At 41.5% G+C, this 57,409-nt stretch carries 65 protein-coding genes, 5 pseudogenes and 1 riboswitch (1 of these 71 cut by a window edge); of the genes and pseudogenes, 59 read left to right on the top strand and 11 right to left on the bottom strand.

Translation table 11 applies throughout. The features are described from left to right. The 4 genes from BM213_RS02795 to BM213_RS02780 all read left to right on the top strand — a co-directional run. A protein-coding gene (locus tag BM213_RS02795) for a 5-formyltetrahydrofolate cyclo-ligase (protein WP_091700650.1) crosses the window boundary here: on the top strand, window positions 1-498 show its 3' portion. 72 nt of this gene lie to the left of the window's left edge; only the last 498 of its 570 coding nucleotides appear in the window; its start codon lies off the left edge, out of view; it ends in the stop codon at window positions 496-498. Between the two features lie 160 nt (window positions 499-658). After that, the gene (locus tag BM213_RS02790; RefSeq protein WP_091700648.1) at window positions 659-1,609 is read left to right on the top strand and encodes an L-lactate dehydrogenase; all 951 of its coding nucleotides are present in this window, start codon (window positions 659-661) and stop codon (window positions 1,607-1,609) included. 77 nt (window positions 1,610-1,686) lie between these two features. Continuing rightward, window positions 1,687-1,872 (top strand): hypothetical protein, encoded by a 186-nt coding sequence (locus BM213_RS02785; protein ID WP_091700646.1) that lies wholly within the window; start codon window positions 1,687-1,689, stop codon window positions 1,870-1,872. A 59-nt stretch (window positions 1,873-1,931) separates the two neighbouring features. Further along, window positions 1,932-3,461, top strand: coding sequence for a rhomboid family intramembrane serine protease (locus BM213_RS02780; RefSeq protein WP_244149164.1), 1,530 nt, complete (start codon window positions 1,932-1,934; stop codon window positions 3,459-3,461). On the opposite strand, the gene BM213_RS02775 is transcribed toward BM213_RS02780, so the two are convergent. Continuing rightward, a complete protein-coding gene (locus BM213_RS02775; protein ID WP_091700642.1) occupies window positions 3,432-4,292 on the bottom strand; it encodes a hypothetical protein in 861 nt (286 codons plus the stop codon). The two genes, BM213_RS02780 and BM213_RS02775, sit on opposite strands and share 30 nt — an antisense overlap. Window positions 4,293-4,412: 120 nt before the next feature. On the opposite strand from BM213_RS02775, the gene BM213_RS02770 reads away from it, so the two are divergent. The 5 genes and pseudogenes from BM213_RS02770 (at window position 4,413) to BM213_RS02750 (ending at window position 10,237) form a co-directional block, all read left to right on the top strand. Continuing rightward, entirely contained in the window at window positions 4,413-5,858 is a 1,446-nt protein-coding gene (locus BM213_RS02770) for a spore germination protein (protein ID WP_167357358.1), read from the top strand. Between the two features lie 107 nt (window positions 5,859-5,965). Beyond that, entirely contained in the window at window positions 5,966-6,199 is a 234-nt protein-coding gene (locus BM213_RS02765) for a YqgQ family protein (RefSeq protein WP_003394015.1), read from the top strand. Continuing rightward, window positions 6,184-7,149, top strand: coding sequence for an ROK family glucokinase (locus tag BM213_RS02760; RefSeq protein ID WP_091700638.1), 966 nt, complete (start codon window positions 6,184-6,186; stop codon window positions 7,147-7,149). Before BM213_RS02765 ends, BM213_RS02760 begins: the two co-directional genes overlap by 16 nt. A gap of 269 nt (window positions 7,150-7,418) precedes the next feature. Further along, a complete protein-coding gene (locus BM213_RS02755; protein WP_091700636.1) occupies window positions 7,419-9,281 on the top strand; it encodes an LTA synthase family protein in 1,863 nt (620 codons plus the stop codon). Window positions 9,282-9,320: 39 nt separating this feature from the next. Next, window positions 9,321-10,237, top strand: a pseudogene (locus BM213_RS02750) (M14 family metallopeptidase). Between the two features lie 29 nt (window positions 10,238-10,266). Here the strand turns inward: BM213_RS02750 and BM213_RS02745 are convergent. Continuing rightward, entirely contained in the window at window positions 10,267-10,452 is a 186-nt protein-coding gene (locus BM213_RS02745; RefSeq protein WP_091700632.1) for a DUF2759 domain-containing protein, read from the bottom strand. A 132-nt stretch (window positions 10,453-10,584) separates the two neighbouring features. On the opposite strand from BM213_RS02745, the gene BM213_RS02740 reads away from it, so the two are divergent. Together BM213_RS02740 and BM213_RS02735 are read left to right on the top strand one after the other, a co-directional pair. Next, window positions 10,585-11,217 (top strand): MBL fold metallo-hydrolase, encoded by a 633-nt coding sequence (locus BM213_RS02740; protein WP_091700630.1) that lies wholly within the window; start codon window positions 10,585-10,587, stop codon window positions 11,215-11,217. Window positions 11,218-11,358: 141 nt separating this feature from the next. Then, window positions 11,359-12,429: a class I SAM-dependent methyltransferase gene (locus BM213_RS02735; RefSeq protein WP_091700628.1), complete on the top strand. Its 1,071-nt coding sequence runs from the start codon at window positions 11,359-11,361 to the stop codon at window positions 12,427-12,429. 29 nt (window positions 12,430-12,458) lie between these two features. On the opposite strand, the gene BM213_RS02730 is transcribed toward BM213_RS02735, so the two are convergent. Further along, entirely contained in the window at window positions 12,459-12,701 is a 243-nt protein-coding gene (locus BM213_RS02730; RefSeq protein WP_091700626.1) for a DUF2626 domain-containing protein, read from the bottom strand. 71 nt (window positions 12,702-12,772) lie between these two features. Further along, on the bottom strand, window positions 12,773-13,471 hold the full coding sequence (locus tag BM213_RS02725) for a helix-turn-helix transcriptional regulator (protein ID WP_091700624.1): 699 nt from the start codon (window positions 13,469-13,471) through the stop codon (window positions 12,773-12,775). Window positions 13,472-13,657: 186 nt separating this feature from the next. On the opposite strand from BM213_RS02725, the pseudogene BM213_RS02720 reads away from it, so the two are divergent. The 10 genes and pseudogenes from BM213_RS02720 to BM213_RS02675 all read left to right on the top strand — a co-directional run bounded on the left by BM213_RS02720 (window position 13,658) and on the right by BM213_RS02675 (window position 18,797). Continuing rightward, window positions 13,658-14,028 (top strand): annotated as a pseudogene (locus BM213_RS02720) (Spx/MgsR family RNA polymerase-binding regulatory protein). Between the two features lie 110 nt (window positions 14,029-14,138). Further along, the gene (gene comGA / locus BM213_RS02715; RefSeq protein ID WP_091700704.1) at window positions 14,139-15,209 is read left to right on the top strand and encodes a competence type IV pilus ATPase ComGA; all 1,071 of its coding nucleotides are present in this window, start codon (window positions 14,139-14,141) and stop codon (window positions 15,207-15,209) included. After that, window positions 15,193-16,224: a competence type IV pilus assembly protein ComGB gene (gene comGB, locus BM213_RS02710; protein ID WP_091700622.1), complete on the top strand. Its 1,032-nt coding sequence runs from the start codon at window positions 15,193-15,195 to the stop codon at window positions 16,222-16,224. The genes comGA and comGB overlap by 17 nt, the downstream gene beginning before the upstream one ends. Window positions 16,225-16,236: 12 nt before the next feature. Continuing rightward, on the top strand, window positions 16,237-16,533 hold the full coding sequence (gene comGC / locus BM213_RS02705) for a competence type IV pilus major pilin ComGC (RefSeq protein WP_091700621.1): 297 nt from the start codon (window positions 16,237-16,239) through the stop codon (window positions 16,531-16,533). Continuing rightward, on the top strand, window positions 16,526-16,963 hold the full coding sequence (gene comGD / locus BM213_RS02700) for a competence type IV pilus minor pilin ComGD (RefSeq protein ID WP_091700619.1): 438 nt from the start codon (window positions 16,526-16,528) through the stop codon (window positions 16,961-16,963). The genes comGC and comGD overlap by 8 nt, the downstream gene beginning before the upstream one ends. Next, window positions 16,947-17,255 carry a competence type IV pilus minor pilin ComGE gene (gene comGE, locus BM213_RS02695; protein ID WP_091700617.1) on the top strand — a complete coding sequence of 103 codons (309 nt, stop codon included), beginning with the start codon at window positions 16,947-16,949 and terminating at the stop codon, window positions 17,253-17,255. The genes comGD and comGE overlap by 17 nt, the downstream gene beginning before the upstream one ends. Continuing rightward, window positions 17,252-17,674, top strand: coding sequence for a competence type IV pilus minor pilin ComGF (comGF, locus tag BM213_RS02690; protein WP_091700615.1), 423 nt, complete (start codon window positions 17,252-17,254; stop codon window positions 17,672-17,674). The genes comGE and comGF overlap by 4 nt, the downstream gene beginning before the upstream one ends. Beyond that, window positions 17,646-18,062 carry a competence type IV pilus minor pilin ComGG gene (gene comGG / locus BM213_RS02685; RefSeq protein ID WP_091700613.1) on the top strand — a complete coding sequence of 139 codons (417 nt, stop codon included), beginning with the start codon at window positions 17,646-17,648 and terminating at the stop codon, window positions 18,060-18,062. Before comGF ends, comGG begins: the two co-directional genes overlap by 29 nt. A 13-nt stretch (window positions 18,063-18,075) precedes the next feature. Next, entirely contained in the window at window positions 18,076-18,582 is a 507-nt protein-coding gene (locus BM213_RS02680; RefSeq protein ID WP_091700611.1) for a shikimate kinase, read from the top strand. A gap of 26 nt (window positions 18,583-18,608) precedes the next feature. Further along, window positions 18,609-18,797, top strand: a complete 189-nt coding sequence (locus BM213_RS02675) for a YqzE family protein (RefSeq protein ID WP_003394067.1) — start codon at window positions 18,609-18,611, stop codon at window positions 18,795-18,797. 14 nt (window positions 18,798-18,811) lie between these two features. Here the strand turns inward: BM213_RS02675 and BM213_RS02670 are convergent, their stop codons facing one another. Further along, complete coding sequence (locus tag BM213_RS02670) at window positions 18,812-19,582, bottom strand: YqhG family protein (protein WP_091700609.1); 771 nt, start codon at window positions 19,580-19,582, stop codon at window positions 18,812-18,814. Further along, window positions 19,569-21,221, bottom strand: a complete 1,653-nt coding sequence (locus tag BM213_RS02665) for a DEAD/DEAH box helicase (protein WP_091700607.1) — start codon at window positions 21,219-21,221, stop codon at window positions 19,569-19,571. The genes BM213_RS02670 and BM213_RS02665 overlap by 14 nt, the downstream gene beginning before the upstream one ends. A gap of 187 nt (window positions 21,222-21,408) precedes the next feature. Further along, window positions 21,409-21,497, top strand: a riboswitch (glycine riboswitch). 141 nt (window positions 21,498-21,638) lie between these two features. Here BM213_RS02665 and gcvT point away from each other — a divergent pair. From gcvT to gcvPB, 3 genes are read left to right on the top strand one after another with little or no spacing between them, the layout of a single operon-like run. Further along, on the top strand, window positions 21,639-22,733 hold the full coding sequence (gene gcvT, locus BM213_RS02660; RefSeq protein ID WP_091700605.1) for a glycine cleavage system aminomethyltransferase GcvT: 1,095 nt from the start codon (window positions 21,639-21,641) through the stop codon (window positions 22,731-22,733). Between the two features lie 17 nt (window positions 22,734-22,750). Further along, window positions 22,751-24,097: an aminomethyl-transferring glycine dehydrogenase subunit GcvPA gene (gene gcvPA, locus BM213_RS02655; RefSeq protein WP_091700603.1), complete on the top strand. Its 1,347-nt coding sequence runs from the start codon at window positions 22,751-22,753 to the stop codon at window positions 24,095-24,097. Continuing rightward, a complete protein-coding gene (gene gcvPB, locus BM213_RS02650; protein WP_091700601.1) occupies window positions 24,090-25,544 on the top strand; it encodes an aminomethyl-transferring glycine dehydrogenase subunit GcvPB in 1,455 nt (484 codons plus the stop codon). Before gcvPA ends, gcvPB begins: the two co-directional genes overlap by 8 nt. Before the next feature lie 26 nt (window positions 25,545-25,570). Here the strand turns inward: gcvPB and BM213_RS02645 are convergent, their stop codons facing one another. Next, window positions 25,571-25,942: a rhodanese-like domain-containing protein gene (locus tag BM213_RS02645; protein ID WP_091700599.1), complete on the bottom strand. Its 372-nt coding sequence runs from the start codon at window positions 25,940-25,942 to the stop codon at window positions 25,571-25,573. A gap of 127 nt (window positions 25,943-26,069) precedes the next feature. On the opposite strand from BM213_RS02645, the gene BM213_RS02640 reads away from it, so the two are divergent. The 7 genes and pseudogenes from BM213_RS02640 to BM213_RS02610 all read left to right on the top strand — a co-directional run bounded on the left by BM213_RS02640 (window position 26,070) and on the right by BM213_RS02610 (window position 32,539). After that, window positions 26,070-26,906 (top strand): lipoate--protein ligase family protein, encoded by an 837-nt coding sequence (locus BM213_RS02640; protein WP_091700597.1) that lies wholly within the window; start codon window positions 26,070-26,072, stop codon window positions 26,904-26,906. 160 nt (window positions 26,907-27,066) lie between these two features. Further along, window positions 27,067-28,506: pseudogene (locus tag BM213_RS02635) on the top strand (vitamin B12-dependent ribonucleotide reductase); the annotation flags it as partial. A 201-nt stretch (window positions 28,507-28,707) separates the two neighbouring features. After that, complete coding sequence (locus BM213_RS02630; RefSeq protein WP_004889570.1) at window positions 28,708-29,643, top strand: PDDEXK family nuclease; 936 nt, start codon at window positions 28,708-28,710, stop codon at window positions 29,641-29,643. 60 nt (window positions 29,644-29,703) lie between these two features. Beyond that, window positions 29,704-30,828: pseudogene (locus BM213_RS02625) on the top strand (vitamin B12-dependent ribonucleotide reductase); the annotation flags it as partial. Window positions 30,829-30,987: 159 nt separating this feature from the next. Beyond that, window positions 30,988-31,083 (top strand): annotated as a pseudogene (locus BM213_RS02620) (spore photoproduct lyase family protein); the annotation flags it as partial. A 71-nt stretch (window positions 31,084-31,154) separates the two neighbouring features. Beyond that, window positions 31,155-31,583, top strand: a complete 429-nt coding sequence (mntR, locus tag BM213_RS02615) for a transcriptional regulator MntR (protein ID WP_003394093.1) — start codon at window positions 31,155-31,157, stop codon at window positions 31,581-31,583. A gap of 77 nt (window positions 31,584-31,660) precedes the next feature. Continuing rightward, window positions 31,661-32,539 (top strand): patatin-like phospholipase family protein, encoded by an 879-nt coding sequence (locus BM213_RS02610; protein WP_091700591.1) that lies wholly within the window; start codon window positions 31,661-31,663, stop codon window positions 32,537-32,539. Between the two features lie 23 nt (window positions 32,540-32,562). On the opposite strand, the gene BM213_RS02605 is transcribed toward BM213_RS02610, so the two are convergent. Together BM213_RS02605 and BM213_RS02600 are read right to left on the bottom strand one after the other, a co-directional pair. Then, the gene (locus BM213_RS02605; protein WP_091700589.1) at window positions 32,563-32,904 is read right to left on the bottom strand and encodes an SA1362 family protein; all 342 of its coding nucleotides are present in this window, start codon (window positions 32,902-32,904) and stop codon (window positions 32,563-32,565) included. A 20-nt stretch (window positions 32,905-32,924) separates the two neighbouring features. Beyond that, window positions 32,925-33,854, bottom strand: a complete 930-nt coding sequence (locus BM213_RS02600) for a DUF1385 domain-containing protein (protein WP_091700587.1) — start codon at window positions 33,852-33,854, stop codon at window positions 32,925-32,927. A 115-nt stretch (window positions 33,855-33,969) separates the two neighbouring features. On the opposite strand from BM213_RS02600, the gene BM213_RS02595 reads away from it, so the two are divergent. From BM213_RS02595 to spo0A, 27 genes are all read left to right on the top strand, one after another. Next, window positions 33,970-34,533, top strand: a complete 564-nt coding sequence (locus tag BM213_RS02595; protein WP_091700585.1) for a YqhR family membrane protein — start codon at window positions 33,970-33,972, stop codon at window positions 34,531-34,533. 38 nt (window positions 34,534-34,571) lie between these two features. Then, window positions 34,572-35,018: a type II 3-dehydroquinate dehydratase gene (aroQ, locus tag BM213_RS02590; protein ID WP_091700583.1), complete on the top strand. Its 447-nt coding sequence runs from the start codon at window positions 34,572-34,574 to the stop codon at window positions 35,016-35,018. Window positions 35,019-35,020: 2 nt separating this feature from the next. Beyond that, window positions 35,021-36,082 (top strand): M24 family metallopeptidase, encoded by a 1,062-nt coding sequence (locus BM213_RS02585; protein WP_091700581.1) that lies wholly within the window; start codon window positions 35,021-35,023, stop codon window positions 36,080-36,082. Window positions 36,083-36,101: 19 nt separating this feature from the next. Next, the gene (efp, locus tag BM213_RS02580) at window positions 36,102-36,659 is read left to right on the top strand and encodes an elongation factor P (protein WP_091700579.1); all 558 of its coding nucleotides are present in this window, start codon (window positions 36,102-36,104) and stop codon (window positions 36,657-36,659) included. A 134-nt stretch (window positions 36,660-36,793) separates the two neighbouring features. Further along, the gene (locus tag BM213_RS02575; protein WP_091700577.1) at window positions 36,794-37,066 is read left to right on the top strand and encodes a YqhV family protein; all 273 of its coding nucleotides are present in this window, start codon (window positions 36,794-36,796) and stop codon (window positions 37,064-37,066) included. Window positions 37,067-37,077: 11 nt separating this feature from the next. Then, on the top strand, window positions 37,078-38,004 hold the full coding sequence (spoIIIAA, locus tag BM213_RS02570; RefSeq protein WP_091700575.1) for a stage III sporulation protein AA: 927 nt from the start codon (window positions 37,078-37,080) through the stop codon (window positions 38,002-38,004). Next, on the top strand, window positions 38,005-38,517 hold the full coding sequence (gene spoIIIAB / locus BM213_RS02565) for a stage III sporulation protein SpoIIIAB (protein ID WP_091700573.1): 513 nt from the start codon (window positions 38,005-38,007) through the stop codon (window positions 38,515-38,517). A 15-nt stretch (window positions 38,518-38,532) separates the two neighbouring features. After that, entirely contained in the window at window positions 38,533-38,739 is a 207-nt protein-coding gene (gene spoIIIAC, locus BM213_RS02560) for a stage III sporulation protein AC (RefSeq protein WP_003394116.1), read from the top strand. A 6-nt stretch (window positions 38,740-38,745) separates the two neighbouring features. Further along, entirely contained in the window at window positions 38,746-39,147 is a 402-nt protein-coding gene (spoIIIAD, locus tag BM213_RS02555; RefSeq protein ID WP_171335196.1) for a stage III sporulation protein AD, read from the top strand. Between the two features lie 4 nt (window positions 39,148-39,151). Then, a complete protein-coding gene (gene spoIIIAE, locus BM213_RS02550; protein WP_091700571.1) occupies window positions 39,152-40,312 on the top strand; it encodes a stage III sporulation protein AE in 1,161 nt (386 codons plus the stop codon). 15 nt (window positions 40,313-40,327) lie between these two features. Next, window positions 40,328-40,897, top strand: a complete 570-nt coding sequence (spoIIIAF, locus tag BM213_RS02545) for a stage III sporulation protein AF (RefSeq protein ID WP_003394123.1) — start codon at window positions 40,328-40,330, stop codon at window positions 40,895-40,897. A 6-nt stretch (window positions 40,898-40,903) separates the two neighbouring features. Beyond that, window positions 40,904-41,470, top strand: a complete 567-nt coding sequence (gene spoIIIAG / locus BM213_RS02540; protein ID WP_091700569.1) for a stage III sporulation protein AG — start codon at window positions 40,904-40,906, stop codon at window positions 41,468-41,470. 12 nt (window positions 41,471-41,482) lie between these two features. After that, entirely contained in the window at window positions 41,483-42,076 is a 594-nt protein-coding gene (locus BM213_RS02535; protein WP_091700567.1) for a SpoIIIAH-like family protein, read from the top strand. Window positions 42,077-42,266: 190 nt separating this feature from the next. Continuing rightward, the gene (gene accB, locus BM213_RS02530) at window positions 42,267-42,758 is read left to right on the top strand and encodes an acetyl-CoA carboxylase biotin carboxyl carrier protein (protein ID WP_091700565.1); all 492 of its coding nucleotides are present in this window, start codon (window positions 42,267-42,269) and stop codon (window positions 42,756-42,758) included. A 13-nt stretch (window positions 42,759-42,771) separates the two neighbouring features. Then, window positions 42,772-44,124, top strand: a complete 1,353-nt coding sequence (gene accC, locus BM213_RS02525; protein ID WP_091700563.1) for an acetyl-CoA carboxylase biotin carboxylase subunit — start codon at window positions 42,772-42,774, stop codon at window positions 44,122-44,124. Window positions 44,125-44,146: 22 nt separating this feature from the next. Next, window positions 44,147-44,542, top strand: coding sequence for an Asp23/Gls24 family envelope stress response protein (locus BM213_RS02520; protein ID WP_003394137.1), 396 nt, complete (start codon window positions 44,147-44,149; stop codon window positions 44,540-44,542). Between the two features lie 121 nt (window positions 44,543-44,663). Continuing rightward, entirely contained in the window at window positions 44,664-45,050 is a 387-nt protein-coding gene (gene nusB / locus BM213_RS02515; protein WP_091700561.1) for a transcription antitermination factor NusB, read from the top strand. Between the two features lie 23 nt (window positions 45,051-45,073). Next, window positions 45,074-45,925 carry a bifunctional methylenetetrahydrofolate dehydrogenase/methenyltetrahydrofolate cyclohydrolase FolD gene (folD, locus tag BM213_RS02510; RefSeq protein WP_091700559.1) on the top strand — a complete coding sequence of 284 codons (852 nt, stop codon included), beginning with the start codon at window positions 45,074-45,076 and terminating at the stop codon, window positions 45,923-45,925. Window positions 45,926-45,948: 23 nt separating this feature from the next. Further along, window positions 45,949-47,289, top strand: coding sequence for an exodeoxyribonuclease VII large subunit (gene xseA / locus BM213_RS02505; protein WP_208601854.1), 1,341 nt, complete (start codon window positions 45,949-45,951; stop codon window positions 47,287-47,289). Continuing rightward, complete coding sequence (locus tag BM213_RS02500; protein ID WP_003394142.1) at window positions 47,286-47,498, top strand: exodeoxyribonuclease VII small subunit; 213 nt, start codon at window positions 47,286-47,288, stop codon at window positions 47,496-47,498. Before xseA ends, BM213_RS02500 begins: the two co-directional genes overlap by 4 nt. Window positions 47,499-47,507: 9 nt before the next feature. Then, window positions 47,508-48,380, top strand: coding sequence for a polyprenyl synthetase family protein (locus BM213_RS02495; protein WP_091700702.1), 873 nt, complete (start codon window positions 47,508-47,510; stop codon window positions 48,378-48,380). Window positions 48,381-48,552: 172 nt separating this feature from the next. Next, entirely contained in the window at window positions 48,553-50,445 is a 1,893-nt protein-coding gene (dxs, locus tag BM213_RS02490) for a 1-deoxy-D-xylulose-5-phosphate synthase (RefSeq protein WP_091700555.1), read from the top strand. A 3-nt stretch (window positions 50,446-50,448) separates the two neighbouring features. Then, window positions 50,449-51,291 carry a TlyA family RNA methyltransferase gene (locus BM213_RS02485; RefSeq protein WP_091700553.1) on the top strand — a complete coding sequence of 281 codons (843 nt, stop codon included), beginning with the start codon at window positions 50,449-50,451 and terminating at the stop codon, window positions 51,289-51,291. 93 nt (window positions 51,292-51,384) lie between these two features. Continuing rightward, complete coding sequence (gene ahrC / locus BM213_RS02480; RefSeq protein WP_003394146.1) at window positions 51,385-51,834, top strand: transcriptional regulator AhrC/ArgR; 450 nt, start codon at window positions 51,385-51,387, stop codon at window positions 51,832-51,834. Window positions 51,835-51,852: 18 nt separating this feature from the next. Next, window positions 51,853-53,583: a DNA repair protein RecN gene (gene recN / locus BM213_RS02475; protein ID WP_091700551.1), complete on the top strand. Its 1,731-nt coding sequence runs from the start codon at window positions 51,853-51,855 to the stop codon at window positions 53,581-53,583. A gap of 114 nt (window positions 53,584-53,697) precedes the next feature. Beyond that, window positions 53,698-54,975, top strand: a complete 1,278-nt coding sequence (gene spoIVB / locus BM213_RS02470) for a SpoIVB peptidase (RefSeq protein WP_091700549.1) — start codon at window positions 53,698-53,700, stop codon at window positions 54,973-54,975. Between the two features lie 218 nt (window positions 54,976-55,193). Next, complete coding sequence (gene spo0A / locus BM213_RS02465; RefSeq protein WP_091700547.1) at window positions 55,194-55,976, top strand: sporulation transcription factor Spo0A; 783 nt, start codon at window positions 55,194-55,196, stop codon at window positions 55,974-55,976. Between the two features lie 18 nt (window positions 55,977-55,994). Here spo0A and BM213_RS02460 read toward each other — a convergent pair whose 3' ends face one another. Further along, window positions 55,995-56,141 carry a YycC family protein gene (locus BM213_RS02460; protein WP_003394152.1) on the bottom strand — a complete coding sequence of 49 codons (147 nt, stop codon included), beginning with the start codon at window positions 56,139-56,141 and terminating at the stop codon, window positions 55,995-55,997. A 55-nt stretch (window positions 56,142-56,196) separates the two neighbouring features. Here BM213_RS02460 and BM213_RS02455 point away from each other — a divergent pair, with 55 nt between their 5' ends. Further along, window positions 56,197-56,931 (top strand): glycerophosphodiester phosphodiesterase, encoded by a 735-nt coding sequence (locus BM213_RS02455; protein WP_091700546.1) that lies wholly within the window; start codon window positions 56,197-56,199, stop codon window positions 56,929-56,931. Here BM213_RS02455 and BM213_RS02450 read toward each other — a convergent pair. Further along, window positions 56,923-57,177 carry a DUF2627 domain-containing protein gene (locus BM213_RS02450; protein ID WP_091700544.1) on the bottom strand — a complete coding sequence of 85 codons (255 nt, stop codon included), beginning with the start codon at window positions 57,175-57,177 and terminating at the stop codon, window positions 56,923-56,925. The genes BM213_RS02455 and BM213_RS02450 overlap by 9 nt on opposite strands. Window positions 57,178-57,409: the final 232 nt, after the last annotated feature.

Here is a 57,409-nt window from a genome sequence, read left to right as displayed (position 1 = left end):
AAAGAAACAATCATTCACGACATATTATTTCAGCAACATAGTTGGAAAAAAGCACATGTAATTGGCATAACGATATCGCGGCAAACCGAAGTGGATACAATGGCCATTATTGAACGGGCATGGCAAGAGGGAAAAAGAGTTGCGATCCCAAAATGTGATGTACAGACGAAACAAATGGTATTTCGAGAAATTCATTCGTTTCAACAAACCGAACGCTCTTTTTTTGATTTATATGAACCGATTGTGGAAAAAACGAAAGAAGTACAAAAGCACGATATACAATTGTTATTCGTGCCGGGGCTCGCTTTCGTTCGCCGAGGGTATCGGCTTGGCTACGGGGGAGGATATTACGACCGATATTTAGTAGACTTTCCTAATGACACTTTTTCTCTTGCGTACGACTGCCAAATTGTTTCTACCCTACCGATCGAAACACATGACATTCCTGTTCAAATTGTCATTACGAATGAAGGAATTATCGTTTGTGAAAACGAATAACAAAACAGAGTGATTGTATTTATATCATACAGGTGAAAAAATTAACAAAATGTTAATAATTTATGACCCATAAACTTTGTGAAACAGTGTACAATGTAAGTGTAGGACAGGTAAACAACGCACATATTGTAAAATCACATATATGAAGGGTGGAAGAACAATGTTCAATAAAGTAAATCGTGTTGTTTTAGTTGGGACAGGTTTTGTCGGTTCAAGTTATGCGTTTGCGCTGTTAAACCAAGGGGTAACAGAAGAACTAGTACTTATCGATATTAATAAGGAAAAATCAGAAGGAGACGCGATGGATTTGAACCACGGCATGCCGTTTGCTCCGTCGCCAACGAAAATTTGGTTTGGGAATTATGAAGACTGCAAAGATGCAGATCTCGTTGTGTTAACAGCTGGAGCAAATCAAAAACCAGGGGAAACACGACTAGATCTGGTGGAGAAAAATACGAAAATTTTCAAAAATATTATTGATCAAGTAATGGCGAGTGGATTTAATGGCATTTTTCTCGTTGCGACAAACCCTGTTGATATTTTAACATACGCTACATGGAAATTTTCAGGTTTACCAAAAGAGCGCGTTATCGGTTCAGGTACAATTTTAGATACAGCTCGCTTCCGTTATTTATTAGGTGAATATTTTCATGTCGATACACGCAATGTGCATGCTTATATTATTGGTGAGCATGGAGATACAGAGTTGCCGGTTTGGAGCCATGCGTTTATCGGATGTCGTCCAATCGCTGATATGATGAAGGAGAAATCTGAATATAAACAAGAAGATTTGGATCAAATTTTTGTGAATGTACGTGATGCAGCATATCAAATTATTGAGCGAAAAGGTGCGACATATTATGGAATTGCTATGGGTCTTGTTCGTTTGACAAAAGCGATTTTACAAAATGAAAATAGCATTCTTACCGTATCCGCTTATTTAGAAGGCCAATACGGACAAAGCGATATATACATTGGTGTACCTGCGATCGTCAATCGCAACGGCATTCGCGAAGTTGTCGAATTGCAATTGAATGAGACAGAAAAGGAAAAATTTACTCATTCAGCAACTGTATTAAAGGATGTTATGAAGCGTGTTGGCTTACAATAGGTTGTCTCATCATGAGGCAACCTTTTTTATAATTTCGTTTCGAAAAGGGAACGGTAAAAATGAGGAGGTTGATCATATTGAATGGAAGAACACGGCTTGTCACCTTACTTGCTGTACTAGTTCTTTATCGGTTTCGCTATCGATTACTGAATGAAGTATTGAAACAGGAATCTGTTCGAAAGCGGCTTGTGCAATGGGGGATGTCTATTCCGTTCATTCGCCATCGCCTTATGCCCACATTATTTTTACAAAAGTACAAATAGTTGCGCTTTGTAAAAGAGTATGGTAAAAGAGGGGTATGATAGCGAAGGGAGAGGGAAGGTTGAGCATTCGCTCTGATTTTGTATACTGGCAAATGATATTCCAACTTTTAAAGGCAGATCATGAAATCGTCTATTTGTCGTCTGACGAAGGGGAAGCTTGGCTACAGTCTACGCGCGAGCGAAAAGCGCCTCTCGTTCGCCTCGTTCGCACCGACATCGATTGGAGCATATCGTTAAAGCGCGATATGCAACGTGCGCTTGTTGCTGTCGATGAATGGAGGAGGAAACAGTTTCGTCGCCAGCTTCATGTCATTAACATATATGTGATGATGTATCCGCCAGTCGACGATTGGGAATTACATGTGCAGCATCCGTTAATAAATGATCGAGTGCATATGGAAACATTCGTCATGCATGCAGGCAATATGTATTCGATTTTGCACGAACTTTCTGCCCGGTTCCAACAATCGATGAAAGTATATGTACCTGACGATTCTCCAATTTTATACGATGAACTGCAATCATTTAAAAAACAAGTGTTATCGTTCGCTGAACAAGTGTATGAAAACGAACGGCGCATGTTTGAGCGTGGAAAAGGAAGATGGACATATGTATTCATTGCGTTGCAAATCGCTATGTTTTTCATTTTAGAGTTAAACGGCGGAAGTACAAATACGTTGACGCTTATTGAATATGGGGCAAAATTCAACCCGCTTATTTTGCAAGGGGAATGGTGGCGATTTTTTACACCAATCGTTTTACATGTCGGTTTTTTGCATTTAATTATGAACACGTTTGCGCTGTATTACTTAGGTCCGCTCGTTGAGAAATTGTACGGCTCGTTCCGTTTTTTACTCATTTATATATTTGCAGGTTTTGCCGGTTCACTCGCTAGTTTTTTGTTTTCGCCATCAGTATCTGCTGGTGCGTCTGGCGCGATTTTCGGATGTTTTGGAGCCCTTCTTTATTTTGGAAAAGTGCATCCACATTTATTTTTTAGAACAATCGGAATGAATGTGCTAACGATCATTGGAATCAATTTAGCATTTGGTTTCATTGTCCCAAATATTGATAACGCTGGTCATATTGGTGGTCTAATCGGCGGATTTTTAGCCGCTAGCATCGTTCATCTTCCGAAAGAGCGTCTTCGTCTTAGTCAGTGGCTGTCGGCTTTGTTGACCGCAATCGTTACTGCTGCATGTTTATATATTGGTTTTCATCGGCCACCAGCGGACGAAGCACAGCTCGTTCTTGCTTTGTCAAAGCAATATATTGACGAGCGTGAGTATGGAGAGGCCGAGCGAATGCTTGCACTCATTCATCCGCAAGATGCGGAAGCATATAAAGCAGATTTTTTACGTGCGTACATTCGTATTCAACAAAAAGATTATGATGCGGCGAAACAATATTTATATGATGCCGTCGAAAAAAATGAGCATTTTCATGAGGCATTTTACTATTTAGCGTTATTGTATGCGGAAGAAAAAAAATATGAAAAAGCAAAGCAAGCGGTAGAACGTGCATTGCAGCTTCAGCCAGATGACAGGCAATATAAACAGCTATTGCGTGAACTCGAGCAGCTGCTTTAACACGACGAGCTCCCCGTCTACTGTTTCTGTGATAATGAGTAGCTTGCTGTAATCTTTTTTTATTAAAATAAGCGGAACGGTGCTGCCGATTGGTGATTCAATCGAACCGTTCTGTTTTTTTATACCTAAAAAATAATTTTTGTATAATCCTTCCCATAAATTCCCTATCATTATTTCGGTTTCATTTGTTGTTAAATCCATAAATGGTTGTTCGTTATATTGAACAAGTTCGGTCAAATATAGATGATAATATTCGTCTGTTTGTAGGATGTCATTCGTCTGTTTGGCGGCTTTGTTGACGATCGTCTGCGTTTGTTTATTTAATGTATTTGCCCACGTTTTTTGTTCGCTTGTTATCGGTTTGCGAAACGATTGAAGTGGGGCGAATGAAGAGTCAATGACGTACAACAAATCCCCGCTCATTTTTTGACTGCTTCGAATATCATCGCCATTATGCAATTCTCCTTGATGATACGAAATCGATTGAAACAGTCGACTCCCTTTTTGTTCAACATGTTTTTGTTGAATAAGATTTTTCCCTTTTTCTTTCCATTTTGATTGTGTAGCTATTAATCGTCCATTCGCGAAAAGCATGGAAATATCTTGGCGCAAGTAGGCTGTTCGATCAAGTGATGAAGTGACAATCCAGTCGATCACATAACGCGTTTCTTTCTTTTTTGGCTGTAGTGATAATTTTGTTTGAGCATTCGTAAAGCGGACGGTCGGGTCAATCGGGAAAAACATAATCGTTTCACGCGCAGGTCGTTCAAACATTTGAACGATGATGACAAATACAAACAACAAGATAAATAGTAATGATAGACGTTTCATCGCATTCCTCCGGTCAAGCTTACATTTGTAAAAATGTATGTGCATGCTATACGAAATATGTATGAACGAATATGGATATGTCAAAGATGGGTGGTAGTAAATGTAAAGTAGGTGATTGCAATGAAACGAGTATCTTCGCGTCTTTCGGAAAACGTAGCATATATGAAAACAAAACTTGGCGTTGAGAAAAGCTTTGACGTCATTTATTTAGATGTGCATTATGCAGGAAAAGACATGGCGTTATTTATGATTGACGGGTTTGTTAAAGATGATATTCTCCATTATTTAATGAAATTGTTGTCCGAATTGCCGAACGGTGTGTTAGATGAACAACCATTAGATAAATTATTAAGAACGCATCTTCCATATGTGGAATTGGATCAAACGGATGATTTTGAACGGATTATTGATGGAGTGCTTGCAGGCCCGACAGCGCTCTTTGTAGACGGAATGAACAAAGCCATTTTAATCGATGCTCGTACATACCCTGTACGAGGCCCTCAAGAACCGGATATGGAACGTGTCGTTCGGGGGGCACGAGACGGATATGTAGAAACGATTGTTTTTAATACGGCACTAACGAGACGACGTGTGCGCGATCGTTCGTTACGGATGGAATATATGCAAATTGGGCGACGTTCCAAAACGGATGTATGCGTTTGCTATATTGAAGATATTGCCGACTCAGCTATTGTCGAGGAAGTGAAGCAATCATTAGCTAAAATTGATACAGATGGTTTGCCGATGGGGGAAAAAACAGTCGAGGAATTTATTTCAGGGAGACACCTTAATCCGTACCCTGTCGTTCGCTATACAGAGCGGCCGGATACGGCAGCTGCTCATTTATACGAAGGGCATGTTCTCATTTTTGTCGACGGTTCTCCAAGTGTTTTAATTGCTCCGACAACATTTTGGCATCATTTACAACACGCAGAGGAATATAGAAATAAACCTATTGTTGGCGCGTATTTGCGCTTCGTTCGCTTTCTTGCAGTGTGGCTTTCTATTTTTTTATTGCCACTTTGGTACATGTGTATGAAAAATCCAGAGCTCGTTCCACCCGCATTATCATTTGTCGCTAAGTCAAGTGAGGGGAATATTCCGTTATTCGGTCAAATATTGCTCATTGAGTTTGGATTAGATATGTTGCGCATGGCGGCTATCCATACCCCATCTGCTTTAGCTACGGCGCTTGGGCTCGTTGCTGCGCTAATGATCGGGGGAATCGCAGTAGAAGTCGGTTTATTTTCAAACGAAGTGATTTTATATTTTGCTATGGCGACGATTGGAACGTTTGCGACACCAAGTTATGAACTCGGATTAGCTAATCGGCTCGTTCGTCTTGCTTTGCTCATCGTCACTGCGTTATTTGGAGTTGTTGGATATGTAGTTGGTATTACGATATGGCTTGTGATGCTTGCGCGCATGCAATCGTTCGGTGTGCCATATTTATGGCCATTTATCCCGTTTTCATATCGCGGAATGCGCGATGTGCTCATACGCTCCCCGATTCCATTAAAAAATCGTCGTCCGACTGTACTGCATCCGAAAGATCCAGATCGGTAAAAATGTGAAAAATTCCGCAAAGTCACGGATCGGTTCTTGACGCCTGTTCGTTTTCTTTATACATTTAAAATATGTCGGTTGAAAACGCTTATACACAGGTGAAAAAAATGAAATCTGTATATGATGTGCAACAGTTGTTAAAAACATACGGGACGATAATTTATGTTGGTGATCGTCTCGCTGATTTAGAGTTAATGGAAGAAGAAGTAAAAGAGCTATTTCAGGCGCAACTGATCGATGTGAAAGATTATCAAATGGCACTTCTTATTTTGCGTCACGAAGCACAAATTGAACGAGAAAAAAGAGAAAAAGGGATGAAGGAACAATGGAACAATGGTTAGTAGGTGTAGATTTAGGTGGAACGACGGTCAAATTAGCATTCGTCAGTATATATGGGGAAATCATTTGTAAATGGGAAATACCTACCGATAAATCAGAAAACGGAAAATACATCACGACGCATATTGCGAAAGCGATCGACGAAAAATTACGCGAACTAGATGAATCAAAAGAGCGCCTCATCGGTATTGGAATTGGTGCGCCAGGGCCGGTCAACATGGCGACAGGAGACATTTATGAAGCTGTAAACTTAGGGTGGAAAAACTTCCCTCTAAAAAACCGTTTGGAAGTGGAAACAGGGCTTCCTGTCGTTGTTGATAATGATGCAAACATTGCTGCAATCGGAGAAATGTGGAAAGGAGCGGGCGATGGCGCGAAAAACTTAATTCTTGTCACGCTTGGCACCGGTGTTGGTGGAGGCATTATCGTAAACGGTCAAATCGTTCATGGGACAAATGGTGCTGGCGGTGAAATTGGCCATATCACTTCGATTCCAGAAGGCGGGGCTCCTTGCAACTGCGGGAAAACAGGATGTTTAGAGACGATTGCTTCGGCAACAGGTATTGCCCGTATTGCGACAGAGCGCTTGCAACAAACGGACGAGCCGAGCCGCTTGCGTCATGTTTGGAATGAAGCAGGAGCCGTTACGGCAAAGGACGTGTTTGATGCAGTGAAAGAAAATGATGCATTGGCGCAACAAATTGTTGATGAAGTGACATTTCATCTCGGTTTAGCGTTAGCCCATTTGGCGAACGGCTTGAATCCTGAAAAAATTGTTATTGGTGGCGGCGTATCGAAGGCAGGGGATGTATTAGCGCAAGCGGTTGCTCATCATTTCAAACGATTTGCGTTTCCTCGTGTAGCTGAAGCTGCCGAAATCGTGATCGCAACGCTTGGAAACGATGCCGGGGTGATAGGTGGCGCTTGGTTAGTGAAAACAAATATGGCGTAAAAGCAGACGAGATAATCGTCTGCTTTTTTGTCGAAAATTTGTCGCTAAAAATGTCTTGCATTTTTATAAGGAAAGGTGTAAAAAAGTCATATGTGAATAGAGCATCCGTCCATTATACTGTTTATAGTTTGATATAACAGTTGCTTTTTTGTTAAGAAAGTATTAATATTGTCTTTGGTTAAGATAGATAAAAAAATGTAAAAAAACGTATATGCCCTGTGCAGCTCAGAATAAGCATCGGATGTATGAGGAATCGAAGGAGGGAGAGTATGAAAAATTACCGTTTTGTTCTTTTAGCGGTATTGCTTTTATGGTTAAAAACGTATTTAGTCTATAAAAATAGCTTTGATATAAAAATTGAGTCATGGAAGCAGGAGTTCATTTTATTTATTAGCCCATTGACTTTCTTATTGTTTGTTTTTGGTTTTGCATTATTTATGAGCGAAAAACGCCGAAATCGCTACATTGTTATAGCAAGTTTTATTATCTCGTTTATTTTGTACGCGAACGTCATGTTTTATCGCTTTTTTAGTGACTTTATTACTATCCCTGTGTTGTTTCAAACGAGTAACATGGGAGATTTAGGGAACAGTATTTTTGAGTTAATGCGTTTTTCTGATGTTTTCTTTTTCTTGGATGTCATTTTACTTGGCTGGATGGTTCGTAAAAAAGTATCACTTACTCACTATGTACCGGCTACAAAACGCTTTTGCTTGGCATACTTTGTTACTACATTAGCGCTTGGTTTTGTCAATCTAGGATTAGCAGAAACAGAACGCCCACAATTATTGACGCGCACGTTCGACCGTGAAATGTTAATTAAAAACTTAGGTATATATAACTACCATGTGTACGACATTATTTTGCAGTCGCGTTCAAAAGCCCAGCGCGCGTTAGCAGATAGCAGTGAACTAGCAGATATTCAAAACTATATTAACGCAAACGAAAAGGAGCCAAATGAACAGTTGTTTGGCATTGCTAAAGGTCGCAATGTCATTATTGTTTCGATGGAATCGTTGCAAAGCTTTGTCATCAACAATACGGTGGAGGGGCAGGAAATTACTCCGTTTTTAAACGAGTTTATTAAACAAAGCTATTACTTTGATCAGTTTTATCATCAAACAGGGCAAGGAAAAACATCTGATGCTGAGTTTTTAATTGAAAACTCATTATATCCGCTCGGTCGTGGTGCGGTGTTTTTCACGCATGCGACAAATGAGTACAACGCAACGCCAGAAATATTGAAAAACTACGGCTATTACTCGGCCGTTTTCCATGCTAACAATAAAAGCTTTTGGAACCGTGATGTTATGTATCAGTCTATGAAATACGATCGCTTTTTCTCGATGACTGACTATGACATCACGGAAGAAAATTCAGTTGGTTGGGGATTGAAAGATATTCCATTTTTTGAACAATCTGTGCAACATTTAAAAACGTTGCCACAGCCTTTTTATACAAAGTTTATTACGTTGACGAACCACTTCCCATTTGAACTAGGGGAAGAAGATAAGATGGTTCCAGAGTACACGTCGAATAGCCGGACGTTAAACCGCTATTTCCCAACGGTTCGATATATGGATGAGGCGCTCAAAGTATTTATTGAGCGACTAAAAGAAGAAGGGTTGTATGAAAATTCCATTATCATTATGTACGGAGATCATTATGGTATCTCAGAAAATCATAATAGAGCCATGGCTCAATATTTAGGTAAGGATGAAATTACACCGTTTGACCAAGTTCAATTGCAACGTGTTCCGTTCATTATTCATATTCCAGGTGTGACGGACAAACAACCGAAAGTGATTTCAAAAGTGTCTGGACAAATTGATGTGAAGCCAACGTTGCTCCATCTATTAGGCATTGATACAAGCAATCAAATTCATTTTGGTGCAGACTTATTCTCAAAAGATAAGCTCGACTTTGTTGTTCTTCGTGATGGAAGCTTTGTGACAAAAGATTATGTATATACAAAAAACACTTGTTATGATAAAAAAACAGGAATGGAAATCGATGCTTCCCATTGCGAACCGTATATGGAAAAAGCGCGTCAAGAACTTGAGTACTCCGACAAAATCGTATACGGCGACTTGTTGCGTTTTTACAATAGGCAGCAAGAAAATAGACAATGAGCTAGCCCTATTACAAGGGCTAGCTTTTTTCGTATACATATGGACAATTTTTCATTTCATACAATAAAGCGAGGGGGGGGAAGGCAATGTACGATTTTTCAATGTTGATGAAGGATGTCGACGAATTGCGAAGTCATTCGATCGTGCGCGTACATGAGATCGGACAAAGTGTGCTAAACAAGCCGATTGTTGAATTGCAAATTGGTGAAGGTGAAACGTATGTGCATATGAATGCGTCGTTTCATGCGAACGAATGGATTACCTCAGCAGTTGTGATGGCATTTGTAAACGATTATGTGCAAGCGTTAAAGAATAAAAATCACCTTTTCGGATACGATGTACAACAATTGTATAAAAAGACGACATTATCAGTCGTCCCAATGGTTAATCCAGACGGAGTTGATCTCGTATTACATGGAAAAAAGGCTGCACAACATTACGAAGATGAAGTGTTGCACATAAACGAAGGAAACGATGATTTTTCGCAATGGAAAGCTAATATTCGCGGGGTTGATTTAAACAATCAATTTCCTGCGAAATGGGAAGTGGAGAAAGAAAGAAAAATTCCAAAAGCACCCGCACCGCGTGATTTTCCTGGATTTTCTCCGTTAACCGAACCAGAAGCACAAGCGATAGCAACGTTGACAAAAGAACGTGATTTTTTTAAGGTGCTCGCATTTCATACACAAGGAAAAGAAATTTATTGGGGATATGAACAATGCGAACCACTCGAAGCGGAAGAGGAAGTAAATGAATTTGCGAAATGGAGCGGTTATACACCTGTTCGTTATATTGACAGTCATGCCGGGTATCGTGATTGGTTTATTTTCAATTGGAAACGACGCGGTTATACAATTGAGCTTGGTGAGGGGGTGAATCCGCTCCCATTTTCCCAGTTCCAATCGATTTACAATGATAGCATTGGCATTTTTGTGACTGCTCTTGCCCGAACATAAAAAGACGCCAAATAGATGTTGGCGTCTTTTTAACTGGCAACTGGATATCCGTTATGAATGACAGTCATAATTGTAAACCAACCAAATACAGCAACCGTTCCGATTCCGAACAGCACACCAAGGAAATTTTTCTCACGTAATGAACGGATCGTGCCGTAAGCAGCAAGCAATGTCACTAATGTGAAAATCACGACTAAAATAACTCCTGTCGGCATAACTTCCCCTCCTTATGTACACCGATTATTCCTTTTCCATTGTAATCGTTTTTGTTACGTTTGTCGAGGTGCAAAACGTATATTGTTCGTGTACAATGAGAATAGAATATAGGAGAAAGGTGAGGAAATAAAATGAAATGGAACCGAATCCCATTAGGGCCGTTACAAACGAATGCGTATGTGCTCGTTCATGAAGATCAAACATGCTTAGTTTTTGATCCAGGTGACGAGGGGGAAAAACTCATTGAGTATATTACTGCAAATGGTTGGACACCTCTAGCTGTTTTACTTACACATGCTCATTTTGATCATATTGGAGCGGTAGATGACATAAGAAAGCGATGGTCTATTCCTGTATATGTACATAAGCAAGAGCAACATTGGTTAACAGATCCGATGAAAAACGGCTCCTTATTGTTTATGAGAGAAGCAATTACTGTAAACGAAGCGGACGTATTGCTTGAAGGAGAGCAAACGTTGACAATTGGTGCTTTTTCTCTTCAAGTGTTTGAAACGCCGGGACATTCGCCAGGAAGCGTATCATATTATGTGGAAAAAGCTCATGCAGTCGTATCTGGAGATGTGCTGTTTTTAGGAAGTATTGGTCGCACAGATTTACCTGGAGGAGATTATGAACAATTGTTACAAAGTATTCACCGTCATCTTCTTGTTCTTCCAGAAGAAACAGTTGTGTTGTGCGGACATGGTCCAGAAACAACAATTGGAGCGGAGATGGATACAAATCCATTTTTAAATAGATTTTAAGAAAAAAATCCCTTCTCTGTACAAAGAAGGGATTTGGGGGATGTTTTATTCCTATAATGGGAGGGGATATAGTTAAGCTACTAAATTAACAATATAACAAATTTAACACTATGTCAATAGTGAAAAAGGGTGCGAATAAAAATGTTAGAAAAAATGAAGCATAAACGTTTATCTTATGCACAATATATGGAACTCGTATTGTATGATGAACAGTACGGATATTACATGAAAAAAAGAGAAAAAATTGGTCGTGCAGGAGATTTTATTACGACGAGCAACGTAGCGAATGTCATCGGACATGTATTTGCCAATTTGTTTATTCGTTTGATAGAAACGTATGACGTTCCGCCACATGTATGCGAAATAGGTGGAGGAACAGGACGATTCGCTTATGCGGTGTTAGATCAATGGCAGCGCCAGTCGCCTAAAACGTTTTCTAACGGTCGTTATACGATTGTAGAGGCGAGTCCGTATCATTGCGAAAAACAAGTAGAAATGCTCGCTTCATTCGCCGATCACGTACATATCGTTTCCAATCTAACAGAGCTGCCGTCTTCTTTTTCCGGGATTGTGTTTAGTAACGAATTGTTTGATGCGTTTCCTGTTCACGTCGTTGAGAAGCGAAATGGACAAATATATGAATGTTTTGTGGCGGTAGAAGGCGATAAGCTTGTTGAACAATACGCCCCGCTTGAAAATGAAGAAATTGCTCAATATTTAGCCGAACGAAACATCGATCTTGTCGATGGACAGCGTTTTGAAGTTCCATTAGCGATGAAAACGTTTATTTTTCAGTTAAATGATGCGATCGAACGAGCGATCATTTTTACGGTTGATTACGGGTATACAGATGAGGAGTGGAAACATCCTTTAAGGAGACAAGGAAGTTTACGAGGGTATTATCACCATCAGCTCATCAACGACCCACTTCGCTATCCAGGAGACATGGATATAACGACGCATGTTCAGTGGGATGCTTTGCGGTTTTACGGAGAACAAGTTGGTTGGACATTTACGCATTTATGGCGCCAAGATGAGTTTTTATTAAAGGCAGGCATTTTTAATCAATTGATCGATCATGATGATCCGGATCCATTTTCAGAGAAAAGTCGGTATAACCGTGCGATTCGTTCGTTAGTGATGAGCGACATCGGGAGCGCGTTTCAAGTGATGGTTCAACAGAAGAAAATGAATATCCCCATTTTGACATAAAAAGCGATGAGTGTGCCTCATCGCTTTTTTTATTCGCCCACGCCTGGAACCATCATAAATGTCGTCCAATACGTAAATCCGGCGAAAAAGACTGTTAAATACGCGCCGAAAATATAAATGTACATTCTTTCTGTTAATTTTAAGTAGCTTAACAAAAGAAAGAATCCAGTTTGGCCGAGGAACAATAATGACGTTGTATACATATGGCCAAGATAAAACATGACAGCGAAAATACCTGTCCAAAATGATAAGACGCGGAACATACGATCCATATATGTATCCCTCCTTCTCTGACCGTTTCCCTTACTTATTATAATGTACTTCAAATGGTTGTGTAAACGTTCTATTTTTTAAGAACGGCTTGATACGTACATGAATTGCAGCCAGATGGCATAATGTCTTCTGTGATCAGCTCAGCATTTGTGAACAATACTTCTAACATTCCCTTTAAAAACGCGTTATGCATATAGCAGACGGAATCAGGATGTGTGAACGCTAACTCTTTAAACGGACAGTTGAAAATTTCAAAATAAATTTTTCCTTGACTTTCACTATAATGGAACGTTGGATAAAACCCTGCTGCTTCTGCTGCTTTTTGTAAAATGGTCATTTTCTCTTGAACGCTTAATTGGTCAAGCGTTTGCATCGATTGGACGTGTTGTTGTACAAGCTCTTGTCCGAATAACTTTCCTGTTTCATACAGTGCGTGTTTCCCCGCTTCCCCGAGTTTCATCATCGCTTGAATAGCAATTTTCGATAATAACTGATAATCACGAAACGGAAAATGAAGTTGGATGACATCATCGGATAGGCGATATAGTCGACTCGGTCTTCCGCCTTTTCCTGTTTTCCTTGTTTCAGATACAAGCATATTGACATCTTCGAGCTTAGTTAAATGGAGACGGGCAACGTTCGGATGAATATGGAAAGCATCTGCAATTTCTTGAACGGTAACTTCTTGATGCTTTCTAGCGATATACTGATAAATTTCGTAACGAGTCGGATCGGCAAGGACGCTTGTAATTTTCAATACTTGATCCATCTTGTCTCACTCCTACATGTTCGGTTATTTACATTATAATACATCTATTTCTACAATGAAAATGTATATATAAAACTTTCTTCTTATCTTTTCCTAACGTTCACAAAGTTTTAAAACAATTTTCTACACGAAAGTTATACAAAAGTTATACAATATATATAACAATGGTGGAAATGGATGTTTGTCGTGCTGACTGTATATACGTACCCAAGCTGCACATCGTGTCGAAAAACAAAGAAGTGGCTATGTGCGAACAATATTGAATTTCGTGAGCGTCATTTGTTTCGGGAAACACCGACATATAAAGAACTATTGCATTTGTTGTCATTAACAACGGAAGGTTTAGGTGAAATTTTAGCAACGCGCGGTCAATCATTTAAAAAGCTCGTTGACAATGTTGAAGAGTGGCCATTATCGAAAGTTGTTGACTTGCTTGTGAAAGAGCCTCGTTTGCTTCGCTGCCCGATTGTAACAGATGGCAAACGGATCGTTTTGGCTACAATCCATCGGCATTAAAAAACATGGCGAAAAAATATCGCCGTGTATGTGTGTCTTGACGTTCACCCGCATATGGGTGAATATTTTTTTGAATTTTTTGCGAATCAAGAAGGAATTTGACGAAATATGTTGAATAAAGAGGACGAGAAAATGGGAAAGGGGGATGGAGTTGCTGTCTATTGAACAGTTAGCTGATCGACTTATTGAAGAAGCTTGTATGCTTCAAGCTTCCGACATTCACATCGTTCCGCGCAAACAAGATGTGCTCGTGCAATTTCGGTTAGGAGGGATGCTTGTTACGAAAAACGTGTTGTCCAAACAAACGTGTGAACGCTTGCTGGCACATTTTAAATTTCTCGCTGATATGGATATCGGGGAACGCCGTCGTCCGCAAAGCGGAGCGATGGAAATGAATATCTCCCACACGACTGTACATCTTCGTTTATCGACATTGCCCACCATTTATGACGAAAGCTTAGTCATCCGCTTGCTTCCATTACACTCGTTTCTTCCGCTCAAACAGCTCGCTTTATTTCCTTCGACAGTGAAAAAGTTGCTATCGTTATTAAACTATGCTCATGGATTAATTATTTTTACAGGACCTACTGGATCAGGGAAAACGACGACATTGTATAGTTTATTAAACGTATGTCGCCATCATTTTCAGCGCAACGTCATTACCCTTGAAGATCCTGTGGAAAAGCGAGCGGAAGATATGTTGCAAGTGCAAGTAAATGAAAAGGCAGGAATTACGTACGCGGCAGGGTTAAAAGCGATTCTTCGACACGACCCTGACGTTATTATGGTCGGCGAAATTCGTGATGCGGAGACCGCGCGAATTGCCGTTCGAGCCTCGTTAACCGGACATCTTGTATTGACAACGATGCATACAAAAGATGCTGTTGGAGCGATTTATCGCCTTCTTGAGTTTGGGGTGCCGTTTCAAGAAATGGCGCAAACGTTAGTCGGAGTGACAGCGCAGCGTCTCGTACAGTTGAAATGTCCATTTTGTGAAGGAGAGTGTTCCCCTTTTTGTCGTCAATATCGCCCTGTTCGGAGAGTCGGCATTTATGAGCTGCTGTATGGGAGCGAACTAGCAAAAGCGATGCGAGCAGCGAGAGGAGAGAAGGCGACATATATGTATACCCGATTGAAAGATGTCATTAAAAAAGGTATTGCGCTCGGTTTTTTACATGAAAGCATGATTGAAAGTTGGTTGTTAGATGAAGCGACGTTGTAATTGGTCGTTACAAGAGCAAAGCACTTTCTTTATTCAGCTTGGCAAATTGCTTAGTAAAGGGTATTCGCTTGCTCAAGCTATCGAGTTTTTGCAAATTCAACAACCTGTTGCCAAACAACGAGATGTAGATGATTGCATACATGCGTTACGAGGGGGGATGCCTATTCACGCCGCTTTTGCTCGCATGAAATTCCATCATCATCTTTTAGGATATTTATTTTTTGCAGAACAACATGGACAACTTGCCCAAGGATTCATCGAAGCCGGGGAAATCGGTCACATGAGGGCGCGTTACGTTGAACAAGTGAGGCGTATAATGCGCTATCCGTTGTTTTTGTTCGGCTTTTGTGTGGTGATGTTTCTTATATTTCAGCAAGTATTAGCTCCGCAGTTTTCTCAACTTCTTTCTTCGTTTCATGCTCGTTCTCCCTTTTCTACTTTCATTTTTGCTGCCGCTGTATGGCTTCCACGTATACTTTCAGCTATGCTTATAATCGTTCTTTTTATCGTTTCATTTTACTTTCTTTTCATTCGTTCTTGGCCGATTTACAAACAAATGGATTTGTTTATGAAATTGCCGCTCGTTCGTTCTTGGATCGTCTCTTTTCATACACAAGTGTTTTCTTTGCAATTAAGTCACTTACTAAAAGGGGGGCTATCTATTTATGAGGCGCTGCAAATCTTTATGGAACAACCTCATCTCCCGTTATTGAAAGAAGAAGCAAAAATAATTCAACAACAGCTATGTGCAGGCGAAAAGCTGGACGAAATCATTCAGCGGCGGAAGTATTACGAAAAGGAGCTTCCTGTTGTCATTCGTCACGGTCAGTCGAATGGTGAATTAGTTCAAGAATTGTTTCATTACAGTCAATTTTCGTTACAAAAATTAGAAAATCGTATAAAAAAAATCGTGTATATCATCCAACCGTTGTTGCTCAGTTGTATCGGCATTTTTGTCATCTTCATGTATGTGGCTATGTTATGGCCTGTTTTTCAACTGTTAAATCACATATAAGGGGGGATATGTATGCGCAATGAAAAAGGATTTACGTTAATCGAAATGTTAATTGTGCTAATGGTTATTACCATTTTAATTTTAATTACGATCCCAAATGTGACAAAACATAACAGTATGATTAACAGTAAAGGGTGCTCCGCGTTTATAAAGATGGTTCAGTCTCAAGTGAAAGCATACGAAATGGAACACGGTTCAATTCCGACAGTGCAACAGTTAGTAGATGGTAAATATATCGAAAGCAACCGTTGTCCAAATGGAAAAGCGATCGTTATTACGAGTGAAGGGAACGTTTTACAAAGTGAATGAACGAGGGTTTACGTTAATCGAAATGTTAATCGTTCTTTTTATTGTGACAACGATCATGGCTTTTATCGTTCCACCACTTCAACAAACAATGGCCGAGCGGCAGTTGCAATATTTTTTAGAACAGTTTAGCAACGACATGCTATATGCACAACAATATGCGATGAGTCGGAAAAAGACGGTCACGATCATATTTCATTTCGACACATGCCGCTATCAAGTGAAAGAAGGAGGGACGTTTGGGAAGGAATTGCTCGTTCGCTCCTTCCCATCCCCTTTTCAATTTCAACTCGCTACATTATCTCCGCCGCTAATGTATTATCCGAATGGTCATATCAATAAAGCGGGAACATTGCTTGTTGCATACGGAAATAAAAAGTATAAAATCGTTTTTCAATTAGGGAAAGGACGATTGTATGCACAAAAATTGTAACGGTTTTACACTTTTTGAGCTGCTCGTTTCACTTAGTTTATGGGGCGGTTTGATCGCGATCATCGTCGCTAATTGGACAATTATTATGGTAGAGCGAGAAAATAAAAAGGTAGAAACAATTGCGAATCAAATTTTATATGAGGCAATGATGAATGGACAGGTTGACAATGAAACAGCTATTGTCCGGGAAAACCATACATTTTCGCTGTTTACGCGATCGAATGAACGGTGCATCCGTTGGGAAGATAGGTTGAAACGAACAAAAGAAAGATGTGAGCCATTGTTGCAATGAAGAAAAGAGAAAAAGGTTTCACGTTAATTGAAGTATTGATGTCGCTAGCAGCTTTTTTTATTATTTTATCTTTATTGGTCACATTGTTTCATTTAGCATCGAATCATACGATAAAGCGCGGAAAGTTTCACTACTTTGAATGGCTTGTTTTTATTCAGCAAGCGAAAATGGAAGTAAGGGAATCGAGAGACGTTCGTATATATGGGACGACCATTCAATTCGATAAATGGAAAGGAGAACGCGTGACGTATGAAAAGTATGGAACTCTCATTCGTCGCCGCGTAAACGCCACAGGTCATGAAATTATGCTTCAATTTATTCAGCATGTACGTTACGAAAAAGAGAAGGGGGGGATTCGTATTCACGTGCTAACAGATAAGGGGGATTCGTATGAGGCGTTTATTCCGATTTTTCGCTAACATCGAGAATGAACGAGGTGTTATTTTTCCATTTACTATTATGTGCGCATTATTGATCAGCGCTCTTTTTCTTTATTCTGTCGCATTGTACAATACAGAAATACAGTTTTTCGAAGAAGAAAAAAAGTGGTATGAAGCAGATTATTTGATGAAACAGACGCTTTCTCATATGAAACAAACGCTTGCAAATGCACCGGAAAACGTGTCATCATTAAGCAAAACGGTATCATTTTCGTACGGTCAAGCGACATATACAGCAAAGAGAGGTAGTGAAGTTGTTTGGTTTGTCACTATATCATGTGTGACGAATGCGCAATTTCGTTATGACGTCCAATGTCAATTTGATGCATCCACAAACGACATAACCGAATGGAAAGAATTGTATTAGAGAGGGAGAGAAGATGAGAGCGATTTATTTAACAGGATTCATGGGAGCAGGGAAGACGACGGTTGGAAGACGATTAGGGGAAGTATTAGGTGTCCCGGTCATTGATACAGATACGTACATCGAACAGCAAACTGGCAAGACGATTGCCCAAATTTTTTCGGAAGAAGGGGAAGAAACATTTCGGGCGTATGAACGGGAAATATTAAGACAGTTGCCAACAGAACATGTGATTGTTACGACAGGTGGTGGAATTGTCATTCAAGAAGAAAATCGTCAGTTTATGCGCGCCCATGGTATTGTCATTTACTTGCATTGTGAATTACATGAACTGTTTCGTCGTCTAGCTGATGATGCTACTCGGCCATTGATTATGAAAAATAAGCAGGAACAAATAAAAAAGTTATTTGAACAAAGACTCCCTTGGTATAAGGAAGCGCATATGACGATTGATACAACAAATCGCACGGTAGATGATATCGTACAAAGCATTGTGTTCATGCTTAAAACGCCTCATTTTTGACGATACTAGCGTTGAGGTGATGAGCGATGGCCGGAAACGACTACGTCAAATTTATGACGGAACAAGTTGTGCGGTATTTAGATCAACCGAAGGAAGAACGGAAAAGAAAAAGACAGGAAAAAAAACAGTTAAAAAAACAACAAAAGCAGCCGTTCTTATATCGTTGGTTCGGTGTCATTCCATATGCAGTTATGCTTTTATTTAAGCGGAAATAAGGCTATGTCTAGCCTTATTTCGCTTCCAAATAAAATAGGCCACCGTTAATGATAGAAATGTGAATGTTCGGCTCATATCTTTGGCGCAATGCTTCTTTCTCGCTTTCATATTCTTCTCTTTTTTCTTCTACACCTTCGTAAAAGTGTTGCAATAGCGCTAAATCTTCTTCCCAGCGTGCCCGCGCTTCGTTTGCCCACTCATGCGTTTCTGATGCAATGATGCGCTCGATGTACGCCTCAAGTCGCGCAAGGCCATGAATCGGTTTAATAAGCGGGGAAATCGTAAAGCAATAATCAGGTACAGTGGCGGTCCACTTTTTTTCTTTTAACACATCATAAAACGCCTCAACGATCGTTCCGCTAATGAGATGAATAGCTAACGACAATAAACGATCTTGTTTCCGATCGCATTCATATGAGATGAGTACGTTCACGTGAAGCCACGGATGAAGCGCAACGGATCGTCCGCTCACTCGTTCGTAAAGGCGAACGAAACGGCCATTCATTTTAGCAACAGAAAAAATTTGATGAAGGCGTGGGGAGCCAAAATGAATGTACTCCCCTTTTTCACGTGTAGATTGTTTTGTGATGAGCGATAGTTGCAACGGTTCGCCACTTGCGCCAATTCGTTCGACGTAATGCCAATAAAACGGGCGATTCATTAATTGTTTGTCCATGTCGACAGTCAATTGAACGCGTATATGCCCATCGCTGCGCTCTAAAACGGGACAATGGGTAGCGGCGAAAAAACGCTCGAGAAATGATTGGATATCATGTTGCTGCATGGGCGCTATCCTCCATATTTGTTAAAATTTCTAGAACATTTTGCATTTTTATTTTAAGTTCCCCTTCGCTTTTCGATTGGGCAATGATCCGCTCGACATGATTTGAGAACGATGGAGATGTTAGTTTCATTAAAATATCGTCTAGTTCGCCAACGACCCGTTCAAACAAACGAATTTTTTCATATAGCAGCATAAATACATGTTCTTCGACCGTATGGCGCACGACGAAATTGTAAATGTTTACATCCTTTGTTTGACCGAGACGGTGAACGCGTCCGATTCGTTGTTCAAGACGCATGGGATTCCACGGTAAATCATAGTTAATGACATGATTACAAAACTGTAAGTTAATTCCTTCCCCACCAGCTTCTGTGGCGATAAGCACTTGTGCGCGATGTTGGAATAACTCTTTCATCCAATCTTTTTTACTTCGTTTAAACCCACCGCGAAACGGTACGGAAGAAATGCCGTGTTGTTTGAAAAACCATTGTAAATACAATTGTGTTGCTCGATACTCCGTAAACACAATGACTTTATCATTTATTTTTTGAATGAGTTCAAGCGCTTTTTTTGCTTTTGTATGTTCCGTGATATCGTTCATCTTTTGTAGTAATGTACCGATCGTTGCTTCTATGTCAGGTTGTCGCTCAAGCATTCCTTTTAACGTACAAAAAAGTGCTTCTTTACTGCTGCATATTTCACGCAGCAAAGTGATGTGTGATAACGATGCATCTGAAAAAAGAGGTTGTGCGCGTTTTAATTGTTGAATGGCCTCATATACGTTTCGCTCCGCTTCGGAAAAATCGATAAAAACTGTTTCAACATGCCGTTTTGTCCATTCAATTCCCGTATCATGGCGACGATGCCGAATCATCACTTTGCGAATAAGCTCTTTCAAATGAGCATCATCATGTAGCGTACGCAATTTTCCATATCTTTTTTGAAATTGTTCAGCATTTCCTAAATGCCCTGGCTTCAGCAGAGAAACGAGGTGGAAAATTTCTTCAACACGGTTTTGAATCGGTGTTGCCGTTAACAATAAGCAAAATTTCTTTTTCAATCCTTGAACGAATTCATAGTTTTTCGTTTTATTGTTTTTTAATTTGTGCGCTTCATCAATAATGACAATATCATAAGCTTGCTCGTAAATGATTTCTCGATGGGGGCTTTTTTTCGCTGTATCAATCGATGAAACGACGACGTCGCATTGCTCCCATACGTAACTTTTCTTTTGGGCAACGGCAGGAATAAAAAATTTTTCGTTTAATTCTTGCACCCACTGTGAAACGAGTGAAGCAGGAACGAGAATAAGCGCTTTTTTTACAAGACCGCGAATCATATATTCTTTTAAAATTAATCCAGCTTCAATTGTTTTTCCGAGTCCGACCTCATCAGCTAAAATGGCTTTCCCGTTCATTTCTTCGACAACTTGGCGCGCCACTTCATATTGATGAGGTAAAATTGTCATATGCGGCAAATGTTTTGGAGCTTGTAGCCCATCAAACTGAGGAATAGCTAAAGCCTCGGCAGCTTCGCGTGCCAGTTCGTACAATTCCCAATTTGCCCACGGGCCATCGCGTTCCATGCGCGTAATAAATTCATCCTTCCAACTTCTCTCCCAATGTATTGTAACGTTCATAATTATCCCTCATTTTCCGAACATTTTTTGTTTAAACTTTGTTTAATTTACGTATTTTATTTATAAAAAGATGTTGCGACAAACGAGAAGTTATAAGATAATAAAAAACGTAAGAAAGTTTGTAAAATTATTTTATTTATACGTTTACGTGTAGTTTGGCACAAGGAAGACAATTGTATACAGGCGGATGATAACAAGGGGAGAGACTACGAGATGTAGCGCCGAAGGAGCAAGTGGAAACACGAATCTCTCAGGCAAAAGAACTCTTGTTTGACGCGGCTCTGGAGAGCGTTCACGCATGTGAACCACCCACGAGGACACCTATGCATATAGGGAAACTTTCAGGTGAAAGGACAGAGACTACCATATGACAATATGGGGGTCGTCTGTCTTTTTTTATGAACAAGGAGGGAGCATATGTTAAAAAGAACGCCGTTATTTCCTTTGTACGTAGAGCATGGCGCAAAAACGATTGATTTCGGTGGTTGGGAATTGCCGGTGCAGTTTTCAAGCATTAAAGAAGAACATGAGGCAGTAAGGACGAAAGCAGGATTATTTGACGTGTCACATATGGGCGAATTTGAAGTGAAGGGGAAGGATAGTCTTCCTTTTTTACAAAAAATGATGACAAACGATGTTGCCAAATTAACGGACGGTCGCACCCAATATACGCTCATGTGTTATGAAGATGGCGGAACGGTTGATGATTTGTTGATTTATAAAAAGGCGGACGATCATTATCTCCTTGTAGTGAATGCTGCAAATATTGAAAAAGACTTTGCATGGCTTCAGGAGCATGTATTTGGTGATGTGGAAGTCGTCAACGTTTCCGACGATATCGCACAATTAGCGCTTCAAGGACCGCTTGCTGAGAAAGTATTACAAACATTAACAGCTACTGATTTGTCTGCAATGAAATTTTTCTCTTTTGCTGATGGTATACGTGTTGCCGGGGTTGAAGCGCTCGTATCGCGGACAGGATATACAGGGGAAGATGGATTTGAGATATATTGTCGGGCAGAAGATGCGCAAACCGTTTGGCGCACCATTTTAGAGGCAGGAAGAGAAGAAGGGGTAATTCCGTGCGGACTTGGTGCGCGTGATACGCTTCGCTTTGAAGCGTGCTTACCGCTTTATGGGCAAGAGTTGGCAAGTGACATTACGCCGATTGAAGCTGGGCTTGGATTTGCGGTCAAAACGAATAAAGACGTCGACTTTTTCGGAAAAGAAGTATTGAAAAAACAAAAGGAAGAAGGAACGGCACGCAAGCTCGTCGGTATTGAAATGATTGACAAAGGCATTCCGCGTCACGGATATGCGGTATATGTAAACGGAGAACAAGTTGGGGTCGTGACGACAGGAACGCAATCGCCAACGTTGAAAAAAAATATCGGTTTAGCACTGCTTTCAACAACATATACCGCGCTTCATACAGAAGTGGAAGTCGATATTCGCGGAAAACGATTAAAAGCGAAAGTGGTGGCGACACCGTTTTATAAGCGCACAAAATAATGTGAGGAGAGAGAGTCATGCTTCATCGTTATTTGCCAATGACGGAAGAAGATAAACAACAAATGCTACAAACGATCGGGGTACAGTCCATTGATGAACTGTTTGCAGATATCCCTGAAAGCGTCCGTTTTCAAGGGGAGTATAACATTAAGCGAGCCAAATCAGAGCCGGAGTTAATGAAAGAACTCATGGCGCTTGCTGCGAAAAACGTCGATATTAAGACGCATCCTTCATTTTTAGGTGCAGGGGTGTACGATCACTATATTCCAACGATCGTTGATCACGTTATTTCACGTTCAGAATTTTATACTGCGTATACGCCGTATCAACCGGAAATTTCGCAAGGTGAGCTACAAGCCATTTTTGAATATCAAACGATGATTTGTGAGCTGACGGGTATGGATGTCGCGAATTCATCGATGTATGATGGCGGAACGGCGCTAGCTGAAGCTGCGTTATTAAGCGCCGCGCATACGAAAAAGAAAAAAGTGTTGTTATCTAGCGCAGTGCATCCAGAATATCGCGAGGTTGTGAAAACATACGCCAAAGGTTCGGGGTTAGAAGTGGTAGAAATTCCGTATGAAAACGGTGTGACAAATATTAGAGTGCTACAAGAAGAGATGGATGAAGATGTGGCATGTGTCATCGTACAATATCCGAACTTTTTTGGGCAAATTGAACCGTTAAAGGACATTGAGCCAATCGCTCATGCACATAAAGGAATGTTTGTTGTCGCAAGCAATCCGCTTGCTCTAGGAATATTGACACCACCTGGTCAGTTCGGGGCAGACATCGTTGTTGGCGATGCACAAGTCTTTGGTATTCCAACGCAATTTGGCGGTCCGCATTGCGGTTATTTTGCAGTAAAATCGGCGCTCATGCGCAAAATTCCAGGGCGTCTCGTTGGACAAACGACAGATGAAGAAGGCCGCCGTGGTTTTGTGTTGACGTTACAAGCGCGCGAACAACACATTCGTCGCGATAAAGCAACATCAAATATTTGCTCTAACCAAGCGTTAAATGCGCTTGCTGCATCGGTAGCCATGACCGCCCTCGGCAAACGTGGCGTCAAAGAAATGGCGACGATGAACATTCAAAAAGCGCACTATGCGAAAGAAGCATTCGTAAACGCTGGTTTTCATGTCGTGTTTTCAGGGCCGTTTTTCAATGAGTTTGTCGTCCGTCTAAGCAAACCGGTAGCAGAAGTAAATAAAAAGCTATTGGAGAAAGGAATCATCGGAGGCTATGACCTTGGTCGTGATTATGCGGAACTGCAACATTGTATGTTAATTGCGGTAACGGAATTGCGGACGAAAGAAGAAATTGACATGCTTGTAAAAGAATTGGGGGATTATCATGCATAAAGACCAACCGCTTATTTTTGAGTTAAGCAAGCCAGGACGCATAGGGTACAGCTTGCCCGAGCTAGATGTACCGGCGATCGACGTCGCACAAGTGATTCCAAACGATTACATTCGCCAAGAAGCAGCAGACCTCCCAGAAGTATCAGAGCTTGACATTATGCGCCATTATACAGCGTTATCCAAACGCAATCATGGAGTCGATTCTGGCTTCTATCCGCTTGGGTCTTGTACGATGAAATATAACCCGAAAATAAACGAAAATGTTGCCCGTTTTGCTGGATTTGCCCACATTCATCCGCTTCAGCCGGAAGAAACGGTACAAGGGGCACTTGAATTAATGTATGACTTACAGGAACATTTGAAAGAAATTACCGGTATGGATGCGGTGACGTTGCAACCAGCAGCTGGCGCGCATGGCGAATGGACAGGGCTTATGATGATTCGTGCCTATCATGAAGCAAACGGTGATTACAACCGAACGAAAGTCATCGTCCCTGATACAGCCCATGGAACAAACCCTGCTTCAGCAACGGTGGCGGGATTTGAAACGGTCACGGTCAAATCGACAGAAGAAGGGCTCGTTGATTTAGACGATTTACGTCGCGTTGTCGGCCCGGATACAGCAGCACTCATGCTTACAAACCCAAACACGCTCGGATTATTTGAAGAAAACATTTTAGAAATGGCAGAAATCGTGCATGCTGCAGGTGGCAAGTTGTACTATGACGGTGCGAATTTAAACGCGGTGTTAAGTAAAGCAAGACCAGGGGACATGGGTTTTGATGTCGTGCATTTAAACCTTCATAAAACATTTACCGGTCCGCATGGTGGTGGTGGCCCCGGTTCAGGTCCAGTTGGTGTGAAGGCTGAGCTCATTCCATTTTTACCAAAGCCAACAGTCGAAAAAGGAGAAAACGGCTACTATTTCGACTATGACAGACCACAAGCGATCGGACGTGTGAAGCCGTTTTATGGCAACTTCGGCATTAACGTTCGCGCCTATACGTACATTCGCTCGATGGGCCCGGACGGCTTAAAGGCTGTAACAGAATATGCGGTATTAAACGCAAACTACATGATGCGCCGCTTAGCGGAATATTACGATTTGCCATACAACCGTCATTGCAAACACGAATTTGTCTTGTCAGGCAAGCGACAAAAGAAATTAGGAGTGCGCACGCTTGATATCGCCAAGCGTTTGCTTGATTTCGGATATCATCCGCCGACGATTTACTTCCCGTTGATCGTTGAAGAGTGCATGATGATCGAGCCGACAGAAACCGAGTCTAAAGAAACGCTCGATGCCTTCGTTGATGCGATGATTCAAATCGCAAAAGAAGCGGAGGAAACGCCGGAAATCGTTCAAGAAGCGCCTCATACAACGGTTGTGAAACGTCTAGATGAAACAACCGCTGCCCGCAAGCCCATTTTACGCTATCAAAAATAAGGTGCCAAGCAAAAATGCTTGGCACCTTATTTTTTCTTCACTTTTCCTGTCCACATTTTGAAGCCACCTTTTAAGTGGTATAAGTCACGATATCCTTTTCGGTATAGCATTTGGGCAGCGCGGCCACTGCGGAGTCCGCTTTGGCAATATAAATAAATCGGTTGATCTTTACGCAATTCCTTCATGCGCAAACGAAGCTGTGAAAGCGGAATATTGCGCGCCCCTAAAATATGACCAGCAGCATATTCATCTGGTTCACGTACGTCGATGAGTTGTGCTTTTCGGTAGCCGGCCCGAAATTCTTCTTCCGTAAGCGTCGTAACAATTTTCTTTTGGTAAAAGTATGTAATGACCGCGTACACAATAATTGCTCCGAGAATAATAAGAACCGTTGTCATGATGCCCCTCCTTTTTTTCATCGTTGCCACGTCTATTATATAAATGTTTTGGACAAGAAGCAAAGCATTTTCCATTGACTTATGACGTTTGGTACACTATAAAATGATAGAGGAAAGGGTGGGGTAGATGGAAAAAGAAGTATGGCGATTCATTGACTCAGGCAATTGTTCCCCAGCGTTTAACATGGCGCTTGATGAGGCGCTATTGGAATGGCATAGTGAAGGGAAAATTCCGCCGACGATCCGTTTTTACGGTTGGAATCCACCGACGCTTTCAATTGGATATTTTCAAAAAGTTGAAAAAGAAATCGATATGGAAGCAGTAAAGACGTATGGACTTGGCTTTGTCAGACGGCCAACAGGTGGACGGGGCGTGCTTCACGATCGAGAGTTGACGTATAGCGTGATTGTGTCAGAGGCGCATCCAGCCATGCCACAAACGGTGACGGAAGCGTATCGCGTCATTTCGCAAGGCATTTTAGAAGGTTTTCGCTTTTTGGGCCTTGATGCGTATTTTGCTGTACCGAAAACAGAAGAAGAAAAAGCGGATTTGAAAAACCCACGTTCGGCCGTTTGCTTCGATGCTCCTTCTTGGTATGAGCTCGTCGTCGAAGGAAGAAAAGTGGCAGGGAGCGCACAAACGCGACAAAAAGGCGTCATTTTACAGCATGGCTCCATTTTATTGGATTTAGACGAGGAGATGCTGTTTCGTTTGTTTAAATATCCGAATGAGCGGGTTAAAGAGAGATTGCGACAAAATTTTAAACATAAGGCGGTCGCCATCAACGAGTTAACGGGGCGCAACGTGACAATCGATGAGGCGAAAGAAGCATTTTTTAAAGGTTTTGAAAAAGGTTTGAACATTCAGCTTGAGCGGTACGAATTAACCGATGATGAGCTTTCTTACGTTCAGCAATTGGCAAGGAATAAATATGAAACGGATGAATGGAATTTTAAACGGTAAATTTTCCTCTTGACAAACAAAAAAACACTTGACTTAATTATCAATATGTAGTATGTGTTTTGTAAAAAATCGTACTACATATTGATTTTTTTATTGATTCTTGTTGTCGATATATGGTAGTTTAATGTAGTAAGATTATGTTGGTAGAGGAGAGGTAAACATGACGGTTGCGTTTTCTGAAAAAATGATGGTGAATGTGGACAAGTTGAACGAAGACATTCGCCTGTTTCCGCAAGTGCACCCAATTACTTCTGAGATGCACATTACATATAAAGGTGTGTCACGTTTAGTTATGCTCGATCGTTATTCGTTCAAGGATACGGAAAAGTTGACGCTAAGCGTCGGTGATTTTGTCGTTTTGACGGTAAAGGAAGATCCGAAGTTTCCGGCGCGTGGTCTTGGATTTATTGTCGAGCTTGACTGGGAAAAGAAAAAGGCGCATGTACTTGTTGAGGAAGAGTATCGCCATGTGTTGGAAGGAGAAGAGGCGAAAACAGGGATCGTTGTTCGCTCCCTCGATGTCATTGAAAAGCCGTTAGAAATTTATTATGAACAAATTGCGAAGCGGAACGCAACCGGGCTCGCTGCGGTGGAACAAACAGAAGAAAAGCGGCAAGAGTGGTTTGAAAAATTTTATGAACAGCTCGTCAACCTTAATTTTGTTCCAGCTGGTCGCGTATTGTACGGTGCAGGTTCTGGAACAGAAGTGACGTACTTTAACTGTTATGTTATGCCATTTGTGAAAGATTCGCGCGAAGGCATTTCTGAACATCGCAAACAGGTGATGGAAATCATGAGCCGGGGCGGTGGTGTAGGAACGAACGGTTCTACCCTTCGTCCACGTAACACACTCGCGCGCGGAGTGAACGGAAAATCGTCCGGATCCGTATCATGGCTTGACGACATCGCGAAATTAACCCATCTTGTCGAACAAGGTGGCTCGCGCCGTGGCGCTCAAATGATTATGCTAGCCGATTGGCATCCGGACATTATTGAATTTATTATTTCAAAAATGCAAAATCCGCGCATTTTGCGCTACTTGCTTGAAAATACAGAGGATGAAGGCATTCAAAAAGCAGCGAGAGAAAAATTAAAATTTACGCCACTTACTGAACAAGAGCGCGCGATGTATCAAGGAATCGTCAACTATAAAAACATCCCAGGATACGGGGGTTTTAGCGAAAAAATTATTAAAGACGCGGAAGAAAAGTTGCGGACAGGCGGTACGTATAGCGTGCACAATCCGGACTTTTTAACAGGAGCGAACATTTCTGTTTGCTTAACGAAAGAGTTTATGCAGGCAGTAGAAAACGATGAAGAATACGAATTGCGCTTTCCAGATGTTGAGACGTATTCGGAAGAAGAAATGCGCATCTACAACGAAAAATGGCACGAAGTCGGCGATGTGCGCGAATGGGAGAAAATGGGCTATCGCGTTCGCGTCTATCGAAAAATTCGCGCGCGAGAGCTATGGAAGCTCATTAACATTTGCGCAACGTATTCAGCAGAACCAGGCATTTTCTTTATCGACAACGCCAACGACATGACGAATGCAAGAGCGTACGGACAAAAAGTAGTCGCAACAAATCCGTGTGGTGAATAATCGCCTCACGTAAAAAACTGCGGAATTAAGCGGGGAGGCTGAGATGCTAACCCGAACCGAAGGCTGAGCCTAAAAACTCAGTCAGGGGCAACGCATAGGTGGTGAACCTGCGAAAGCAGAATATAATCCACCCACGAGGCCGCAGCATTGCACACGCTTTAATTATTATTCGTATTTAAAGAGAATTAAGGTGGCGTTATGAACAGGGGATATGCAGGTTTTTATAAAGGACATTATTTACGGAGCTCATATGAATATGCGTATGCCAAATATCTTGATCATCACTCAATTCCTTGGAGCTACGAAGATTGTGTATTTGATATTGGATATAAATTGTATAAACCCGACTTCTTCTTATATGATCAAAAAGGAAAACTTGTTAAAATAGTGGAAATTAAATCGAGAAGTAAAGACGCAAAAAAGAATGCGAGAGAAGCATTGAATATTATTGAGGAACAGCATCATATAAAGTGTGAACTAATCTCTTATGAAGAGCTGCTTGACTTGTATAAAACATTGCCTTTTTCTTTAACATCAACTATTGAGGAATGGATAAAATCAGAAAATACCACTATTAGTAAAGTCGCTTATGGTGAACTTAATGGTCATTATAATTTAAAACATGACGAGGAAACTAAAAAGAAAATAGGAGAGCATACTAGAAGCTTATGGCTATCTAATGGTATAGCAAAACAAAGAATGTTGGAAGGATTAAAAAAGTCAGGTTTAGCTCAGAAAGGAAAAATAAAAAAGCCAAGAGAAACCAGAACTTGTGAAGAGTGTGGAAAGATATTTAAAGTTATCATTACTTCAAAACAAAAGTTTTGCAGTCGAACTTGTGCAGGTCATCGGGCAATTAGGCATGCCACAAACACATATGTTGAAATAAGAAGTGAGGTACACCATAATATACGGGAATATATTATTAAATGGTCAAGAGAAAACTCAGATATAGTTGTTAAAACACCTTTAAACAAAATCAAAACTACTATTCAATCCTTAATTAGGGATATTGAAAGGGAATTTCAAGTTAAAGATCTCAGAGTCATCTCAAAATCAGTATTTGGAGAAGATCGGGGAAGGAAAGAGTTAATTAAATTTATGAAAAGCGTGTGCAATGAAGATGTATGCTGAGCTAACGGGAAATGAACCGTTAGAACTAGGGGATAAAAAGCCCCTAGGGTAACATAACTGGAACAACCACTCGCACCTTATTCTGTGTGCAATTTAGCTGCAATTAATTTGGCGAATATGGTGGATAAGGAGAAGAAAGTTGTCGATTATGAAAAATTAAAGCGGACGGTTGAAGTCGGTGTCCGTATGCAAGATAACGTTATTGATGCAACCCCATACTTCCTTGAGGAAAATAAAAAGCAAGCGCTTGGGGAGCGTCGCATCGGTCTTGGCGTCATGGGACTAGCTGACTTACTTATTTATTGTGAAAAAGAGTATGGCTCCAAAGAGGGTAATCAGTTAGTTGATGAGCTGTTTAAAACGATTGCAACAACGGCATATCGGGCGTCGATTGAACTTGCCAAAGAGAAAGGAAGTTTTCCGTTTTTAGTTGGCGAAACAGAAGAAGAAACGATGAAGTTGCGCGAAGCGTTTATTCACACCGGTTATATGAAAAACATGCCGGAAGATATTCGTCAAGATATTTTAAAATACGGTATTCGTAACTCGCATTTATTAACGGTTGCTCCGACTGGATCCACAGGGACAATGATCGGCGTGTCCACAGGACTTGAACCATATTTTTCCTTTTCTTATTATCGAAGCGGCCGTCTAGGCAAGTTTATTGAAGTGAAGGCGGATATCGTTCAAGAATATTTAGATAAACATCCAGAAGCGGATCCGAACAACTTGCCGCATTGGTTTGTAACCGCCATGGACTTATCGCCAGAAGCGCATGCCGATGTCCAGTGCATTATTCAACGTTGGGTGGATTCAAGTCTCTCGAAAACGGTAAATGCCCCGCGCGGCTATACGGTTGAGCAAGTACAAAAAGTGTACGAGCGGTTATGGCGAGGCGGCGCAAAAGGTGGAACAGTCTATGTCGACGGTAGCCGCGATGCGCAAGTATTAACATTAAAAGCGGAAGAACATGCGGTTGAAGAACAACTGGAGCTCCTTCCAGAAGAACCGAAAAAACGGGCTGTTGCGCTTGTTGAAACGATTCCAGATTTACGCGCAACGGACGTCACGATCGGTTCAGAAGTCGGCAACATTTGCCCGGTATGCCGTGAAGGAACGGTCGAAGAAATCGGTGGCTGCAACACGTGCACAAGTTGCGGAGCGCAATTAAAATGTGGTTTATAATGTAAAAAGGGACGGGAAAAACCCGTTCCTTATTTTATTATGAGTAATAACAAAAATTGTATTTCATCACCTCATGACAATCAAACATACTAACATTGAGGTGATCGAATGAAATCATTTATTCCTCAGCTTGTTTATTTTGAGCCCGAAGCGCTTCATTATCCGCTCGGCTTTATCGTCGCGCCAATTTACATGCATGACGGCTGGGAAGAAGGGTATTTTGAGCTATTTGAACGATTACATGCAAATTTACGTAAATAGTTGTCATGCTTGGTAAACATGTTATAATCATAATGATTACGGATGTTTGTTTAGGAGGGAAACGTATGCCAACACCAAGCATGGAAGATTATATTGAGCAAATTTATATATTGATTGAAGAAAAAGGATATGCCCGTGTATCAGATATTGCCGAGGCATTGTCCGTTCATCCCTCCTCTGTGACAAAAATGGTGCAAAAACTCGATAAAGATGAATATTTAGTATATGAAAAATACAGAGGGCTTGTATTAACGCCAAAAGGTAAAAAAATTGGCAAGCGGCTCGTGTATCGTCACGAATTGCTCGAGCAATTTATGCGTCTTATCGGTGTAGCCGAAGAAAATATTTACCGCGATGTTGAGGGAATTGAACATCATTTAAGTTGGAATGCGATCGATCGCATTGGCGATTTAGTACAATATTTTGAGGAAGACGAATCACGTCTTGAAGCGCTTCGCAACATACAAAAACAAAACGAGCAAGAACAGGCATAACGCGACGCTTGTTCTTTTTTGTTTTTTATGCTCAATGTGCTCCTTTTCTCATACATATATGGCGAGGGGGGAGGAGCGTGGAAATTGATGGCGTATTTTCTGGTGGCGGAGTAAAAGGATTTGCTTTAATTGGAGCATATGAAGCCATTGAAGAAAAAGGATTTCGTTTTAAGCGGCTCGCCGGTACGAGCGCTGGGGCACTCATTGCTTCGTTTATTGCGTCTGGATTTACAAGCAAAGAAATATTAAAGATGATGGAAGAGATGAATTTAACAGATTTTCTTGATGAGCGACAGACGATCATTCCTTATGCCTGGTTAAAATGGCTTCTTCTTTATTGGAAAATGGGGCTTTATAAAGGGGAAAAACTTGAGCAGTGGGTAGCCGAACAGCTTAGTAAAAAAGGGGTGTACACGTTTGCTGATTTGCCCCATGAACGATTGCGTGTTGTCGCTTCGGATTTAACGAACGGAACGATACTTATTTTGCCGGATGATTTACCGAAGTACGGTATTGATCCGCTTCGGTTTTCAGTCGCAAAGGCAGTAAGAATGAGCGTTGGTATTCCTTATTTTTTTGAGCCTGTGAGGCTAAAGACGGATGAGGGAAGGCATATCGTCGTTGATGGTGGCTTACTAAGCAATTTTCCGATTTTTTTATTTGATGAAGAACGGAAAAAACGACCTGTTCTAGGCATCAAACTAAGCGCAAGACAAGCGCAAAAAGCCAAAAAGAAAATTAACAATGCCATTGATTTGTATGAAGCGTTGTTTCAAACGATGCGCGAGGCACACGATGAACGATATATTTCACGCCGTCATGAAAAAAACATTATTTTTCTTCCTGTAAAACATGTTGTCGCAACAGATTTTTCGATGACAGATGAAGAAAAAAAGAAGCTCATTTCGTTTGGAAAAGAGCGGACGGAACAATTTTTAAAAACATGGACGTATTAAACGTATGAAAGAAAAAAATCGGGTTAAAAAGAGGCCCGATTTTTTTTCTTTCCTTTTTTGCCTTCAATTACTGTTAAATGGGTGGCGTGCTTTTTCTTTAAAGCGGTTGGGCGCGGTTGTTTTTTCGACGTCGGCTTCGTTTTTTGATGGTGGAGTTTTTTCGATTGTTTAACCGCTTTTTGATATGAATGATCGAAACGCTGTCTTTGTATCCATTTGTATATGGCGTAAAAAACAGCTACAACAAACACGATAAAAAATACTTGCTTCAACAATTGAATCGGATCGTTCCATAAACGATAAGTCAAGCCAAATATAGCTAATACAATAAGCAAAGTAATAAGTGGGAATGGGCGCCGACGCAATCGATCCACCTCCTTTATCGTTACACCACTTCTTCTTGCTGTTTCGTCGCTTCTCCCTCTAATTCAAGCAACCGTTGAAATGATGCGATCGCCACTTCTACTTGATCATCAGTCGGCTCTTTCGTGGTGAGTAGTTGCAACCATAAACCCGGATAACCGAGCCAACGTAATACAGGAACATGTCGCAATGCATTTGTTGCTTGTAGCACTTCAAAGGATAGCCCTAGCACGACAGGAATGAGTGCTAATCGGTTCAATACTCGCACCCAAAGTGGCTCTGTTGGCACGAACATGTAAACGAATACGCCGATGAAAACGGTGAATAAAATGAAACTACTGCCGCAACGATAATGAAGGCGCGATTGTTGTTGTACATGTTCAACGGTCAGCGGCAAACTATGCTCGTAGGCATTAATTACTTTATGTTCTGCTCCGTGATATTGAAACAGTCGTTTTACAAGTGGCGTGAGCGAAATAAAGTAAATATAACCTAGAAGTAAAAGAAGCTTAAAAAACCCTTCAACAAGAATTTGAGCCATATTCGATGAAAAAATCGGTCTCGTTAACTCAGCTAAAAATACAGGAATAAGTGTGAAAATAAATTTCCCAAATAGGAACGATAAAACACCGACTAGCGCCACGCCTAAAATCATCGTCCATTTCGATGGCGATTCCGCTTGCAAAGTTTCATCTTCATGTGGATCAAGATCATATCGTTCACTTGAAAACTGCAAATGTTTTGACCCGTTTGCGCTTGCTTGAATAATCGCAAAAATGCCGCGAAGAAACGGAATTTTTTTCAATGAAGCAAGCGTCTTGTTTGTTTGGCGCGGAACGTGAAAATATTCTATCGACCCGTCTTTTCGACGAATAGCTGTGACGGAATGGTTGCGCCCTGCAAACATCACACCTTCAATGACTGCTTGCCCGCCGTATACGTTTTTGTTCATGAGAAGACACCAACCTATTTTCTTTTTTCTTATATTCTACAAGAAAACGATAAAAACCTCTAGGTCGATGTATCGTTTGTATTTGTATTGTTGCCAAAAATAAGAAACAATACACATGAGATCCAACATTTTGGACAAGATAAAAACGGAGGTGATTGCTGTGCAAACAAAAACGAAACGAGACGCACAACTCGAACAAAATAAAAGGGAAAAGCCAATGTCTGTTTTAGCAAAAGTTGCATTGATTGGTTTTATTGGAGGTGTGTTTTGGAGTTTCCTCGCATACTGTGCTTATTTTTTCCATTTTACAGAAGTAGCGCCAAATTTCATTTTGCAACCATGGGCAGTCGGTGATTGGAAAAACGGAGCGCTCGGTCAGACGATTGCGATTTTGTTCATTGGGATTGTTTCTGTTGTTGCCGCGTTTGTATACTATGCTTTTTTTAAAAATCGTCAAGGTATTTGGCCAGGTGTCGCTTTCGGCATCGGGTTATGGGTGCTTGTTTTTTACGTATTAAATCCGATTTTTCCTCAATTAAAAGCCGTTCCACAACTTGAGCGAAATACGGTTGTCACGATGGTATGCTTTTACATTTTATATGGTGTATTCATCGGATATTCCATTTCTTTTGAAGTGACGGAGATGAGGCGACAAAAACAGGCCGATGTGGTAAAATAACCATATGTATTTTCATCAGCAAAGGGGGGAGAGGGGGAATGGCTCGATTCCTCCTTTTAAACGGTCCGAATTTAAATCGTCTCGGCATGAGGGAGCCACACATTTATGGGCATACGACACTTGCACAACTAGAAAAACAGCTAACAGAATTTGCTAGTGAATATGAAGTAGAGTTAACGTGCTATCAAAGCAATTATGAAGGTGCGTTAATTGATCAAATTCATCGGGCGGAATCGTTATATGATGGGATCATTTTCAATCCCGGAGCGTTTACGCATTACAGTTATGCCTTGCGTGATGCAATTGCAAGCATACAAACGCCAGTCATTGAAGTACATATTTCAAATATTCACGCAAGAGAGCCGTTTCGTCATCAATCTGTTCTTGCTCCTGTGACGGCCGGGCAAATTGTCGGTCTTGGTGTGAACGGATACCGATTGGCGATTTTAGCGTTGCTTGATATAGTTGAAGGGAAGGGGAAATAACGTTGGATAAATTACAAAAGCTTCGCGCACAATTTAATGAACATGGCATTGACGGATTTCTTATTACAAATGAATATAACCGTCGCTATATGACGAATTTTACAGGAACGGCAGGTGTTGTTTTAATTAGCGAAACAGACGCCGTATTCATTACAGATTTTCGCTACGTTGAACAAGCGACAAGACAAATTGAAGGATATGAAATTGTGCAACATACGCAAACGCTTATTGAAGAAGTAGCAAAACAAGTGGAGCGATTAGGTATTAAAAAACTCGGTTTTGAACAAGATGACATGTCGTATGCTACGTTTTCATCATATGCAAAAACAGTAAAAGCAACGCTCGTTCCGGTTTCCGGTGCGGTTGAAAAGTTGCGCTTGATTAAGTCGGAAGCAGAGATTAAGATATTAAAGGAAGCAGCCGAGATTGCCGATGCCGCCTTTCGTCATATTCTTGATTTTATTCGCCCGGGTGTGCGTGAAATAGATGTGGCAAATGAATTAGAGTTTTTTATGCGTAAACAAGGTGCGACAAGCTCGTCTTTTGACATGATTGTTGCTTCTGGTGTGCGTTCAGCATTGCCTCATGGGGTGGCAACAAATAAAGTCATTGAAAAAGGCGAGCTCGTCACGCTCGATTTTGGCGCATATTACAATGGGTATTGCTCGGACATTACGAGAACGATCGCAGTTGGGGATGTAAGCGACGAGCTAAAGCGTATATATGACGTCGTGTTGCAAGCGCAGCTTCGCGGTGTTGAACATATTCGTCCAGGAATGACAGGCCGAGAGGCAGATGCGCTTACGCGCGATTACATTTCTGCTTGCGGATTCGGTGAATATTTTGGTCATTCAACAGGCCATGGGCTCGGTATGGAAGTACATGAAATGCCGGCGCTGTCGATGCGTTCGGATACTGTGCTAGAGCCGGGGATGGTTGTGACGGTTGAACCGGGTATTTACATAGCGGGATTAGGCGGTGTTCGCATTGAAGATGACATCGTCATTACAGAAAACGGCAATGAACGGCTCACTCTTTCGCCAAAAGAACTGATCATTTTATAGACGGTAGGAGGAAATGAACATGATTTCAGTAAACGATTTTCGCACAGGTTTAACGATTGAAGTAGATGGTGACATTTGGCGTGTCATCGAGTTCCAACACGTCAAGCCAGGAAAAGGAGCTGCGTTCGTTCGCTCAAAACTTCGTAACTTGCGCACCGGCGCGATTCAAGAAAAAACGTTCCGCGCAGGTGAGAAAGTAAGCAAAGCACAAATTGACAATCGCAAAATGCAATATTTATATGCAAACGGCGATCAGCACGTGTTCATGGATATGGAATCATATGAGCAAATTGAGCTTCCGGCTAAACAAATTGAGTATGAATTGAAGTTTTTAAAAGAAAACATGGAAGTGTTCATTATGATGTACCAAGGCGAAACGATTGGTGTCGAATTGCCAAACACAGTTGAATTAAAAGTCGTTGAAACAGAGCCAGGCATTAAAGGAGACACGGCATCAGGTGGCTCAAAACCAGCGACGTTAGAGACAGGTCTTGTCGTTCAAGTACCGTTCTTCGTCAACGAAGGCGATGTGTTAATTATTAATACGACAGACGGCACATACGTATCACGTGCATAATAAAAAGTAATCGTCCTGCGAAAAAGCAGGGCGATTTTTTTATTTGTACATCCCCACAAATTTTTCTTTCTATACTTCTGAATTCGCTTGGTTCAGCATACGTTGTACTAGCACTGTTGTACAAGGAGGATGCGATGAAAATTGATGCAACGGTTTGGACGATGGCGGGTTTACGGTTTTTATCTGCGGCGATTGAATTAAGTGCAGCAATTGTTATGTTGTCGCTTAATGATGTAAAAAAGGCGATTGCGGTCAATACATTGCTTGCGGTTGTCGGTCCAACCATTTTTTTCGTTGTTATGATGGTTGGGCTTGTTGCCGTAGCAAATGAATTATCTTTATTTAAATTCATATGGATCGGCGCTGGGGTTGTATGTATATTGGTAGGTATTTATGTCGTCAAATGAGGGGGGAGAGGATGAAAGTAGTGTTCGATATGTTGCCTAAGGCGCTCGTTGATGCGATCCAACTGTTGCCAGTTGCTGTGCAGATTAACACGATCGAGGAAATTCGTATCCGTATTCATCGACCGCTTGAAATTATCGCGAGCGGGAGGTCGTACATATGCCCACATGTCGTACAAATGGGAGAAGGGATTGAACTATTGAATAAATTAAGCCAATACTCTCTTTATGCGATCGAAGAAGAACTAAAAAAAGGGTACATTACCATTCAAGGCGGACACCGGGTCGGTTTAGCTGGAAAAGTGATTACAGACGGTGGAAAAGTTAAGGCGATTCGGCAAGTGACGTCGTTTAACATTCGCATAGCTCGGCAACAGATTGGTATCGCTTCCCCCCTTCTTCCTTATTTGTATGATCGTCGATGGCTTAATACGATCATCATTGGCGCTCCACAAACAGGAAAAACAACATTACTGCGCGATATTGCTCGGATCATCAGCACAGGGGTAACAGAGAAGCATATTGCCCCGAGAAAAGTCGGTATCGTCGATGAACGTTCAGAAATTGCTGGTTGTGTCAAAGGCATTCCACAATTTACATTCGGTTATCGCATCGATGTGCTCGATGCGTGTCCAAAGGCAGAGGGGATGATGATGATGATTCGTTCCATGAGCCCGGACGTTCTTGTTGTTGATGAAATTGGGAGCGAAGCAGATTGTATCGCGATTTTAGAAGCGGTTCATGCAGGAGTGGGCTTATTTATGACAGCGCACGGTCGACATATAGACGATATAATGAAGCGCCCGTCATTGCGCCCGATTATGGAACAAGCTGTGTTTGAGCGCTTTGTGGAATTAACAAATGTCGGTCTCCCCGGAACGATTCAAGCGATTCGCGATCGTAGCGGGCGCGATATATACCGAAAGATGAGCGTGATGTAAATGAAATGGATCGGAGCTGTGTGCATTATATTAGCGACAACATGGTCAGGGTTTGAAGCGTCCCGCCTTTTGCGTGAGCGTACAAGGCAATTACGCCAATTAAAAATGGCGTTGCAATCGCTTGAGGCGGAAATTATGTACGGACATACGCCGTTAACGGAAGCGGCTGTACGGCTTTCACAACAACTATCACGACCGCTGTCATGGTTATTTGAAACGTTTGCACAAAAGTTACAAGAAGGAATGATGAGCGCCCGTCAAGCATGGGAAGAAAGTTTACAGGAAGTATGGAAAATGACTGCATTGAAAGAAGGCGAACTCGAAATTATGAAACAGTTTGGCGAGACGCTCGGACAATACGATCATGAAATCCAACAAAATTATATTCGTTTAACGATGGTTCATTTAGAGAGAGAAGAAGGAGATGCGATTGAACAACAACAACGCTACGAAAAAATGATGAAAAGTTTAGGCGTATTAACGGGCATTCTCATCGTGCTTTTACTCATATAGAGGAGGACATTCAAAATGGGTGTTGACGTCGATTTAATTTTCCGCATCGCTGGAGTAGGCATAGTCGTTGCGCTGTTGCATACGATTTTAGAAGGATTCGGAAAAAAGGAATATGCTCAATGGGTGACATTATTAGGTTTTATTTACATTTTGTTTTTAGTCATTTCGATCGTTCAAGATTTATTTCAAAAAATTAAATCGGTTTTTTTGTTTCAAAGTTAGGAGGGAATACCCATTGATATTTTACAAATTGTCGGGCTTGGATTAATTGCGACGTTTTTAGTAACGATTTTAAACGAACATAAATCGAACATTTCTCTTTTGTTGACCGTATTTGTCGGGACTGTTATTTTTTTATTTTTACTTGATCGCATTCAAGATATTTTTCGTATGGTTCAGACGTTAGCAAACGAAGCGCGCGTTCAAACCGTATACGTCGAGACGATTTTAAAAATTATCGGTATCGCTTACATTGCTGAATTTGGCGCACAAATTTCAAAAGATGCCGGACAAGGGGCGATTGCTGGGAAAATTGAACTTGGTGGAAAAATTTTAATTTTAGCGATGGCCATTCCGATTTTGACTGCTCTCATTGAAACGATTTTAAGTTTTCTTCCGATGAAGGGGTGATGACATGAGGCGCGCTCCAATTTTATTTTTCTTTCTCTTTTTTTTCTTGCCTTGTATTGTACAAGCATCACCAACGACGAATGAGCTAGTGAAACAACAAGCGGAACAAGCGGGTGTAGAGTCGATTAAACAATATTGGGACCATATTGTCCAACAGTATGGAGGATTGTTGCCAGAAAGTCAAAAAGGTTCTTTTTGGCAGTTTATAAATGGGGAGAAAGAGCTGTCGCTAAGCGAATGGTTGCGAGCGTTTATCAAATTTTTATTGTACGAGCTTATGGCGAATGGAAAATTGCTTGGCACGCTTATTTTATTAACGGTGTTTAGCCTGTTTTTACAGTCGCTACAAAACGCTTTTTCACATCATGCCGTCAGCAAAGTCGCACATGCAGTTGTTTATATGGTACTTATGATTATCGCGTTAAATAGTTTTCATGTTGCCGTGACATATGCAAAAGAAGCTATTCAAACGATGACAAGTTTTATGATCGCTCTTTTGCCCATTTTACTTGCGCTTATGGCGTCGTCAGGTGGCATTGTATCTGTAGCTTTTTTTCATCCGATCGTCTTGTTTTTTATGAATATGACAGGAATGATAATTGAACATTTTTCGTTACCACTTTTGTTTTTAGCGACAATTTTAAGCATCGTCAGTTTATTAAGTGAACATTATAAAGCGACCAAATTGGCAGATTTGTTGCGCAACATTAGCATCGGTTCACTCGGTATGATGCTTACCATTTTTTTTGGCGTTCTGTCTGTTAAAGGTACTACGACAGCAATTGCCGACGGGGTTGCTATACGGGCAGCAAAATTTGTGACAGGAAACTTTATACCTATTATCGGACGAATGTTTACCGATGCGGCAGACACAGTCGTAACAGCTTCTATCTTGTTAAAAAATACAGTCGGTTTGTTTGGTGTTGTGTTGCTGCTTCTTATCGCAGCGTTTCCAGCGATCAAAATTTTAGTCATCGCTCTTATTTATCAACTAGCTGCAGCGATATTACAACCGTTAGGTGGAGGCATTGTCATTTCCTGCTTGAGCGTGATGAGTAAAAGCATCATGTATGTGCTCGTGGCGCTCATGATCGTATCACTTATGTTTTTCTTAAGTATGACCGTTATCATTGCGGCAGGAAATTTAACGATGATGGTTCGTTGAGAGGAGAATGAGACTGTGGGACTATTGACTGAATGGATTTCGCACATCATTACATTTATTTTGCTTGCTGTCGTCATAGAACTTATTTTGCCAAACGGTTCATTCCAAAAGTATGTCAAAATGGTCGTCGGTTTGTTATTTATTTTCATCTTGTTTTCCCCGCTTTTTCGGTTATTTCACGGAGACGTAGATACGTGGCTTGCTTCCATTCAGCAACAACCAAACGAAACGTTTGAAAATGACATAGAAAAAAAGAAAAAAGAAATACAAGCCTCACAACGTGCATATATTTTAGAACAAATGGCTGTCCAGCTGAAAAACATAGCGGCTGAGGAGTTGATGCGCACATATGGTTTAATCGTTACAGACATTTCATTCACGATCGGGGAGTCGGAACAAAATCCACCTCCGATTGAGTCAATTACGGTTGAGTTAGCCGAGGAAGCAGCTTCTGTCGTAAAGCCGATTCGCATTCAATCGACGACGCCACCAACAGATCGACATGATGACATCGCTCGCTTTTTAGCAAACATGTGGGAAGTTGATCCGCAAATGATTACAGTTCATCTCGAGAGGAGGGAGTAAGGAGGGTTGAAACAATGGATTGAAAAAAACGGCCTCATCGCGCTTACTTTAGTAGTTGGCTTGTCCTTTATGCTATTTGGCAACGTGTTCAAATTTCCATCGTCAAAAGAAGTGCCGCAGGAACGAGCTGAAACAGTATTTCGTCAAACCGATGAAGAGAAAAAACTAAAACAAATTGCAGATTACGAAGAACGGTATGAACAGCAATTAAAGGAAGCGCTTGAAGCCATTGTTGGAGTAGGCGAAGTGAAAGTAATCGTGAATGTCGATGCTACAGAACAAAACGTACTTGAAAAAAATGCTACCGTTCAGAAAAAGCGAACGATGGAAGAAGATAAAGAAGGCGGGAAGCGTCAAATTGAAGATGTGGCAACAGATGAAAAAATCGTCATTGTGCGCAAAGGAGACGAAGAAAAGCCGCTTATTTTACAAACGAAAAAACCCGAAATTCGTGGGGTGCTTGTCGTTGCTAAAGGAGCCGATCAAGTGCAAGTGAAAAAATGGATTGTAGAAGCGGTGACGAGAACGTTAAACGTTCCGAGCCATCGCGTTGCTGTTTTACCAAAAAAATAAGGGGGAACACATATGTTGAAAAAGCAAACCGTTTGGTTATTAACGATGTTTAGTTTAGTTGTCGTGCTATCGGTGTACTATGTCACGAGTCCACAGCTTACAGAGCAAGTAGCGTTTGAACAAAAATCAGAAGAAACAGATTTAAAGCCGACGGATGAAGCGATGAAAGGAGAAACAGATTTAAAGCCGACGGATGAAGCGATGAAGGGAGAAACAGCAACCGAAGCAGAAATTACCGTTGAGCAAAGCAACATAGCAAGCGACGATTTATTTACAGCCCTTCGTCTAGAAATTGAAGATGAGCGAAGCAAATTGCGCCAAGATTTGAATGCTATTGTCGCTTCCAATAACGTCTCCGCTGAGGAAAAAAGTAAAGCAATTGATCAGTTGCAACAGCTATCGAATGTTGCAGAAAAAGAAGCTGTGCTCGAAACGTTAATTAAATCAAAAGGATACGATGACGCACTCGTTCGCGTCCATGAAAACCAAGTGCATATTACTGTAAAAGCAAAAGAACATTCGAAAAAGGCAGCGAATGAAATCATTCAGCTCGTTCAAAGCGAACTCGGCCGCGTACAAGACGTAGCTGTGCGATTCCAAAAATAACCGGATACCCGGTTATTTTTTTTTCGGTTGAAAACCGATTTTATAATACTATATAATAATAATTGTTTTTATGACTAGATATAAATTTTCTAACATTTTCTTATCATTTTATTGAATAATGGAAAAGGTGTGTCGTATCATGGTATTGTATAATCTTTTCTACAAATGATGGGGCGAGGGGTGTAAGTCGATGTTGAAAATTCAAGAAATTCGCGAATTAATCCGATTAGTAAACGAGTCAAACATTGTGGAGTTTGTATACGAGCACGATGGCTCCAAAATTAAAATGAAAAAAGCTGGAGCAGCTGAACAAGTCGTCGTTGCTCCACCGAAAGTAGACGTGCCGCCGGCAGCTGTTGTTCAACAACCAACACCAGTTGTCGAAAAAGTAGAAGTGAAAGAGGAAGTGAAGCAAGAAAAGCCGGCTGTTTCGACAGAAAATTTACATACTATTACGTCGCCGATGGTCGGTACGTTTTATGCGGCGCCATCACCAGATGCAGCACCGTACGTGAAAGTCGGCGACAAAGTGAAGAAAGGTACGATTGTATGTATCGTTGAGGCGATGAAATTATTTAACGAAATTGAAGCGGAAGTGGACGGGGAAATTGTAGAAGTGCTTGTGAAAAACGGCCAGCTCGTCGAGTATGGACAACCTTTATTCCTTGTGAAGCCTGAATAAAGGAGCGATAGTCATGATAAAAAAATTGTTAATTGCCAACCGTGGAGAAATTGCAGTTCGGATCATTCGGGCGTGCAAAGAGCTTGGCATCGAGACGGTCGCCGTATTTTCGGAAGCCGATCGTGAGGCGCTTCATGTACAATTGGCGGACGAAGCATATTGTATCGGTCCGAAAACGTCTAAAGATAGCTACTTAAACTTCACAAACATCATGAGCGTAGCGACGTTAACTCAATGCGACGCGATTCATCCAGGATATGGATTTTTAGCTGAAAATGCTGATTTTGCTGAGCTATGTAGAGAATGTAACATCACATTTGTCGGACCGAGTCCGGAAGCGATTACAAAAATGGGGACAAAGGATGTTGCACGCGAAACGATGAGGCAAGCTGGGGTACCGATCGTTCCTGGATCACAAGGAATTATCGAAAGCGTCGATGAAGCGATTGCACTAGCGAATGAAATCGGGTATCCTGTTATTATTAAGGCAACAGCAGGTGGTGGCGGAAAAGGTATTCGTGTCGCTCGAAATGAACAAGAGCTTATAAAAGGAATTACGATCACGCAACAAGAAGCAGCAACTGCGTTCGGAAATCCAGGCGTATATATCGAAAAGTATATTGAAGATTTTCGACATGTGGAAATTCAAGTGCTCGCAGACACATACGGAAACGTCATTCATCTCGGCGAGCGCGATTGTACGATTCAACGCCGTTTACAAAAGCTGTTAGAAGAAACTCCATCTCCTGTGCTCGATGAACAGATGCGTCAGCAAATGGGAGAAGCAGCGGTGAAAGCAGCACAAGCTGTTCAGTACACAGGGGCAGGGACGGTGGAATTTATTTACGATTATCGCAACCGACAGTTTTATTTTATGGAGATGAACACGCGCATTCAAGTTGAGCATCCTGTAACAGAAATGGTGACAGGCGTTGATTTAATTAAAGAGCAAATTCGCGTCGCATCAGGCGAAAAACTATCGTTGAAGCAAGAAGACGTTACTTTCAACGGTTGGTCGATTGAATGTCGCATTAATGCCGAAAACCCTTCGAAAAACTTTATGCCATCAGCAGGAAAAATACAGATGTATTTGCCGCCGGGTGGGTTTGGTGTGCGTGTCGATTCTGCGGCTTATCCAGGCTATACGATTCCGCCATATTACGATTCGATGATCGCAAAGCTTATCGTTCATGCGCCGACGCGCGAGGAAGCGATCGCTCGGATGAAGCGTGCCTTAAGTGAATTTGTCATCGAGGGAGTTCATACGACGATTCCGTTTCATTTAAAATTGCTTGAACATGAAAAATTTGTTGAAGGAAACTTTAATACAAAGTTTTTAGAAACATACGATGTAATGAGCTCTTAAACGATAAAGGAGGGGATTCGTTATGTCTGAGCATGTATTAGAAATGGAAAATGGACATAACAGCTTAGGTAGAGTAGAGATTGCGCCGGAGGTGATTGAAGTCATCGCTGGTATTGCAGCTTCTGAAATTGAAGGGGTTGCACAAATGCGCGGCAACTTTGCGGCAGGTGTCGTTGAAAAATTAGGTAAAAAAAATCACGGAAAAGGTGTAAAGGTCGACTTAACAGATCGTGGCATCATCATCGATATTTATTGTGTGATGAATTTTGGAGTATCGATCCCAACTGTCTCACAAAAAATTCAAGAAAACGTTCGGCAAGCATTGCTGACGATGACAGGATTAGAGACAGCTGAAGTGAACGTTCATGTCGTCGGTGTTCAGTTTGAAACACCAAAAGTGGAGGCGGAAGTCGAGTAAAGAAAAAGGGCAATCTCGTTTAGGAGATCGCCCTTTCTCGTTGTATGAGTGTTTTCTTTTATCGAAATATGGTATGATCATGATATGATTTTCGACAATATAATTAGAAAGGGTTTTGGTCATGAAACGGCATACAGCAAGAGAAAAAGCGTTGCAAGCATTGTTTCAAATTGACGTTGGAGGCATTGATCCACATGCAGCAATTGCAAACGTCGTTGAAGCAGAAACGGATCCATTTATGGAAATGCTCGTTCTAGGTGTCGTTGAACATCAAAAAGAAATTGATGACTTATTGCGTCAACATTTAGAAAAATGGACGTTAGAACGCGTTGCAAACGTTGATCGTTCCATTTTACGAATGGCTGTATTCGAAATGAAATATATGGATGACATCCCGTTAAGTGTAAGTATGGATGAAGCTATTGAATTAGCAAAAGTGTTTGGTGATGAAAAATCAAGTCGCTTTATTAACGGCGTACTTGCAAAAATAAAAGAAGCATTGTCTTAAACAAATAAGGGGGAGAAGGGTTTATGGCAGCACAGATCGTTAGCGGTTTTGAATTAGCGAAAGAAAAGCGAGCGCAATTAGCAAAAGAAGTGGAAAAGTTAAAACAAGCAGGCATTGAGCCGACATTATCCGTCATTCTTGTCGGAGATCATCCTGCTTCTCAATCGTATGTGAAAGCGAAACAAAAAGCATGTGAAGAAATTGGGATTCGCTCGATTTTACTTACGTTTCCAGCTGACATATGTGAGTCGTTTTTGCTAGAGCAAATTGCTCGTTTAAATGAAGATCGCTCGGTACACGGTATTTTAGTACAATTGCCGCTACCAAAACAAATTGATGAATTGCACGTCATTGAGACGATTGCGCCTGAGAAAGATGTTGACGGTTTTCATCCGTTAAACATTGGACGAATGATGACGGGACAACGGACGTTTTTACCTTGCACACCGTATGGTATTTTATATATGGTTCAATCTTTGCAAGTTGACATTGCAGGAAAACATGTTGTTGTTGTCGGACGAAGCAATATTGTCGGTAAACCGGTCGGACAACTGTTTTTGCGCGAACATGCGACAGTGACATATTGCCATTCACGCACAAACGATTTAGCAGCGATTACGAGCCAAGCCGATATTTTAATCGTTGCTGTCGGAAAGCCGAAGCTCATTACGTCTCAACATGTGAAAGAAGGAGCAATTGTCATCGACGTTGGTGTTAATCGATTAGAAAATGGAAAGTTATGCGGAGATGTCGATTTTGATGATGTAAAAGAAGTAGCTAGCTATATTACTCCTGTGCCAAAAGGAGTTGGGCCGATGACCATTACGATGCTGTTAAACAACACGATTCAAGCAGCTCGTGAACAACACCAATAAGCGAGGTTTTTTCTGTGGCACAAATGAAGTATGTAACGGTTGCGGCGTTAACGAAATATATTAAGCGAAAATTTGAAGTCGACCCACATTTACAAGATTTATGGATTAAAGGGGAAATCTCGAACTTTACATACCACTCGCGTGGGCACATGTACTTTACTTTAAAAGACGAACAAGCGCGCATTCAAGCTGTCATGTTTGCCGGGTATAATCGTCAATTAACGTTTAAACCGGAGAATGGGATGACTGTACTTGTGCGCGGCGAAATTTCTGTATACGAACCGGGCGGCGCGTATCAAGTATACGTAAAAGAAATGCAGCCGGATGGCATTGGTGCGCTTTACTTAGCGTATGAGCAGCTAAAAAAGAAATTGGAACAAGAAGGATTATTTGCCGAGGCGCATAAAAAGCCGATCCCGAAATTCCCACAACATATTGGCGTTGTTACATCGCCGACGGGAGCAGCCATCCGCGATATTTTAACGACGATTCGACGGCGTTATCCGTTAGCGAAAGTTATTTTATTCCCAACGCTCGTTCAAGGTGAACAAGCTCCGATATCAATTGTTCAATCGATTCAAAAAGCGAATGAAATGGGGAACATTGATGTGCTTATCGTCGGACGTGGTGGGGGATCGATTGAGGAACTCTGGGCGTTCAATGAAGAAATCGTGGCGCGGGCAATTTTTGCTTCTCGTATTCCGATTATTTCTGCTGTTGGACATGAGACGGATTATACGATCGCTGATTTTGTTGCTGATTTGCGTGCACCGACGCCAACCGGAGCAGCTGAGCTTGCTGTTCCACATATAGCTGATTTGCTCTCGCGTGTGTCCGAACAGCAAGCTCGCCTTATTCGAGCGACGAAAGAACGGTTAAATGCGGAACAAAAACGGCTTCAATCGTTGCGTTCATCGTATGCGTTTCGCTATCCGAAACGACTTTATGAACAAAAAGAGCAACAGCTCGATACGCTCGTCGACCGCCTGCGTCGACAAATGAACGATATGTTAAAGCAAAAAGGGAATCAACTTCAACAAGTACAGTTGACGTTGTTTGCCCATCATCCGCAGTCAAGAATCGAAAAAGCCGCGGATCGCTTGCGTACGCTAGAGCATACCATTGTTCGTAACATGAACGATGTGATGAAACAAAAAGCATGGTTGCTCACTACAAAACTAGCGAAACTTGACGCGCTCAGTCCGCTAAAAATTATGGAACGCGGATATAGTTTAGCTTACGATGAGCAACAAACGCTCATTAAGACGGTACAACAATTGAAAGAAGGGGACCGTATTCACATTCGTTTTCAAGACGGACGGGCACATTGCGTTGTTTCGAATATTGAGGAGGGGAATATATGACGTTTGAAGAAGCGATGAACAAGCTCGAAGAAATTGTACAAAAGCTCGAAGAAGGGGACGTTCCGTTGGAAGAAGCGATCCACTTCTTTCAAGAAGGTATGAAATTATCGAAGTTTTGTCACGATAAACTACAGCAAGTGGAAAAGCAAATGGAATTCATTTTGAAAGAAGATGGGCAACTTGAACCGTTTATGGTGCAGGAGGAGTAAAAGTTGAAAATACAATCGCTATTGCGACAATATAAAACGCAAATTGAACAACAGCTCACGGCATATATTGAGCCGTTGCAAGCACCTGAAACAATAAAAGAAGCGATGTTGTATTCATTGCAAGCAGGGGGAAAGCGCATTCGTCCCCTTTTGTTGCTTGCCACGTTACACGCATTTCGTAAACCTATGGACATCGGCATTTCCGTTGCCTGTGCGCTCGAAATGATTCATACGTACTCGCTCATTCATGATGATTTGCCGAGCATGGATAACGACGATTTACGGCGCGGCAAACCGACGAATCATAAAGTGTTCGGGGAAGCGAATGCGATTTTAGCAGGCGATGCGTTGCTCACGTATGCTTTTCAAGTGATAGCAGATGATAAAAACACTTCGCCCGATGTCAAAGTTCGACTCATTTCGGAGTTGGCGAAAGCGGCTGGACCTGAAGGAATGGTTGGTGGGCAAGTCGCTGATTTAGAAGGGGAAGGGAAAACGATTAGCTTGCAACAATTGGAATATATTCATCGTCATAAGACAGGAAAGCTGTTGCAATACAGCATTCGAGCAGGTGCAATACTAGGTGGGGCAACGGAACAACAATTAACGTTGTTAACGGCCTTTGCCGATTATCTCGGATTGGCGTTTCAAATTCGCGATGACATATTAGACATTGAAGGAGAAGAACAAAAAATCGGGAAAAAAATAGGAAGCGATGTCGAAAATGATAAATCGACTTATCCAGCGCTGTTGACGCTTGACGGAGCAAAGCGTAAACTACGCGATCATATGACGGAGGCGCGCACACTTCTTGAGCAAACAGAAATCGACGCGTCGCTGTTACATTACATTTGCGACCTCATTGAAACGCGCGATCATTAATATCATTGAGGGAATAAACAACATGTGGTATAGTGGAAAAGAAATGTTAGCCGTTCACACGTTTGTGTAAGCGGCTCTTTTTTGCGTGTAAACATGTTTGCCTGTATAATTAAAACTACAAAAAACCTGTATTATATCAGTTGTTTAACCTATATGAAAGAGAGTGGTCGCATTGGATCTTGAAGCGATTCAAAACCCGAAATTTTTAAAACGAATGTCGAATGAACAGTTAATTCAATTAAGTGAACAAATTAGACAGTTTCTTATTGAAAAATTATCAAAAACAGGAGGACATATTGGTCCGAACCTCGGTGTTGTTGAATTGACGATTGCGCTTCATAAAGTATTCGACAGCCCGAAAGACAAGCTCATTTGGGATGTCGGCCATCAATCGTACGTGCATAAAATTTTAACCGGTCGGGCGAATCAATTCGATACGTTGCGTCAATATAAAGGATTATGTGGCTTCCCAAAACGAAGTGAAAGCGAACATGATGTATGGGAGACAGGACATAGTTCGACATCATTGTCGGCTGCGATGGGAATGGCCATTGCACGCGATTTAAAAGGAACGAATGAACATATTGTTCCAATCATTGGAGATGGTGCGCTTACAGGTGGAATGGCATTGGAAGCGTTAAACCATATCGGCCATGAGAAAAAAGATATGATCGTCATTTTAAACGACAATGAAATGTCGATTGCCCCAAACGTTGGTGCATTGCATAATGTACTTGGGCGGTTGCGAACAGCCGGGAAATACCATTGGGTAAAAGATGAACTAGAGATGTTATTAAAGAAAATCCCAGCTGTCGGTGGAAAGCTCGCTGCAACAGCAGAACGAGTCAAAGATAGCATTAAGTATTTGCTTGTTTCAGGTGTATTTTTTGAAGAGCTAGGGTTTACGTACTTTGGGCCGGTGGACGGTCATAACTTTGAAGATTTGTTTGACAACTTACATTATGCAAAAAAGGCGAAAGGTCCTGTTCTCGTTCATGTGATAACGAAAAAAGGAAAAGGATATCACCCAGCAGAAAACGATAAAGTCGGAACGTGGCATGGCACAGGACCTTATAAAATTGAGACGGGAGATTTCATTCAATCGAAGCCATCTGCTCCATCGTGGAGTGCACTTGTTAGTGAAACCGTTCGTAAGCTGGCGCGCGAAGATCGCCGCATCGTTGCGATTACCCCTGCAATGCCGGTTGGATCGAAGCTCGAAGGGTTTGCTAGCGAATTTCCTGAGCGCATGTATGACGTTGGAATTGCAGAGCAACATGCGGCAACGATGGCTGCTGGTTTAGCGACGCAAGGAATGAAGCCGTTTTTAGCGATTTATTCAACGTTTTTACAGCGGGCGTATGACCAAGTTGTTCACGATATTTGTCGCCAAAACTTAAACGTATTTCTCGGTATTGACCGTGCAGGGCTTGTTGGGGCTGATGGCGAAACGCATCAAGGAGTGTTTGACATCGCATTTTTGCGCCACATTCCAAACATCGTATTAATGATGCCGAAAGATGAAAATGAAGGGCAGCATATGGTATATACAGCGATTCAATACGATGCGGGACCGATTGCGATGCGTTTTCCGCGCGGCAACGGTCTTGGCGTCCCGATGGATGAGCAATTGAAAACTATCCCAATCGGCACGTGGGAAGTGTTGCGTGAAGGAACGGATGTCGCTATTTTAACGTTTGGTACGACGATTCCGATGGCGCTTCAAGCAGCCGAACGTCTTGCGCATGAAGGCATTTCTGTGCAAGTGGTCAATGCTCGCTTTATTAAGCCGCTTGATGAACATATGTTGCATACATTGCTGAAAAGAAATATGCCGCTACTTACAATTGAAGAAGCTGTGCTTCAAGGTGGGTTTGGAAGCGCTGTGCTTGAATTTGCCCATGATCACAGCTACCATGGAGCAGTCATTGATCGAATGGGCATTCCGGATCGTTTTATTGAGCACGGGAATGTGTCGCAACTTTTAAAAGAAATTGGGTTGACGACAGAACATGTGATGGAGCGCATTTGTTTATTAACTCCGAAAAAAAGAAAAAGGGCATGAGAGATGAAAGGGAAGAAAGAACGTTTAGATGTACTACTTGTAGAACGCGGGTTGGCTGAAACGCGCGAAAAAGCAAAGCGGACGATTATGGCTGGGCTCGTTTATTCAAACGAAATGCGGCTTGACAAGCCGGGGGAAAAAGTCCCCGTTGACATTCCGCTTACGGTAAAAGGAAATGCGTTGCCATATGTCAGTCGAGGGGGACTGAAATTAGAAAAGGCGTTACGTGCATTTTCGCTTCAAGTAAAGGATAAAATGATGATTGATATTGGCGCATCAACGGGTGGATTCACGGACTGTGCGCTGCAAAATGGAGTGAAGTTGTCGTACGCTCTTGATGTTGGCTACAATCAATTGGCGTGGAAATTGCGACAAGATGAGCGGGTTGTTGTGATGGAGCGGACGAACTTTCGCTACGTGACACCGAGCGATTTCCACGTCGGTTTACCAAATTTCGCGACGATCGATGTATCGTTTATTTCTTTGAAGCTTATTCTCCCGGTGTTAAAGACGATTTTAGTGCCTCATAGCGATGTCGTTGCGTTAGTCAAACCACAGTTTGAAGCAGGAAAAGATTTAGTTGGGAAAAAGGGCATCGTTCGTGATGCGCGCGTTCACGTACAAGTGCTTGAAACGATCATCGCATTCGCTCAACAAGAAGGATACGACGTGATGGGGCTCACGCATTCCCCTATTACAGGCGGCGATGGAAACATTGAGTTTTTACTTCATTTACGTTGGGAAGGAAAAGAAAAAGGAGAAAATTGTTTAACTGTTTCTCCGGAAGAAGTTGTTCAGGTGGCGCATGCTGAACTAAAAGAAAATAAAGAATATGCAGGGGAATAACAGACGGTTATTCCCTCTTGTTTGTCCATGAATCGTTCGGTAACATAGAAGTATAAATATGCAAATGTTATACAAACGAGAGAGGTGTTTTCGTTGAATAAAGGACAGCGTCATATTAAAATTCGTGAAATTATTTCCAATCATGATATTGAAACGCAAGATGAGCTTGTTGATATGTTGCGAAAAGAAGGATTTAACGTGACACAGGCGACTGTATCCCGAGATATTAAAGAACTTCATTTAGTGAAAGTTCCGATGATGGATGGCCGATATAAATATAGCTTACCGGCGGATCAACGGTTTAATCCGCTACAAAAATTGAAGCGAGCACTGATGGATGCATTCGTAAAAATTGACGGGGCTGGTCATTTGCTTGTGATGAAAACGTTGCCGGGCAATGCGCATGCTATCGGAGTGTTGCTTGACCATTTAGAATGGAATGAAATTGTTGGAACGATTTGTGGAGATGATACGTGTTTAATTATTTGTCGCACGCCCGAAGATACAGAAGTCATTTCGAAACGATTATTGGACATGCTGTAATAAAGGTGTGAGTCGAACATGTTAGCAGAGTTATCTATTAAAAATTTTGCCATTATTGAATCGCTATCGCTCTCATTCGAAAAAGGATTAACCGTTTTAACAGGAGAAACAGGGGCGGGGAAATCAATTATTATTGACGCTATTCATTTATTGATCGGTGGGCGCGGTTCAGCAGAGTTTGTTCGATATGGGGAGGCGAAAGCAGAAATTGAAGGACTTTTTCTGCTTGAACAAGACGACCATCCGTGCTACAACAAATGCGCTGAACTTGGCATCGATATAAGCGACGGCATGATTGTGCTTCGGCGTGAAATTACAGAGAGTGGGAAAAGTATTTGTCGCATTAACGGAAAGTTAGTAACGATTGCAACGTTACGTGAAGTCGGTGCAACACTTGTTGACATTCACGGACAACATGAACATCAAGAACTGCTCGATGAGAGTAAACATTTACGATTATTAGATGAATATGGCGGAGAACGTATCCGAGAGGCGTTGGAAGAGTATGGAGCATTGTATGCGGCGTACGAGCGGGTGAAACGCCAGTTGCAGAAGTTGAACGAAAATGAGCAACAAATGGCTCATCGGTTAGATTTGTTAACATTTCAGCTAGATGAAATTCAAAAAGCGCAGCTACAGCCAGATGAAGATGAACAGCTAATGGAAGAGAGACGTAAAATCGTTAACTTCCAAAAAATATATGGAGCGCTGCAAAGCAGTTATGAGGCGCTTTACGGGGAACAACGCGGACTTGATTGGATCGGTTTGGCGATGAACCATTTAGATCATGTTAGCGACTTAGACGTATCGCTGAAACAAGCGCAAGAAGTCGTATCGAACTGTTATTACTTATTGGAAGAAGTTGCTCATCAACTACGTGGGCAGTTAGACGGGCTAGAATATGATCCGCTTCGACTTGATGAAATCGAAAGCCGTTTAAATGAGATTAACCATTTAAAACGCAAGTACGGTAAAACAGTGCGCGATATTTTAGAATATGCGGCAAAAGTGGAAGAAGAAATTGAAACCATTCAACATCGCGACGATCATATTCATAAATTGCAAGCTGAACTTCAGTCGATTACTGCCGATTTGTTAGTTGAAGCGAAGCATATTAGCGAGTTGCGCATGCAATATGCTAAGCAGCTCATTGATAATATTCATCAAGAGCTGAAAGATTTATACATGGAAAAGACGACATTTGATGTCGTCTTTCGCAAGCGTCAAGGGGCATACGATGATCCGTTAGTGGATGGGGTTCCTGTCAAATTGCATGCAAGTGGCATAGATGAAGTTGAATTTTACATTTCGACAAATCTTGGTGAACCGTTAAAGCCGCTTGCTAAAGTTGCGTCAGGTGGGGAACTGTCGCGCATCATGCTCGCTTTAAAAAGCATTTTCTCAAAACATCAAGGTGTTACATCCATTATTTTTGATGAAGTGGATACAGGTGTGAGCGGACGAGTAGCTCAAGCGATTGCAGAAAAAATTTATCGCGTCGCACGTCATTCACAAGTGCTTTGCATTTCGCATTTGCCCCAAGTTGCGGCGATGGCAGATACGCATTTATTCATCGCTAAAGAAACGGTCGATGGACGGACGAAAACGACCGTTGAAGCATTAAATGAAGAAGAAAAAATTAACGAAATTAGCCGCATGATCTCGGGAGTAGAAATTACCCAACTGACAAAACAGCACGCTCATGAGTTGTTACAATTAGCTAAAAAGATCAAAAATGAAACAGCATAAATACCAACATTGGCATTGTTTTTTCATTTCATTCGGTTATATTTCGATTGTTTCAGGCAACATTAAATAGTGTAGGATTCGGTGTGTACGTAGGAACGAGGAGAGTGAAGACATTTGGATTTTGACAAATTAAGAAAAGGAATAGGTGCATTTCTCCTTGTTTCTTTTATCGTTCTCAGTATGGCAACGCCATTTCAAAAATATGTAAAAATCCCGAAACAACTTGTTTTATTTCACGGGCAAACGGCTCATGTGCCTGCGTTTGGCTCCGTTCAAGCTGTAACAACGAATGCAGTTCATGTTCAACAAAAAGAAAAGTTAGCAATTAGCGGAGAACATGTCGGAGAAAGCGATGTTATACTGCAAATGGCAGGATTTCCGATTAAACAAGTCAATGTGAAAGTATTGCCAGACTTCAAAGTCGTTCCGGGTGGTCAATCGATTGGCGTGAAGCTGAATACGGTTGGTGTTCTCGTCGTTGGCCATCACCTAGTCGAAACGGAACAAGGGAAGCAGTCGCCGGGCGAAACGGCCGGCATCCAAGTTGGAGATGCGATTACGCACATCAACGGGAAAAAAATCGAAAAGATGACGGACGTGTCCCCGTTCCTCGAAGAAGCTGGAAAGACAGGGAAGCCGTTGCGACTGACTGTTGCGCGTGATCGTCATACGTTTGAAACGACGCTCACTCCGTTAAAAGATAAACAAGATGAAGCATACCGCATCGGATTGTATATTCGTGACTCAGCAGCAGGAATCGGCACGATGACGTTTTATGATCCGAAATCAAACATATATGGCGCACTCGGTCATGTCATTTCTGATATGGACACGAGAAAGCCGATCGTCGTTCGCGACGGAACAATTGTTAAATCAACGGTAACAGCCATTGATAAAGGAAGAAATGGTAGTCCGGGTGAAAAGCTAGCGAGGTTTTCAAGTGATAAACAAGTTATCGGTGACATTAAAACGAACAGTCCGTTTGGTATTTTCGGCAAGCTCTCGAAACCGATTCAAAATGGCATTTTTGATGAACCAATGCCGATTGCACTATCAACAGATGTAAAAAAGGGGCCTGCAAAAATATTGACCGTTGTTGAAAAAGATCGTGTGGAGGCGTTTGATGTTGAGATCGTCAGCGTAACACCACAGAAATTTCCTGCTACAAAAGGAATGGTTATTAAGGTGACCGATCCTCGTTTGTTAGAAAAAACGGGCGGTATCGTTCAAGGAATGAGCGGAAGCCCAATTATTCAAGACGGAAAATTAATTGGTGCGGTGACACACGTATTTGTTAACGATCCGACATCTGGATATGGCGTGCATATCGAGTGGATGTTGCACGAAGCTGGAATTAACATTTACGATAAAAGCGAACAAAAAGCGAGCTAATATTAGCTTGCTTTTTGTTTTTCCACACAATTTGTCATATTTTATCATGACACGACGTAAGTATGTAGTGTAAAATGAAAGAAAAAGTGTACGTGTATGTTTTATGAAAAATATAAATTATTTGACTAATTTTGCAAAGCGAAAAAGGATTTTTGTTCATGGCGTCGAATTAAGCACGTATGTGACAAAAGATCATTGCTTTAGGGAGGAAGGATTTCGTGAGTACAATAAAAGTGTGTATTGTAGATGATAATCGAGAATTAGTGCACTTGCTTGAGGAATACATTACAAGTCAAGGAGACATGGAAGTTATTGGTGTTGCATATAACGGACAAGATTGTTTGCAATTGTTGCGCGAACGCGATCCAGATGTATTGATTCTTGATATTATTATGCCGCATTTGGACGGGTTAGCTGTACTAGAGAAATTGCGGATGATTGAACAGCCGCTACCTCATGTAATTATGTTGACAGCGTTTGGTCAAGAAGATGTAACGAAAAAAGCTGTTGAACTAGGCGCTTCTTACTTCATTTTAAAGCCGTTCGACATCGAACATTTAGTGAATCAAGTGCGCCAAGTATGCGGAAAAAAACCAGCTGTATTAAAGCGTCCACCGCTTCTTTCACCAATTCGCGACGGAAAACCGAAAAACTTAGATGCGAGCATTACAAACATCATTCACGAAATCGGTGTTCCTGCACATATTAAAGGGTATTTATATTTGCGTGAAGCGATTGCTATGGTGTATAACGACGTGGAATTGCTCGGATCGATTACGAAAGTACTTTATCCAGATATTGCAAAAAAATATAACACAACAGCTAGTCGCGTAGAGCGAGCGATTCGTCATGCGATTGAAGTCGCATGGAGTCGCGGCAATTTAGAGTCGATTTCGTCTTTATTTGGTCATACGGTCAGCATGTCAAAAGCAAAGCCGACAAACTCTGAGTTTATCGCGATGGTCGCTGATCGGTTAAGACTCGAACATAAGGCGAGCTAAAAAAAGGTAGTCGGATGGCTACCTTTTTTGTTGTTCGTTTTTTTCGATTTCGAGTAATTTTTGGATTAATACGTGTTGAGGCATGTGCATAATTTGTTCTATCGGCATATTTAACGCTTTAGATAGCTTTTGGGCTGTTTGTAACGAAATTTGTAACGGTCGCATAAGTGTCACCCCTTTCATATGTTAAGTATAAAACGTTTTTAAAGGTGGGAAAAGGATGGCGCATATTTTTGCTCATCGCGGCTCGGCAGGGACGCATCCGGAAAACACAATGGTATCTTTTATGGAAGCTGAGCGAGTGCAAGCAGACGGAATCGAACTTGACGTACAGCTTGCAAAAGACGGTGTTGTCGTTGTCATTCATGATGAAACGGTCAATCGCACGACAGACGGAACAGGATGGGTTGGGCAAATGACGTATCGTCAGTTGCGGAAATTAAACGCTAATTATGAATTTAAACAATACGGTTTTTGTCCGATTCCATCGCTACAAGAAGTGCTTGAGTGGGTACAAGGTAATTCGTTGCTCATCAATATTGAATTAAAAAACAATCTCGTGCCTTATGAACGATTAGAAGAAAAAACGATAGAGCTCGTTGAACGATATCGTTTAGCGTCACGTGTCATTTTTTCCTCATTTAACCATGAAAGTATGGCGACATGCCGTACGTTAGCACCGCACATTGAAACAGCTCTACTATATATGGAAAAGCTACATCAACCGTGGAATTACGCCCATACTTTACGCGCTTTAGCGCTTCATCCGTACCATCCGACAGTTGATCGATCGTTTGTTGAAGCGGCCCACGCCAATGATTTGCTCGTGCGTCCTTTTACAATCAATAAAGAAGAACGGATGAAAACCATGTTTCAATATAAAGTGAATGGTATATTCACTGATTTTCCTGAAAAAGCGAAACATATACGTGAAAAAACGCTTCGATCACTCTGAATCGAAGCGTTTCTTTTTTTGAAAGCGAGCTTGTACTTTATTTCGCTTGCGATCGCGGTGTAAAATAAATCCCCCGATAAAACCGAGGCCAGCGATAAAGCAAATGAAACCGAGCAAAAACTGAACGACAAGCGATGGGATTGGTGCGTGTAAAATGCCGAATACTGTATCGCGCATCCATTTAATTCCTAACGCTGCGATAAATCCAGGAATAAGCAAAATAAGTAAGGCGATCGTTCGTTGCATAAAACAAAACCCTTTCCATTCGTTCTGTTTTCATCATAAATGTTTTCGTTTGTTTGTCAAGAAAAGAAAAACAATGTATGATGAAAGCGTCTGCAAAAAATTGCAAACGAATAGGTCAACAACCCAATGACACTAAAGTCATGGGCTTGTAAGCCCCATGTTGACCAGACCAAGGCTTGAAACAGAGCCTACGTTATAGATGTCATGACACGTTCGGGTGCTTCTCCAGCCC

Origin of the sequence: Anoxybacillus pushchinoensis, from assembly GCF_900111795.1 — a bacterium.
Classification (GTDB): domain Bacteria; phylum Bacillota; class Bacilli; order Bacillales; family Anoxybacillaceae; genus Anoxybacillus; species Anoxybacillus pushchinoensis.
This window is presented reverse-complemented; position numbering and strand designations above follow the sequence as displayed.

Coding starts and splice junctions, on each gene's coding strand:
- BM213_RS02790 (WP_091700648.1), top strand. CDS start 659: ATGTTCAATAAAGTAAATCGTGTTGTTTTAGTTGGGACAGGTTTTGTC.
- BM213_RS02775 (WP_091700642.1), bottom strand. CDS start 4,292: ATGAAACGTCTATCATTACTATTTATCTTGTTGTTTGTATTTGTCATC.
- BM213_RS02770 (WP_167357358.1), top strand. CDS start 4,413: ATGAAACGAGTATCTTCGCGTCTTTCGGAAAACGTAGCATATATGAAA.
- BM213_RS02765 (WP_003394015.1), top strand. CDS start 5,966: ATGAAATCTGTATATGATGTGCAACAGTTGTTAAAAACATACGGGACG.
- BM213_RS02760 (WP_091700638.1), top strand. CDS start 6,184: ATGGAACAATGGTTAGTAGGTGTAGATTTAGGTGGAACGACGGTCAAA.
- BM213_RS02755 (WP_091700636.1), top strand. CDS start 7,419: ATGAAAAATTACCGTTTTGTTCTTTTAGCGGTATTGCTTTTATGGTTA.
- BM213_RS02745 (WP_091700632.1), bottom strand. CDS start 10,452: ATGCCGACAGGAGTTATTTTAGTCGTGATTTTCACATTAGTGACATTG.
- BM213_RS02740 (WP_091700630.1), top strand. CDS start 10,585: ATGAAATGGAACCGAATCCCATTAGGGCCGTTACAAACGAATGCGTAT.
- BM213_RS02735 (WP_091700628.1), top strand. CDS start 11,359: ATGTTAGAAAAAATGAAGCATAAACGTTTATCTTATGCACAATATATG.
- BM213_RS02730 (WP_091700626.1), bottom strand. CDS start 12,701: ATGGATCGTATGTTCCGCGTCTTATCATTTTGGACAGGTATTTTCGCT.
- BM213_RS02725 (WP_091700624.1), bottom strand. CDS start 13,471: ATGGATCAAGTATTGAAAATTACAAGCGTCCTTGCCGATCCGACTCGT.
- comGB (WP_091700622.1), top strand. CDS start 15,193: ATGAAGCGACGTTGTAATTGGTCGTTACAAGAGCAAAGCACTTTCTTT.
- comGC (WP_091700621.1), top strand. CDS start 16,237: ATGCGCAATGAAAAAGGATTTACGTTAATCGAAATGTTAATTGTGCTA.
- comGE (WP_091700617.1), top strand. CDS start 16,947: ATGCACAAAAATTGTAACGGTTTTACACTTTTTGAGCTGCTCGTTTCA.
- comGF (WP_091700615.1), top strand. CDS start 17,252: ATGAAGAAAAGAGAAAAAGGTTTCACGTTAATTGAAGTATTGATGTCG.
- comGG (WP_091700613.1), top strand. CDS start 17,646: ATGAGGCGTTTATTCCGATTTTTCGCTAACATCGAGAATGAACGAGGT.
- BM213_RS02680 (WP_091700611.1), top strand. CDS start 18,076: ATGAGAGCGATTTATTTAACAGGATTCATGGGAGCAGGGAAGACGACG.
- BM213_RS02675 (WP_003394067.1), top strand. CDS start 18,609: ATGGCCGGAAACGACTACGTCAAATTTATGACGGAACAAGTTGTGCGG.
- BM213_RS02670 (WP_091700609.1), bottom strand. CDS start 19,582: ATGCAGCAACATGATATCCAATCATTTCTCGAGCGTTTTTTCGCCGCT.
- BM213_RS02665 (WP_091700607.1), bottom strand. CDS start 21,221: ATGAACGTTACAATACATTGGGAGAGAAGTTGGAAGGATGAATTTATT.
- gcvT (WP_091700605.1), top strand. CDS start 21,639: ATGTTAAAAAGAACGCCGTTATTTCCTTTGTACGTAGAGCATGGCGCA.
- gcvPA (WP_091700603.1), top strand. CDS start 22,751: ATGCTTCATCGTTATTTGCCAATGACGGAAGAAGATAAACAACAAATG.
- gcvPB (WP_091700601.1), top strand. CDS start 24,090: ATGCATAAAGACCAACCGCTTATTTTTGAGTTAAGCAAGCCAGGACGC.
- BM213_RS02645 (WP_091700599.1), bottom strand. CDS start 25,942: ATGACAACGGTTCTTATTATTCTCGGAGCAATTATTGTGTACGCGGTC.
- BM213_RS02640 (WP_091700597.1), top strand. CDS start 26,070: ATGGAAAAAGAAGTATGGCGATTCATTGACTCAGGCAATTGTTCCCCA.
- BM213_RS02630 (WP_004889570.1), top strand. CDS start 28,708: ATGAACAGGGGATATGCAGGTTTTTATAAAGGACATTATTTACGGAGC.
- mntR (WP_003394093.1), top strand. CDS start 31,155: ATGCCAACACCAAGCATGGAAGATTATATTGAGCAAATTTATATATTG.
- BM213_RS02600 (WP_091700587.1), bottom strand. CDS start 33,854: ATGAACAAAAACGTATACGGCGGGCAAGCAGTCATTGAAGGTGTGATG.
- BM213_RS02595 (WP_091700585.1), top strand. CDS start 33,970: ATGAGATCCAACATTTTGGACAAGATAAAAACGGAGGTGATTGCTGTG.
- aroQ (WP_091700583.1), top strand. CDS start 34,572: ATGGCTCGATTCCTCCTTTTAAACGGTCCGAATTTAAATCGTCTCGGC.
- efp (WP_091700579.1), top strand. CDS start 36,102: ATGATTTCAGTAAACGATTTTCGCACAGGTTTAACGATTGAAGTAGAT.
- BM213_RS02575 (WP_091700577.1), top strand. CDS start 36,794: ATGAAAATTGATGCAACGGTTTGGACGATGGCGGGTTTACGGTTTTTA.
- spoIIIAA (WP_091700575.1), top strand. CDS start 37,078: ATGAAAGTAGTGTTCGATATGTTGCCTAAGGCGCTCGTTGATGCGATC.
- spoIIIAB (WP_091700573.1), top strand. CDS start 38,005: ATGAAATGGATCGGAGCTGTGTGCATTATATTAGCGACAACATGGTCA.
- spoIIIAC (WP_003394116.1), top strand. CDS start 38,533: ATGGGTGTTGACGTCGATTTAATTTTCCGCATCGCTGGAGTAGGCATA.
- spoIIIAE (WP_091700571.1), top strand. CDS start 39,152: ATGAGGCGCGCTCCAATTTTATTTTTCTTTCTCTTTTTTTTCTTGCCT.
- BM213_RS02535 (WP_091700567.1), top strand. CDS start 41,483: ATGTTGAAAAAGCAAACCGTTTGGTTATTAACGATGTTTAGTTTAGTT.
- accB (WP_091700565.1), top strand. CDS start 42,267: ATGTTGAAAATTCAAGAAATTCGCGAATTAATCCGATTAGTAAACGAG.
- accC (WP_091700563.1), top strand. CDS start 42,772: ATGATAAAAAAATTGTTAATTGCCAACCGTGGAGAAATTGCAGTTCGG.
- BM213_RS02520 (WP_003394137.1), top strand. CDS start 44,147: ATGTCTGAGCATGTATTAGAAATGGAAAATGGACATAACAGCTTAGGT.
- nusB (WP_091700561.1), top strand. CDS start 44,664: ATGAAACGGCATACAGCAAGAGAAAAAGCGTTGCAAGCATTGTTTCAA.
- folD (WP_091700559.1), top strand. CDS start 45,074: ATGGCAGCACAGATCGTTAGCGGTTTTGAATTAGCGAAAGAAAAGCGA.
- xseA (WP_208601854.1), top strand. CDS start 45,949: ATGAAGTATGTAACGGTTGCGGCGTTAACGAAATATATTAAGCGAAAA.
- BM213_RS02500 (WP_003394142.1), top strand. CDS start 47,286: ATGACGTTTGAAGAAGCGATGAACAAGCTCGAAGAAATTGTACAAAAG.
- BM213_RS02485 (WP_091700553.1), top strand. CDS start 50,449: ATGAAAGGGAAGAAAGAACGTTTAGATGTACTACTTGTAGAACGCGGG.
- recN (WP_091700551.1), top strand. CDS start 51,853: ATGTTAGCAGAGTTATCTATTAAAAATTTTGCCATTATTGAATCGCTA.
- BM213_RS02460 (WP_003394152.1), bottom strand. CDS start 56,141: ATGCGACCGTTACAAATTTCGTTACAAACAGCCCAAAAGCTATCTAAA.
- BM213_RS02455 (WP_091700546.1), top strand. CDS start 56,197: ATGGCGCATATTTTTGCTCATCGCGGCTCGGCAGGGACGCATCCGGAA.
- BM213_RS02450 (WP_091700544.1), bottom strand. CDS start 57,177: ATGCAACGAACGATCGCCTTACTTATTTTGCTTATTCCTGGATTTATC.